The organism is Aeribacillus sp. FSL k6-2211 (assembly GCF_037966125.1).
GTDB lineage: Bacteria > Bacillota > Bacilli > Bacillales > Aeribacillaceae > Aeribacillus > Aeribacillus composti.
Genome location: NZ_CP150190.1, coordinates 3040892 through 3098562 on the forward strand (window position 1 = coordinate 3040892; position 57671 = coordinate 3098562).

A 57671-nucleotide genomic window follows, 5' to 3' on the forward strand; every position below is an offset into this window, starting at 1 on the left:
AAAAAGGAAATGTTGAGAATAAAGTTGGATATATACGCTATAACTTTTTTACTTCAGCTCCAATAATGGACAGCTATGAGGGTTTAACTGATCAATTATTTCATAAATTAGAGGCGGACAGAAATAGAATTCATTATGCCAAAAACGTACGTATTGAGGACTTATGGCAGGAAGAACAGGATTATCTTCTAGCCTTACCAGAAAAACCCTATCCTGTATTTAAAGAGCATCTTGTGAAAGTAAACAAATATAATGAAGTGAAAGTGGATCAGACGTTGGTTCATGTTCCTAAGGGTGGCAACTATAGTCCATTACAAATGATAGTAACATGGGATCAATTAAAGATTGTTTCACCTAATGGGGAGATATTATTGGATGACTATCGGCCATATATGAAAAAGCGAAAAGCATTACCATGGCTTTCAATAATTAAAACATGGATTCATAAACCAAGGGTTGTAGAATATTCGCGCTATAATAAGTATTTACCGGGAAGAATTAAAGAATTTTTGTTGGTAGATAATTTAATTATTCGACGAAAACGATTAGAAGCTCTAGCTAGTTTATTAGTTTCTCATGACATGAAGAAGATTAATGAAGAGTTCTATGAATTAATTGCACAGGATAAGCTACCTAGTGATAATAATCCTTATGAAGTGGACTGGAGTAAATACGATTCATTAGCTCCTAGAGAGGAGGCTGTCAATTGAAACAGGACATTAAAGAATTGTGTAAGTCATTGAGGTTAGCTTATGTTGCGGATGTATACGAGCAAATACCGTTTGAAACTCCGAAACAATTCTTATATGGGCTACTTAAGGAGGAAATAAGATTAAGAGAAAAAGCGAGAGCAATCCGCTTGATAAAAAAGGCGAAGTTCTTAGATAAAAAGAGTTTACATGATTACGAGTGGACCGAACAACATCGGTTCCCTCCTCACTTAACCAAAGAGGATTTGTGTAGCCTACAATTTATTGAGAATCGAGAAAATGTAGTTTTAGTTGGTTCACCCGGGACAGGGAAGACTCATTTAGCCACAGGACTAGGGAAAAAAGCTTGTGAACTAGGTTATGAGGTTCGTTTTTACCGTGTTGCCCACCTAGTTGAGGAATTAGAGCAAGCTTTACGTAACAACCGTTTATCAGCATTTAGAAAACGGATGGAGAAGGTTGATTTGGTCATTTTAGATGAAATGGGATACTTACCATTTAGTAAAGAAGGAGCTGAATTATTATTCCAAATCATATCGGAGTTTTATGAACAGAAAAGCGTAATTATTACATCTAACTTAGAATTTAGTCAATGGAACCGGATCTTTACAGATTCTCGATTAACAGCAGCGTTAGTGGACAGGCTAATTCATCACGCCCATATCATCTCTTTTCATGGCGAGAGCTATAGACTGTCCCACGCATTGTCGAAAAGGAATGAAATGGGTGGCAAACCTCTGCATTTTTAATTGCATTTCTCTGCACTTTTCTATTGCAAAATACATTCTATAGATCTATATTTCCTTTTACCTTTATTATTTTTAGTAGAATAAAGAACTCCCCAATATCCTTTACCCGAATCGTTTGCCCCTTTATCCGTCCTATTTTGTGAATTTTAAAGCCTGTTTTCTTTATCTTTTGAAATATGTCTTTAAATAATTTAGCCCTGTGCCCATCCGGATCGACCAGCATCACCGGGTTGTTATTTGCGTACGTATAACCGTTTTGTATGAGGATATCATCGTCATCCCCCGGGTCGGGATCTAAAGATAAGAACACGCCATGCGTTGGGTGGTAGTATCGGGCGATCAAGTAGTATAGACCCGTTTCTCGGTCATATTGGTATCCCGCATATCGGTATGGGTTTTCGTCGGCCAAGGAGCCGGATTGGGAAAGAATATTTCCCCATGTATCGTATTGATAGCGCACGGCAATGTTTCCTTGCGCATTGGTTAAAGTGATGACATCGCCATGCGCGTTGTAGTGGTAGAAGTAGGTGGCACTACCTTTTTTCATCGCCAACAGCTGGCCGTTTTCTCCGTATATATACGATCTTACCACATTTCCGCTCGCGTCGGTTTCATATAAGACGTTGAGGCTGTCGCCTTGGTAGTGGTAGTTCGTCACAACGCCACCCACGGTCTTTTGAATGCGGCGGCCGTCTTCGTCGTATTTGTAGGTAACAAACGGCGTGCTTTCGCCTTTTCGAGTGATAGCGACAAGCTGATCGGCTTCGTTCCATTCATATTGGTACTCACCGTCTTTGGTCCGGTTGCCCTTCGCATCGTACGTGATCGTTTCCCGGTCGGTGAAATAAAAACCTTGAAAGGCGCATAGCCAATCAAGTTTTTTTAACATTTTTAATCGCTATACTTGGTTATCCAATCCATAATGTCTTGATCTACATGTAGGTATTCATCCGGATCATCTTTTAAATCAACTCCGGAAACAATTTGTAAAAGTTCCCAAACAGTTTCATCTGATATATTTGGCTCATCCTGCATGACATATTCTGAAACCCAATCTGCTGTTTCCTCTCTTGTTAGCTTTCCTTGTAAAATCATTTTCAGTTTATCAACCACTTCCTCTTTTGTTGGTTGTCTCATTTTTTCACCACTTTCCAATATAGTTCCCATTCTTATCAAAACGATAGTGAACCTTGGCACCACCAGTAAATTTAGTATCAGGTCTAACCTGTCTAATTCTACCATTATGATCCACAGTCTCATGCCACGTTCTCTTTCGACACATACCTATTACCCTAATTGAAAAACCTCAAGAGAATTTGTCTTCTAAGGATTATTCACGATTATAAATCGTAAATCTGAGAAATTTCACCTTTTAAACAGACATACTTACATAAAACACCTTCCAATTTCGTCTATTAATCTCTCTAATTTTATCCCCAGCTCATTTGGTTCATCATCATTTAATCCTTTTTCCAAAAACTCTTCATTTACAATATCTCTCAATTCGTTACCTAAAGTTTCATTTATATTAATTTCATTATTTAAAACCCACAGAAGGTCGGGTCTACGGGATTCCAAGCATTCTCTTAATAAAAGTAACATATCTGCGCTTAGCTTTAACATTTACTTCCTCCCTCTATAAATGTTGATATATCAACGGTTGTAGCCGTTTCAGGGGTGTCAAAAAAATATTTTTCGACAAAGTTTCTAACATTATTTCTTAAATACTCAACTTTCGCACACAGAAATATTTAAGCATTGCTTGATATAATTAGGTATAGTGGCCAACCATTTATTCATTTGATTTTTAAAGATGTCCATGTTCAAAGAAACCTCGGCTTCCGCCAAAGTTTGGAAAAGGTCAATAAGTGATTGAAGGGCAGTAATAAAATCTATGTCTTTTACATCTTCGCAAAGGATGTAAAAAAGGTTGCCAATCGTCTTAGGATCCTCCTCTTTTCGCATTTGCCAAGCAATGAGAATATATCGTGTAAAAACAATGGTTGTATGGCTAATTAACATGTCGTAGGAACGTCCCTGGAATTCTTTCTCTAAATTTAAAAGGGATTTATTGCATTTGAAGAAGACTTCAATGTCCCAACGCATGCCGTAAATACGAATGATCTCTTCATTTTCTAATGTTGTATCTGTGCTGAGAATGGCAAGCCATTCGCTCCGTTTATTACGGTTTCGTACAAATAGAATTTTTACTGGAATTCCATTGTCTAAAGTAGCATAAACGGATCCGCGAATGTCTTTTTTACCCATGTGAGGTTTTGCCAATTTGTAAAGTTGATTCAGTGTGAAACGTTCACCATTGTAAACGTATCGCTGCTTTAATTGCTTCACCAAGCCAATGACAAATAACCCTTTGTTCGTAATCTTCTCAATTAAAGGCGCTTGTGTAAACCAGGAATCCATGAGAACATAGTCAGCTATAATCCCTTTTTCAAGCGCATGATCAAGTAAAGCTGAAGCCACGTCCGGTTTTGATTTCAGAGCTTCCTGGCGACGCTTATAGCCAGATGTTCGTTTATCAATATTGGTATTGATTTCTTGCAGGCGATTTTCCTTTTTCGGTGAACTTAGAAGAGCAAAATCAACGGGAATAAAAGTAAAACTATCGGTCCAGCCAAGGGTAAGCATTTGAAACCCTTTCAAGTACTGATGGGTAGAGTGATCAAAAACCTTAGCCAACAGTTCAACCGACTTACTACGGTTTCTTGAAAAGACAGAATCATCAATCACAAAAGCTGTGACACGATCTTTTGAAGTTAATGGTTGAAGCAGACGGATCATTTCACTGCTTAATGAAAGCAGAAACTTTCTCCAATGATAGGTTGGTGTATTTAAAAAGCGATAGACTGTATCCTTTCCGGGCAGATCCTGAGATCGTTTACTCATAAAAGCACGAAACCAGTTCTTATATTGGAAGACTAAAAGAAAAATCAGTTTGAAAACAGTAAGACAAGAATACCCGGAAAGTTTCGTAATATTCGCTTTTCTTAAATGATATCCAATATTTAATTCGGAAAATCCTTGTTTAATTTCTTTTGGTAATTGCGCAAAGTAGTCTTTATTCGTTATCATAGTGGTGACACCTTTCTTTTGGATTTGGTTTCGTCACCAATATTTTACCAAAAGAATAGGTGTCTTTCTTTATGTTTTAAAAAATGTCAAATGATAATTTTGTACTTCCCAAAACCATTTACATCAAGCATTTAAACAAGATTTTGGACTGCGAAAGCTGAGTTAAATATGTGTATATCTTACATTGACTGGGTACGCTTCGCGGCCACTACTGGTTAAATTTGGTTGTAGTGGGGGAAGCGTATGGGATGCACCGTGGATCTCTGCATCGCTGATGATGACGAACCCTCCCATGTCTCTTGGCATCCTTGTGCCTACATTCCTTCGTTCGGTCTAGTCATCAGGCAGAGGCCGGCTAAGCTCCTTTAGGGACTCAAGGTCGAATGGATGATATCGCGCCAGCTTCTCCGTGTCATCCTTGTTGTCTAGAGAATCGAGACTATAGGCATCAAGCAGCCGTTTCGAGGCCAAAGATGTCCTGCATCATTCGCTTCGCATCGAACGCTTGGTGCTTCGTACATACAGCGTGCAATACCTTCAATAATTTTCCGCATAACACCACAATCGATTGCTTCTTCCGCAACGGATTATCAGGACGTGTCGTGTAATAGTCGTGCAGCTGCCGAAACGCTTCGTTGTGGCGGATCATCGGCATCATCACGCGGAGAGGAGGGCGCGCAACCGCCTTCTTCCACGCTTGGAGATCCGTTTTTGCCCTTTGTGTTGGCCGGAGGAATGTTCCCGCAGCGTCAGGCCCGCTAATTTGATAAGCTGCCGCGGATCCTGATAATGGGAGAAACTCCCGATCTCTGATAACAATTCTACGATGGTCGCATCGCCTAAGCCCGGAACGGTCTTCAACCATTCGTACTCGACCGATGTCTGTACGAGTTCGATCAGCTGCTCTGTCAGTGCCTCGATTTCTTCTTCCAGTTGGCGGTATCGGCGGACAAGCGTGGCAATTTCGATACGGGCCATCTGTTGTCCTTCCGTTACGCCAATGGAGTGTTGGGCCAATTCCATCAACTTCTTCGCTTTCGGCTTTTGTGGCGATTGTAATCCCTCACTTTGCCGGTAAAGGGCCAGCACCTCTTCTAGTTCTTTTCCTGCCAGATCACTCGGAAATGGCGTATATTCCAGCACCGCGAGCGCCATTTTCCCAAATGACGGGAAGACTTGGGAAAACTCCGGAAAATATCGATCAAGCCAGCGAATCATTTGATTTCGAATCGCTCCCTGTTCTTCCACCAATTTGGAGCGAAATGTCGCTCCCACGCGCAGCTCCGCCTCCATCCCTTTCAGAATACGCGGATAGCTGAATCGGCCGTCTTTCACTAACCGGGCAATGACGAGCGCGTCTTTCGCATCATGCTTGGTTGGAAGGTTATCGTCCAGCTCTTTGGAGCGCTTCACGTGCATCGGGTTTGTCATGACGAGAGGAATGCCCTTCTCGTCAAGAAAGTAAGCGAGATTGAGCCAATAATGTCCCGTTGGCTCGATGCCAACGATCACCTCGGTTTTTCCAAATTCCTTCATGGCTTCCACGATGCACTGGTACAACCATTCCAATCCTTCTCTCGATTGCAGAACGGGAAACGGCTTTTTTAACACCCTTCCTCGCTCATCCACAAAGCAGGCATAATGTTTTTTCTTTGCGATATCCATCCCAACAACCAGCGTTTGATCGGTGACTTGATTAATCTTCTTGTTTGAGATAGAATTCATGTATAGTCCTCCTTGGTATCCAAATTAGGGGTCAATTCGGTTGATTGACACCCCCGAATCATACCAAGAGGGCTTTTTTTATTCAAGTCCCCGAAAAAACTTCTAACAGGAATGCTCCTTATACCTTTTGAACCCTTTGCGTAAGTAGTAATTATTTTTCCGTTCTTATTTAGAACTACAACCGCATTCTTACCCACATATTTCGTTCTTCCTCCTGACTGTTGAACCACTTTTTTTTGGGTTTCTAGTTGCATCTAGAATAGCTTTAGGAGCCACTCCTCTACCACCATCTCTTTGCATAGCCTGTTCTAAACCATGTTTAGTATATCCTGTTATTTTTCCAGCTACAGCCTTTCTAGTAACTTTAGCAAAATTTAGAGCCCGTCTAGCTTTATACACCCTATACGCAATTTTGGCACCTTTAAACGCCGCACCGCCAACCAGTCCCACGCCAACGGCAAAGGAACAATATTTGGTTAACAATAACGTTCTTCAAACATTCGTTGAAGGGCTTCATGCGCTTCGGCAAATCCTCGTAACTTTTTTGGCAATCGCTGTTTGAGTCCAGCCTTTCTGATACAACTCTCGAATCATAAAAAACTCCCCAATCTTCAGCATCGTTTCTCCCCTCATCCAAGATGTCGTTTTGAAACGATTATCTGTCATTTTTGGGGAATTTTAAACCGCTGTTATTGGGGATTTTATCACCGTTGATGACATACTACAAATGCAAAGGTTCAAAAGATATAAGGAAGTTAATGTTAAAACTGGGTGCAGACATGTTGCTAAATGGGTTTTCCCTGTGCCGAGGAGCAGGCAGGATGACATTCTCGCAATTGCCAATGAAGCACAGGCTGCACAGTTCCCTAGCATCCAACTGAGGAGCCAGATGGATCTTCTCATTCCACTAAAATATTCTTGGTTTAGGAAAGTCGCGCCACCTTTGCCTCTTCCCTCAATACCAGTTGCTTGCATATGAAGGTTCATACGAAATCTTTGATGTTACCAATGCCAATTTAATGATGGTAAAGATGATTTATATTACTTTTATCGACTAATAACGGAGATAAATATGTTTCCAACAGTGCGGCAATTAATAAAAGCAATACATCTATGATCAAAAGTATAAAAAGATTTTTTCCCAAACTGATAAATGACTTCCTACCAAATTCCTTTTTTTTTATCATATTAAAAATGTTTACAGTAACATATAAACCTATTGATGCCGTAAAAAACATATTTATAACTTCGATTATTCCATGCCCGGCGAAAAAGGAATATGCTGTTTTTAAGCTAGTTTTTTCTACCAAGCTATGGAAAATAAATCCTAAATAAAAAAACTGCTGGAAGAGAAAAATCAAAGAAAACAATCCGAAACTAATGATTGAGAAAAAAATGGTATGAATATGTATTTCAAAGTTCGTAAAAAAAATCGTTTTAAAAGAAGGATGCAAGTCCGGGTTAAACTGCTCATTAGGTAATAACAAAAAACCTAAAAAGAAAAATATGATTCCCGTTAACGAACTAACTAAAAAACAAATACTAAATATTTTAAATTTCACGGGTACCACTCTCTAATACCACCTTATCAAACAGATCATCTCTTCTTAACCTTATCGTTTTATTTGAAAAATCAGATAAATATATGTCTGTTGAATGAGTTGCATAAATTAAAATTGCTTTGTTTTGAACGACGTAATTCTTCAAAAAATCGAGAATGACTTTTCTAGAACGAACATCTAAATTTACAAAAGGTTCATCAAGCAGAATCAAATCAGGCGAAGAAAGAAGTGCAAGTATTAATGACAGTTTTTGTCTTGTACCCAATGATAGTTCCCGTGTTAGTGTATCTTTATATTTATGGAGCCCAATTTCTTCCATGAGAGCACCAAGAGTCTCGTCTAATCTTTTTTTATTCAAGAAGGACAAGATCATATCTATAGTTTCGGAAGGAGTTAAATATTCATATAAAAAAGGTGTATTACCAATTAATGAAACTCCTTCCATATACTTTTTGAAATTGTCCTTTAATGAAATTCCATTTAACTTGATGTCACCCTCGAATTTGGTCATTCCGCCAATGGTATTCAGTAAAGTTGATTTACCGATACCATTTTCACCCAGTAATTCCACAATACTTTTTTTATCAATTTTCAAATTTATACCATCAAAAATATAAGCTGAATCTCCATATCTTTTCTTAATGTTTATTAACTCAAGCATTTTTTACCTCTCTTTAAGAAAGTTATAAAATAATAAAAAAATAGAGTATATAAAAAAGCAAATGATTATATGATAGACACTTCCTGATTTTATCGAATAAATAGCGACAGCACTGCTAATAATTAAAGGAAATCCAATTATAAACAGATCTTCTATTGGATTGAAAAAATAAATAAAAAAATTGTCTTTGATTTCTTCTAATGATAATTTTTTAAATCGAAAGACTCTTTTTGTAATGATCTGTATTGTGCTGAAGTAGATAACGGTTGAACATAATCCAATGATGGCAGTAACGGACGAAAATCCGTAAAGTACGAGTAAACCAAGATAATAGCTGAGCAGGATAACAAAGAGTTTTCTGGAAAGAAATTTAGAAAGTAAATTCTCATAGTATTTTTTCTTATCAAACTTCTTTATATAATAGTAATCACTTAAATTTGAGTTATTTAACATCTTTGAACTATTTATGATTCCCTGGGATATAAAACTGATCATCACGCTTTCAACTGCTAAATAAACAGTTAGGATAATAAACTTATGAACACCAAAATGATAAGTTATAAACCATATTATAAATGGTAAAATTGCTGCGAATAGATAAATATAAAATATATATAAATAGTAGGTTCTATTTTGAACGGACCGGGACAAAGCAATCAGGTACTTATCTAATTGCGAATCATATTGATATCTTATGAAATGTTCTTTCCGCTTCATATCGTTTGGACCGTGAAAAAATAAAAATAAAATCTGATGATTACTCCAATAGAATTTTAAAAGAATTGTAAGAATGGCAGCAATGATTCCGAAAACCTCATATAAAAAGATTATTACGTAGCTAACATTCATTTTTTCCATATAAATAAAGATAAAAATGCAGTAAAAAAGAATGCTTGTTCCAAATGTTAATGCCAATCTTTCCAGGATTAGCAACTTGAATTTATTTTTTCGGGCTTTATACATCCATTCGGAAACATTTTCCATTTCCTGAGGATCATAATCATCATTATTGATATCTGTGGACCAAAGGCTAAAAATTAAATAGATTGTTGCGACATACAAAGGATTTATAAAAGGTTCTAAATAGGAATGAAAATAATAAATGAGCGAGTAAACAAAAATTGGTGCTATTTTTGAAATAAAATTAATAACCTGATTTATTTTGTATAATACAGACAGCAATATTTTTTTATCTGCTTCAGAAAACTCATTGAAAATAGATCTGTAGAAAATCTCTATATTGGAAATTGCTTTTCTTTTTTTTATTAAACGTTTATATTTGAAATACTTCATCTGTCCTCAATTCCCTAACATTTTCCCGATGATTCTTATCAATGTGATAACGCCTACCAATAAAAAAATAACTGAAATGGCGAATACGACCATCATCTTCAACTTAAAATATTTTTCCATATTCTTTTACACCTTTCCCAAATTATTGAAAAAATGTAGCATTTATCAATGTATGTATAATAAGTGGCACACCATACAATACCGAAAATATAAGAACCCCTAATTTGATTTTTACGATGTTCGATATAGACTTATCAATAATCGAAAAATATATATATATATAAACTGCCAACAATATTTGTGAGACTGGCGACCAGATCAGCCATGGAATGTTTTGCATATCATTAAGACCGATAGCCTTAATAATAGTCATATTTAATAGTGTTGAAAAGATATTCGCTAAAAGGATTGGAAACATATAGTTGCTAAATTTTAATTTCTTTTTAGTCATGAAATTTGCTACAAAAGTAACAAATAGTGTTTCCATTATTACAACTGTTATACCCGCTATCAATTGCACCGAAGTTATAAAGACAATAACAAATGATTCGGTAAATAAAGGTAAGTTTTTTTGGATGTCGTTAAATTGTTCAATGATCCCAAATTGCCTGATTGAAAAAAAAGTATTGGCAACCAATATCAGAGACAATAGAAAAAAAGAAAGCGTATTGATTAATCCTTGACGTTTTAATATAAGCAACATATTTATCCCCTTCATATAAAGAAGTTAGTGCCCCACACACTACCTTCTTTACTATATTTCTATTAAAGTGCTTTTGCTGCTGCTCTTTTACCCGATCTGGATAGTGCCAAAATTGTAGCACGATAAGACCAAACTGCTGCTGATGCAGCAGCTCCAAGTCCAGTTAGAGTCAGTAATAATGATGCGTAAGAAATCCAATCCAAATAATCCAGAATAACCCCTGCAGTGCTTAAACTAACACCTGTAAGTTGTCTAATCAAAACTTTTTCCATTATATTCAATTCATTCATTATTCATTAATCTATAAATTATGTGGAGGCACTCAAAAATAAGATTCGGATCCGCTCAATTATATAAAATAGTTGAGCAGACCTAACGCAAATATAATGACATAAAGCAAGTCAGATTAATTACATTAATAAAATGTCTCATCACCATATTCTGTGATGTTCACACAATTCCGGAAATAAGTTAGCGAGATTGATACTCAATCTAGAGTAGCTCCTTCGTCAGCTTGCAGACCACTAAGTGGGTAGAATGGAAGAGGTCAAGCGCTTTCCTTGACGGATTCCATTCTACCAACTACAATGCGGAAAGCTGATGAAGGGCATGGTTAAGCAACCTGATTTTTATAAGTTTTACCTGTACATTCCAAAAATACACGTAGCCGAAATCTTTCAAGGTTTCTGAAGCCAAAAGCACGTCTTTTGATGTTCTTAATCTTATGGTTTGTACCTTCAATCCGGCCATTCGTAAAAGGGGTAAGAAAATATTGTAAAATTTGTGCCTTCCAATTTTCTATCGTCTTGGCAACTTGATGAAATGAAGGAAATGGGCTGCTCCATGCGAGTTGAATCCATTCTTCTAAGAGTGAATCAGCTGTATCATAGTCATTCACTTGGTATATTTCTCTAAAGAGTTCTTTTAGAAAATAGGCATATGACAATTCTGAATGCTCTTTGAGCATCTCGTCTAATTGTTGTTTTTCATTAGCCGTTAACTTTTCAGAACCTTTCAAGAGTTTAAACCGTCCCTTTTTTAGTCCAGGAGTTTTCTTTCTAACTTGGTCAAGTGCATGTGTCACCTTTTGCACCACATGATATTTATCAATGACGATACAGGCCTCTGGGAATATAGATTTAACAGCTTTATGGAAGGGATCCCACATATCCATAACAACGGTATGAACGCATTTATCAGACAGAATCTTCTTGGCAAGTAAGATCTGAGTTGAACGATAACTCCGTTGATGTTCCATACCAAGCACACTCCCGGATTGGGTATCCATAAGAACTGTTTCATATCGGTGACCCTTTCGGACAGCGATCTCATCAAGGCTAAGGATTAATTCATTGTTTTCTAAAACACTTTCAAGAGTTTCTAAATGCTCCTTCTCTTTTTCTTTAGCAACGGAATAAAATATTCTTTCAACGGTTGTATAAGGTATTTTTTCCTTTCGACTCACTTCTTGGATAGTAGAGCCAATGCACATTTCGTACAGATATTCTCTGTACCGATTGGTCTGATGCTTATTAGGACTGATAGATTCAAATGTTTGTGAAAATACCTCATTACAGTTGTGACAACGGTATCTATACACTCTGACAAATAAGAAAAGGGGCTTACCTAATACGGACAAGTCACGAACCTTTCTTGTCCGCCAGTCATGGACATGACTAGAAAAAAAACCGCAGTAAGAACAGCGTTCTTCTGTAGTATTTTTCTCAACATGTAACAAATTGCAATCTTCAAGAAACACTTGTTTAACAACTTCAAATTCTGGCAAATCTAGTGATACGGAAAACACTTTAGAACCTCCTGTTATGTTAAGTCACGCTAACATTATTGCCAGGAATTCGTGAGTGTTTTCCTTATTTTTTAGGTTAAATCACAAAATGTGGTGATGAATCAATAAAATTAACTTATACAGTTGTTTGCTAGAATGCTATAGTATTACACTTACAAATCAGAATTACACAATTTATTTATTAAATATTCCATCATAGCACTTTCAAAAATAATTATAATTGTTTTTCCAAATATGTCAATATTTTTATTAAATAGCAGATAATGTATAAAGGTTTGTGTAAAGCATTTTGCTAGACCAAAAGAAAAAGATAGGTATTCTCTGATTTGGCCAAAACACATTCCAAAATTAAATATGGACACAAAATCATAAGGTGACATTTACAGATCGTTTACATCATTTCGGATGGATTGTAACTTTATTTTGAAAAAGAAAACGAAACACTGTTTATGTTTATATGGAAAGTAAATAAAGTTTCGTATCTTCTTCATAAATGTTGATGAAATAGAAATTTATCGATTTTCAGTAGCGTTGCATAAAAAAATTTAATGTTTGTCAAGCTCAATAAAAATTCCAGTTATTTCATGTAACTGAATATTCAGACATACAATCTTTCTAAGCAAGCTTAAAAGGACAATGACGTCTTAATCGGCAGTCCATTTCCACAATTTGGTAATATATTACAGAAACATTGGATCATAAACTAAATCGTCTAGGTGTTCCACCTCCCCTTCTTCAAATTGGTACACGATGGTTTCAAAATCTTTTTCCCAATGGTATTTTTTCCGACCGTTGGACGTTCGAATTGGCTTTTTAAAAAGGGAGCGAACAAAACAGTCAAAACCTTTAAAAAGCAGATTCTGTAAAGTTCGCTTGATCTCTAATAAAGGACCATCGTGATTCACTTTTAATTGGAGCATGGCCTGTAAGCAATAGGTGATTAGGGCGATCCAAATTTGATTGTAAACGGCATTTTGACTTTTTCCATAAAATCTTTTTATCTTAAGGTGCTGTTTCATCCATTTAAAGAAGGTCTCTATCTTCCAGCGATATCGGTATAAATCTGCAATCTCTTCCGCAGAAAGATCAAAGCAATTGGTTATGATGATCACGGGATTCCCTTCGCTGTCGACCGTTTCGATCAATCGGAGAGGATGAGTCATTTTGGTATGATTACGGTCATTTCCTAAAATGACAATCTGATCCCTATAAATCAAACGTTCTGGATTGGGAATCCGTTCCGATAAAACTTCAATCTCTGCGTTCTTTTTAAGCCGGGTAATGAATCGCACCCCTTCTCGGCATAAGCGGTCGAACTGTTTGTAATCGACATACCCTCGATCAAACAAGTAAATCGCATTTGGATCGATTTCAATGAGTTCGTCCATCTGTGTGCGATCGGCATGTTTCGCGGGTAAGATAATCCCTTGATCCGGAACAGTGATATCCTTCGTTACAACAACCTTTAAATGGAGTCGAACACCAGCCTTTGTCTTACGAAAAGTTGCCCATGGATATTGGCTCAAACTCATGCTCATCGTGGTAGAATCAATGACCAGAAGACGACCAATGTTTCGGATGATCGGGGCATTTTTCATTTGCCCTTGGATCTTTAAGACCAGATATTTAAATACTTTTTCAAACAGTTGAGGGGATAATTGGCCTAATTTGCGAGAAAGTTGCGAAGTACTAATTGCATCAAATTCCAGATATGTCTGCAACTCTTCCTTGTCTTTCAAATGTTTGGCCAATTTTGTTAAGCTTTCCAATTCGTTTAACTGAGCGATGATACAAAGTTGTAAAAACTTATACGCCGTTAATTTTTTAATGTATTTGTCAACGTCAATCACATTAATTAGTTTTGAAAAAGTTATTGGATCGATCTCTTTAAATAGTTCATTTATTGTGGATTCTGTGGTATTCTTATCCATAATGGTTTCTCCTTATTCTTAGGATTTGGATAGGACTGCCAATCCTAATTATAAGGAGTTTTTTTATATCCAAAAAGATGGCTCTTCACCACAAAATGTACTTGACAATCAGGTTGTTTTCTGATCAAGGGTACAAAAAATGCGAAATTTCCTGTATGGTAAAGGTGACCAAACCATCAACCATGGAGGAAATTTCGCATGCAATCTCAGTTTATCAAAGATTTGATCACTTTACCAGGCTTTCTTATTCATGGAGAACGAAAAGAGGGAGAACGATGGATTTTTGAACTTTCCCTCCCTCCTCATTGTCCGATCTGCCCGACTTGCTTCGGACGGACAACCAAAATATCATCGAAACGAAAACAATGGATTCATGGCTATACAAATACGGTCGGTTTATTTTGGATTGAACTTCCCATAGAAAGACGGCGTTGCCAAGCCTGTTTTCTGACGTTCACCGTTTCTTATCCGGGACTTCCGTCTCACAGTATCGCGACGGAATCGTTTCAACATTGGGTCGCCCAGTTATGCATCGGAAAAACGATTCAAGAAGTCGCTCGCTTGTTACAACTCGCCTATACGACAGTAGAACGCTGGTTTTATCAATATGCCCCGGCTCTTTTACCAACATCGAATCCTACAGTAGTATGTGTGGATGAATTCGCTTTCCGAAAGGGACATGATTACGGAGTAGCGGTGATGGATACACAGACTCGGAATGTCCTTTCCATTGCTTCTGGAAAAAATGAAGAAGCCATTGTGGAGGCGCTTCAACCCGTCGCCTCCAAAGTGAAGTATGTTGTCAGCGACTTGGCTCCTGCCATGAGAAAAGCCATTGAAAAGGTATGTCCAAAAGCCATCCATGTTCTTGACCACTTCCATGTGATTCAGTTATTCACCGATGCACTGGAACGTTGTCGCAAATACCTTGCCAAAGGCGGAACCAAACATGGAAGCGTTCGCCGCGTGTGCCGATTGTTAAGCCAACGTCCAGAAAAATTAACAGAAGAAGAGAGACAGGAAGTTCGACAATGGTGCCAAGAAAGTGCTTATTTACGTGATGTCTATCAAGCACTTCAACATTTCCGTTACGTATCCAAAAGCCAAACAAGAAAGCAAGCCGAAACTCGTTTGACCCAATGGTTTGACCGGTACCTTTTTAGCGACTGTGCCGCCGTACGCAGTATTGCCAAGGCACTCATCACCCGAAGAGACGCAGTGCTTTCTTGCATCGTTTTTTCTTACTCAAATGGTCCAATGGAAGGAATCAACAACAAAATAAAATTGATCAAAAGGCGAGGATATGGGTATCGAAATATCCAGCGTTTTACTTTGCGTGTCCGTCTAGAGACCTCTATCACATTTTAACGTAAAAATCAAGTACATCTTTTGGTGATGAACCAAAAAGATGAAATTTAACATAAAATTGGGCTTGACAAATTAAAATTAACTTAATGCAATGCTACTGATCGATTTTAGATTTAGAGAAATTTCCTCAAATGGCTTCCCCTTCTTTTTCCTTATATGGATCGGCTCAAAATAAATCTTTTTGGTAAATGTGCCATCACCATTGTAAAAAACTTTTGTATTCTCTGTCCGTTCCTCAATGATTTCCCCTCGTTTAAGGTTAATTTTAGGGGTCGGGACTTTTGACGGTAAATGACTTTCAGTAGAGTTGTTGTCTTTAGAATGAATGGTTTCTGCGAAAACGTCTAAAGGAACGGATGAGAAAAATAACAGATTCACAATTGCCCATATCAACCATTTTTAAACGACTAATTTTCATATAATTCCTCCTTTTCAATAATTTGTTAAATTGATTGTACTTTATAAAAGCTAGATTTAGGTACATTTTTTGACATACAAAATTCTGTATTTTTCGACAAATTTCGCTTCTTTTGTACGAAAAACCCCCCTTCAATGAATAAATTAATCCATTCAATTGAAGGGGGGATGCTTTTGACCTATTTAATAGAATACGGGTATGAGCGGTGGTCGTTTAGAATCACTCGCCCGTATATTTTCCAATTGATTTTAATAGGCCCCTGAAAGTGTGAGCAGAGGCTTATGATTATTTGAAATGAATTAAGAAATATTTCTTTTTGCCCCGGCGGATCACAGCAAATTGACCTTCGATGGTGTCTTTTTCAGACACAATATAATCAAGCTCCTGCACCCGTTCGCCGTTAATGTAAATCGCACCGTTTCCGATGTCTTCTCTTGCCTGCCGTTTCGATGGAGAAATTTTCGCCTGAACCAATAAATCGACTAATCCGATTTCATTTTCGGTCGTTTCATACGAAGGCACATCTTTAAAGCCTTGTTTTATTTCTTCTGCTGTTAAAGCTTTTATATTGCCGCTGAACAGCGCTTCGGAAATTTTGACTGCCTGTTTGAGTGCTTCTTCGCCATGGACAAGTTTTGTCACTTCTTCCGCTAACGCTTTTTGCGCAGACCGTTTTTCAGGAGCATTTTTCACTTCTTCTGCCAATTGTTCAATTTCTTCTTTTGATAAGAAAGTAAAATATTTTAAATATTTGATGACATCCCGGTCATCGGTATTGATCCAAAATTGATAAAATTCGTAAGGCGATGTTTTTTCTTTATCGAGCCAGATGGCTCCTCCTTCCGTTTTGCCGAATTTTGTGCCGTCGGCTTTCGTGACGAGCTGGAGTGTAAGACCGTATGCTTTCGCATTTTCTTCCGTTTTTCGAATTAGTTCAAGTCCTGACGTAATATTTCCCCATTGGTCGCTTCCGCCGATTTGCAAGCGGCAATCATAGGTTTGGTACAGCTTTAAAAAATCGTACGATTGCAAAATCATGTAGCTGAATTCCGTAAAGGAAATGCCCGTTTCAATTCTTGACTGCACGGTTTCTTTCGCCAGCATATAGTTTATGCCAAAGCTTTTGCCGATATCGCGCAAAAATGTGATGACATCCAATGGCCCGATCCAATCGTAGTTGTTGGCCAAAATGGCCGGATTCCCTTCTTTTTCAAAATCCAAAAAACGGGAAAGCTGTTCCTTAATGCGTTCTGACCACTGCTTCACCGTTTCTTTTTCATTTAATGTTCTTTCCTGTTTTTTTCCGCTTGGATCGCCGATCAAGCCTGTTGCGCCGCCAACAAGAGCAATCGGTTGATGACCTGCCTCTTGAAATCTTTTTAACGTTAAAATCGGCAGCAAATGCCCGATATGAAGGCTGTCTGCCGTCGGGTCAAAACCGCAGTACAGCTTCACCTGTTCCTCTGACAACAATTTATCTAACCCTTCTTCATCCGTTACTTGATTAATGAGTCCGCGATATTTTAAATCTTCTAGCAAAGCATTCATCAAACCCACTCCTTTTCAAATTTTATCCAAATAAAAAACGCCCCTTCATGAAGGGACGTATAATTACGCGGTACCACCCTGCTTAAGAACATTTGCATGTTCTTCACTCATTCTGATAACGGCTAAAAACCGTCCTTTGCTACTTCACTTTCACAAAGAATGCTCATGGAGGTAATTCACAAAGCATTTATGTGCTGATTCGCACCGGCCATCAGCTCTCTGAAACAGGGAAATGCCTGCTACTTTCTCCAATCAACGCTCAAGTATTTTTTTCATTAATAAACATTTTTAGCATAATTGACATCCTTTGTCAACTAAGATTAGAACAGAGGGCGTCAACCGGAGAAAAAAATATGCTATAATAAACTAGATTTTGTAGAGGGATGATGAAAAATGGAGAAATGGTACGAATTTTTTAGGAAGGTAAGCTCCTTTTATCATAAGCACCAGCAAAAAATGGTCATTGCCTATAACGTAACATGGAACTTATTTCTTTTACTATTGGTTATCGGTTTAATAGGCTTCTCCTTTATCGGAGGATTAGGAGCTGGTTATTTTGCATCGCTTGTAAAAGATGAGCCGATCCGTTCCGAAAAAGAATTGGAAAAAGACATTTACGATTATTCTGAAACAACGAAAGTGTACTTTGCAGACAATGTCTATTTAGGGAAAATTCGCACAGATCTTGAACGTGAAAAAATCAAAATTGATCAAATTTCCGAGCATTTAAAACATGCAATTGTTGCAGTGGAGGACGAATATTTTTACGAGCATAAAGGGATTGTCCCAAAGGCGATCATGCGGGCGATTTTCCAGGAGTTCTCAAACTCTTCTGTCAGAACCGGCGGAAGCACCCTCACACAGCAATTAATTAAAAACCAAATATTGACCAACGAAGTGTCATTTGAAAGAAAAGCAAAAGAAATCCTGCTAGCATTGAGATTAGAAAAATATTTTACGAAAGATCAAATATTAGAAGCCTATTTAAATGTATCATCATTTGGACGAAACAGCTCCGGAAGAAACATTGCAGGCGTGCAGGCTGCGGCGCAGGGGATTTTTGGCATAGATGCGAAAGACTTATCGATACCGCAGGCAGCTTTTATCGCTGGTCTCCCTCAAAATCCTTTTGCTTATACACCGTTCACAAAGGACGGAGAAGTAAAAGAAGATTTACAGCCTGGTATAAACCGAATGAAAACCGTCCTAAGAAAAATGTTTGCAGAAGGATATATTACAAAAAAAGAATATGAAGAAGCACTTAAGTTTGATTTAAAGGCTCATTTAGCCAAAAAGAAAAAACCTGATATTGAGCAATATCCTTGGATTATATACGAAGTTGAAAAAAGAGTGAAGGATATACTGGCTGAGCAGCTGGCGAAAAAAGACGGTCACAAGCTGGAGGATCTCCGAAAAAATAATAAAGAGCTGTTTAATCGATACATGGCGCTGGCCGATCAAGACATGAGACAAAACGGCTACAACATTCATACGACCATTAACAAGAAAATTTATGACAAAATGCAAGAGGTTGTCAAAAACTACGAGTATTACGGAAGTCCAAAGCTTGAAAAGAAAAAAGATCCTGAAACAGGCAAGACCGTAACCATCGAGGAACCGGTTGAAGTCGGCGCTGTTTTAATCGAAAACAAAACTGGAAAAATAATCTCCTTTGTTGGCGGCCGTGATCATAACAGGGAGCAGACAAACCATGCTACAAGAGCATTAAGACCAAACGGTTCAACAATGAAACCGCTCGCTGTCTATGCACCCGAGATGGAAATGGGCATCGTCCAGCCGGGAACTGTTGTGGCAGATCTTCCATTTTCAATCGGGAAATATCAGCCGAAAAACTATGGAGGCGGCTATCACGGATTAACAAGTATTCGAACAGCATTGAAACATTCATATAACATTCCGGCGGTAAAAACCTATGCAAAAATTATTTCGCAAAATCCGGTATCCTATTTAGAAAAAATGGGATTTAGTTCACTTGCTCAAGAAGATTACAGTTCATTCTCCCTCGCTCTTGGGGCAATGACTTACGGAGTAACCGTGGAGGAAAACGTAAACGCCTTCGCAACATTTGCCAATAACGGTGAATTTGTCGACGCCTACATGATTGAAAAAATTGAAACACAAGACGGAAAAGTTATATATCAACATAACAGCAAGAAAGAGAAGGTCTTTTCCCCTCAAACAGCCTATTTAATGATTGATATGATGCGGGATGTCATTCAAAGCGGAACGGCTTCCTCTTTAAAAAGGTATCTATCATTTCAATCTGATTGGGCTGGAAAAACAGGAACTGGGCAGGATTATCGGGATGCATGGTTTGTTGCTGTAAATCCTAATGTATCCTTCGGCACATGGATCGGTTATGACACGCCGAAAAGGCTGGAAACGACCTACAAAGGTTTGACCTACAGCAATAGAAATATATTGCTTTGGGCAAAATTAATGAACGCCGCATACAGCGTCAAACCTGACTTAATAGATCCTAACACTTCCTTTAAAATGCCTAAAGGAATTGTTTCAAGATCGTATTGCGCCCTCTCTGGGGATCTGCCTTCTGAATTATGTAAGAAAGCTGGACTCGTTCAAACTGACTTGTATAACGCTAAATTTCTGCCGAATAAAGTGGATAAAAGCTTGGCGTACGGCAAATTTGTTTTAGTAGACAACGTAGCCTATCAAGTGCCGGCAAATGCACCGGCTGAATTCGTCCAGGAAGGGCCTCTGCTGAAAAAAGAAGTATTGAATAATCTTGGGATTTCAGACGTGTCCCAATTGACTAAACTTCTTCCTAGCGGAGCTAATTTAGAGGCTTTGACGTTGACCGGCAATAGGGTTCTTCAGGATAATGGCAAAGCTCCTTCTAAAGTGCCCGCTGTAAAGCTTAGCGGAACAACATTATCCTGGAGCAAAAGCGGTGAATATGATGTTATCGGGTACAGGGTTTATGCAGCTCCATCTAATTCAAATAGTTTCAAAAAAATTGCCAGTATACCTGCAAAAAATAACTTAAGCATCTCAGTCGGAAAATCTCCTGCCTCCTATTACGTCGTTGCAGTTGATGTGGCAGGAAAAGCGTCTCCTCCTTCAGCCATTGTAAAAACGGCGCAATCTGGAAAAACAGAGCCGCAGCAAAAACCGAAGCAGACGGCAAATGCAAGACAATAGGCGAATGGAAAAGATGCATTAAACGATCAATAAAGTAGACGAAACAGAAAAAACAGCCCAGCAAAACTTGCTTTCACCCAATAAATATTTAAAAAGGACCGCACGTGGTCCTTTTTATCTTTTACTGGCTAGTGTGACGGCAGCTTTTTTAAGAAAACATAGCTTACTTTATTGTATCGCATTTTTTCTTCATAGAAGCGGTGTGCGTCAACGCGCTGCAAGCCGGAAGATAAAGAAACAATATTATAGCCATTTTCTACAGCATATTGATGAACATACGTTAAAAGCTTTTCACCGTATCCTTTTGATCGTTCTTCAGGCAATGTCACTAAATCACAAACCCAAATGAAACGCCCGTAGTATAAAGTGATCATTGGCATAAATCCGATGATGGCAACCATTTTATTATGATCGTAAAGAGCAACTAATTGATATCCTTTCTTTTGTTTAGCTTCAAGCACCAATTCAAGAAATGATTGTTCATCAAGATGAGTCCGCAAATGTTTCATCACTGAAAATCCTTCTAAAATTTCCTCTTTCGTTCGCAATTCTTTCAATAAAAGGGATGATTCCATAAGCTTCTCTCCTATTTCCAATTTTAGCGTTTATTTTATCAATCTATTATTAATGCCAATCGAGTAGGAGGGAGCGATTAACTCCCGTCCTCTCACACCACCGTACGTACGGTTCCGTATACGGCGGTTCAATTAAGATAATTGACGCAAGTCTTTATAACTTCCGTGAATAGCTGTTCTCTTTATGCCAGTGGTCACTCCACCCTCCAAGAGGTCTCCCACGGGATTCACCGCTTCCTCCCTCAAGTGAGGTACTACGTTTTCTGTGTTCATCATGACTCACTGAATGCCAAGGGCTATTCTCTCTTAATTGTTCGGTCCTTCTTAGTTGTTCTAGACCAACTAATACTATGACCTCTGCTGACTTCTGACGGTTCAGCTACTTATCACTAAGTAGGTTATGAAGCGTACTTCACATATCCACCAGACCTCCCCGGGTAAGTACATGCACTTTCACACCATCTATCCGCCTCATTTACTCGATATGACCTTCGACAGAAAGAGCTTTGTTTTGTTTTGCAAACTCACTCAATCATACCTAGCCTTATATGAGGTTCGTGTTCCTCGGACCGGTGTTTTGCCTCCAGCTTCCTTCAGATTCCGCGTCACCACGGACACCCTTGCTCTTGGCTAACCTCTACTTCTGTCTTCGGGGTTCGGGACTTACACCCTATAGTTCATGTACATGCCGGGCGCACATAACAAAGCCGCAAGCCTATTTACTAGACTTACGGCTTCTATTATTTTTAATCTTCCAACGTCGACAAGTCACCTGTTGGCAAGTTAAGCTCCCATGCTTTCAACACGCGGCGCATAATTTTCCCGCTTCGAGTTTTCGGCAGTTTTTCGCAAAATTCTATTTCCCGTGGCGCTGCATGTGCTGCCAGCCCTTTTTTAACAAACTGGCGAATATCCTCTTTCAAATCTTCTGATGCTTCATAGCCGCTGCGCAATGCAACGAACGCTTTAATAATTTCTCCTCGAACAGGGTCCGGCTTGCCGATAACTCCAGCTTCCGCTACGGCAGGATGTTCAACAAGCTTGCTTTCTACTTCGAACGGTCCGACCCGTTCGCCGGAAGTCATAATGACGTCATCAACCCGTCCCTGGAACCAAAAATATCCATCTTCATCCATATAAGCGGAGTCTCCAGATACATACCAGTCGCCGATAAAATAAGATTCATATTTTTCAGGATTATTCCAAATTGCTTGCATCATGGAAGGCCAGCCTTTTTTAATTGCTAGATTCCCCATTCGGTTTGGAGGCAATTCATTTCCATGATCGTCAATAATTGCTGCTTTTACGCCGGGGATCGGCTTGCCCATTGATCCAGGCCGTATATCCATACACGGATAGTTGCAAATAAGATGCCCGCCTGTTTCCGTCATCCACCAAGTATCATGAATGCGCTTATTAAATACTTTCATTCCCCAGCGAATAACTTCAGGATTTAAAGGTTCTCCGACACTTAAAATATGGCGCAGAGAGCTTAAATTATATTTTTTCACCAATTCGTCTCCTGCACTCATCAGCATCCGAAACGCTGTTGGAGCGCTGTACCAGACAGTGACACCGTATTTTTCGATTGTTTCATACCAATAATCAGGGCTGAATCTGCCTCCAACAATAACATTTGTAACACCTAGGAGCCACGGACCAAAAATACCGTAAACTGTTCCGGTCACCCATCCAGGGTCTGCCGTACACCAATAAATATCTTCTTCCTTCAAGTCAAGAACCCATTTTGCTGTTTGATAATGCTGAATCATCGCATTATGGACATGGAGAACGCCTTTCGGTTTTCCTGTTGATCCGGAAGTATAATGCAAAAGAAGTCCGTCTCTCCGATCCACCCATTCAATTTCCAAATTTTTGCTTGCATTTTCAAAATGAGCAAAGAAATCGATTATTTTTCCTTCTTCTTTTACATCTTCTCCAACAACCACCACATGTTTGAGCGCAGGCAATTCATCAATTGGAACTCTTGGCAGCAGCTCTTTTGTTGTTACAATCACTTTTGCTTCACTATCTTCCAAACGATCCTTTACCGCGCTCTCCATAAACGCTTCAAATAAAGGACCTACAATAGCTCCCAGTTTAATTGCGCCCAAAATGACAAAATAAAGCTCTGGACTTCTAGGCATAAATACGAAAACCCGATCACCTTTTTGAAGGTCGGTATGCTGTTTTAAAACATTCGCAGCTTTATTGGAGAGCTCTTTCATCTCTTCAAACGTATACTTTTCGTCACGATTCGCATCGCGATAATAAAGTGCGACTTTATTTTTTTTGGCCCCATCTGCATGACGGTCAATCGCCTCATAAGCCGCATTGATTTTCCCAGTTTTACTCCATGAAAAATTCTCCTCTACTTCTTTCCAGTCAAAGCTTGCATATGCTTCCTCATAGTTTGCTAAGTTGTGGTTTCCTTTTATTGCTGGTAGCGCTTCCACTTTCATCGAAGTACCCCCCTAAAAATTAGTATATTTGTTTATCATTATATAACTTTTTATTCCATTTCGCAATTTTGTAAAAATTTTTTACAAAACAAATCCGATTATGTTCGACAATTCCTGTATAATATGAATAGGTTATTAGATTGGTAGGCGGTGTAATGAATGGAACATAAAAAAACATATCATGCCAAAGAAATTGAAACTCCAAATGGAACGGTGATTGTCGAAGGGCCAATTCCCCCCGATAAACTGGCAGGCTATAAATTTCATGAGGATTTAACAGCTTTCCGTCCTGCACCAAGGCAGCACAAAGCGCTTGTAGAAATTGCCAAGCTTCCTGAAGGACGGATTATTATTGCCAGAAAAGACGAAACAATCATCGGGTATGTTACATTTTTATACCCTGATCCTCTAGAACGATGGTCTGAAGGAAAGATGGAAAATTTAATTGAGCTAGGAGCCATTGAAGTGATTCCAGAATTTCGCGGATGTGAAATTGGAAAAAATTTATTGATTGTTTCGATGATGGATGATGCAATGGAAGATTACATCATTATTACAACGGAATATTATTGGCATTGGGATTTAAAGGGAACTGGCTTAAATGTTTGGGAGTATAGAAAAATGATGGAAAAAATGATGAATGCAGGCGGTCTTGAATGGTATGCAACAGATGATCCAGAAATTTGCTCTCATCCCGCAAACTGTTTAATGGTTCGTATTGGAAAAAGAGTAGATAACGAATCGATTCAGAAATTCGACCAATTAAGGTTTACAAACAGATTTTTGTATTAATCGCCATGCTATTCTTGGAAAGGGGATGGATAACATGATTATTGAAAAAATCATGCAAAAAAACGTACTCACGCTTTCTCCGGATCACTCGATCCAAGATGCTTTAAACTTAATTAAAAAAGCTAGAATCAAGCATATTCCGATCATCAGCGAAGAGAATACCCTTATTGGCATTATATCAGACAGAGATATTCGCGATGCTGCTCCCTCTATATTAAGTAAAAATGAAAAATTGGATGCGCTTTTAAACAAGCCAGTTAAAAACATTATGAAAACCGATGTCATAACCGGACACCCTCTTGATTTTGTTGAAGATGCTGCTACGATTTTTTATGAGCATAAAATCAGCTGCCTCCCCATTACTACAAATGGCAAGCTTGTCGGAATTATTACCAAAACAGATGTTTTGAATACGTTTGTAAAGTTGACTGGAGCCCATCAGCCCAGCTCCCGAATTGAAGTAAGAGTTCCCAATATAACCGGAATGCTTTCAGAAGTCGCAACAGTATTTCATAAAGGAAAAGTAAACATTTCCAGCGTTTTTGTGTATCCGGAAGAAAACGAAAAATTCAAAACACTAGTTTTTCGGGTGCAGACGATGAATCCAATGGGGCTTATTACTGAGCTTGAGAAAAAAGGTTATACCGTTGTATGGCCTCATATGATGGGGGAATAACATGAAAGACAGCGTGTTTATTTATTCCCCTTTATTTTTAAATTATAAATTTAGTAATAAGCACCCATTCAACCAGCTGCGAGTAGAATTAACAGTTGATTTGCTAAAAAAATTGAAAGCGCTTGAAGATGATGAAATAGTTGAACCAAGATTTGCAACAGATGAGGAGCTGGAGCTTATTCATGATGCCGGCTATATTCGTGCAGTAAAACAGGCAGGGGAAGGAAAGCTGTCTGAGCATGAAGCTTTAAACTACGGACTTGGTACGGAAGATACACCTATTTTTCAAAACATGCATCAGGCCAGTTCTCTTATTGTTGGCGCGACATTAACAGCAGTTGATCATGTCATGATGGAAAAATCGAAGCATGCTTTAAATTTAGGCGGAGGTCTTCATCACGGCTTCAGGGGGAAAGCGTCTGGATTTTGTATATATAATGACAGCGCAGTGGCGATTAAATATATTATCGAAAAATATGGGGCAAGGGTGCTGTACATTGACACGGATGCGCATCACGGAGATGGTGTTCAATGGTCGTTTTATGATGAGCCAAACGTTTGCACACTATCTATTCATGAAACTGGGCGATATTTATTTCCTGGGACAGGAACAGTTCATGAGCGGGGACAAGGTTCTGGATACGGTTTTGCCTTTAATATTCCGTTAGATGCATTTACCGAAGATGAATCATGGCTAAAAGTTTACAAAGAGGCCGTTACAGAAGTTGCAGAGTACTTTAAGCCTGATGTCATCGTCACTCAAAACGGAGCTGATGCCCACTATTTTGATCCACTAACTCATCTTCACGCCAGCATCAATATTTACCGGGAAATTCCGAAGCTTGCACATGAAATTGCCCATAGCTACTGCGATGGAAAATGGATAGCTGTCGGCGGAGGAGGCTACGATATTTGGCGGGTTGTTCCAAGAGCTTGGTCGCTCATTTGGCTGGAGATGAAAAATTTAAGCTGCAAAGCACAAGGGGCTCTTCCGAAAGAATGGCTGGAAAAATGGCAGGAGAAATCTCCCGTTGAATTAATCCCAACATGGGAAGATCCCGATCCGTTATATCAACCGATTCCAAGGAAAAAAGAAATTGAAGAAAAAAACAATCACACTCTTGAATTGGCTCTGCAATTCATCCGGCAGCAAAGGGAATATAATGCAAAAAAAAATGTTAACGGCCAAACTTTTTAAAAAAGCTTGGCCGTTTTTTCTTCAGCTTAAAAAGATTATGATTTTGTCGATTGCCGAATTTCAATACGATGCGGGAGTTCAACAATATGATTATCTACTTCCTCTTTGTTTATCAATTTTGTTAACAGGCGCATCGCAACCGCACCGATATCGTAAGACGGTTGGACAACGGTTGTTAATCGCGGACGAACCATAGTCGCCAAACGAGTATTGTCAAAGCCGATGACATCAAAATCTTTCGGAATTTCATAGCCTTTATCTTGAGCGGCATGAATCACGCCCAATGCCATTTCGTCCGTTCCAACAAAGATTGCAGTCGGTTTTGGCGACAGCTCCAACACTTTGTCAAATGCTTCAATCCCGGATTCGTAGGAATAATCTCCTTCTACTACAAATTGTTCATCGTATTTGATCCCTGCCTCTTCAAGTGCACGTATGTATCCTTTAAGTTTTTTCACTTTATTCACAGGCTCTTCCATCGGCCCGGATACATAGGCAATATGTTTGTGTCCTTTATCGATTAAAAACTTAACCGCATCATAGGCTGCCTGTTCATAATTGATATTAACAGAAGGCAGTTCATTGTTCTCATCAAAAGTTGATGCAAGCACAATAGGAACCGGTGAACGTTTAAATTCTTCCACATGCTCCTCTGTAATATTGCCGCTCATAAATACAATTCCATCCACTTGTTTCCCTAAAAGGGTGTTAAGCAAATGCAATTCTTTTTCTTTATTTTGGTCAGAATTGCTTAAAATAATATTATATTTATACATCGTTGCGATGTCTTCAATCCCGCGAGCCAATTCTGAATAAAATGTGCTTGATACATCCGGTATAACAACACCTACAGTCGTCGTTTTTTTGCTAGCCAGCCCTCTTGCGACAGCATTTGGCCGATAGCCGAGACGCTCAATCGCTTCCAATACTTTCTTTCTAGTTGTCGGCTTTACATTCGGGTTGCCGTTTACAACTCGTGAAACTGTCGCCATTGAAACGTTCGCTTCACGTGCAACATCATATATCGTCACATTATTCATGATCAACACTCCTCATCTAAATGATCTATATCAAATAAATAACAGTCTCTTCCGTATAACTCTTATCATACGATACAAAGCATTCGTCCGCAATGTGCTTGGCGTGTTTTCTTATATTTTTACCTTTTTCGTTAAAAAAATATGTTCATTAAAGTATATCCTTCATTAAATAATGTAAACGATCTACGCAAAAAAAGGAACCTTAAAAGGCTCCTTTTTTAAAAAATAGACGATATTCAATTAGGCATTTACTTTCGCTAATGGTCTTAATTCAGAAATAAACTGATTGAATTGCTCAATATTCATTTGCTGCGCAGAATCTGACAAAGCTACTTCCGGATCCGGATGAACTTCAGCCATAATACCGTCTGCCCCAATAGCAAGAGCAGCTTTTGCAGCAGGAATTAGAAGGTCTTTCCGGCCTGTTGAATGAGTGACATCAACTAATACAGGCAAATGTGTTTCCTGTTTTAAAATCGGAACTGCTGTAATGTCCAGCGTGTTTCTTGTAGCGCGTTCATACGTGCGAATTCCGCGTTCACAAAGAATGATTTGATCGTTACCTCGAGAAATAATGTATTCCGCAGCATTCATAAATTCTGATAACGTTGCAGAAAGACCGCGTTTTAACAATACAGGCTTGCGAACAGATCCTGCTGCTTTTAACAATTCAAAGTTTTGCATGTTCCGTGCCCCGATTTGGATGACATCGATGTAATCAAGGGCCACATCAATATCTTGAGGCGACACAATTTCACTAATAACTGCCATATCAAACTCATCAGCAATTCTTTTTAAAATTTTTAAGCCTTCAATGCCTAAACCTTGGAAATCATATGGTGATGTTCTAGGTTTAAATGCACCGCCTCTTAGCAGCTTCAAGCCTTGTTTCTTCGCTGCTTCCGCAACAGCAGCTACTTGCTCATAGCTTTCTACCGCACAAGGACCGACAACAAAGTATTGGCTGCCATCCCCGATTTTTTCGCCTTTGACGTCAACGATTGTATTCTCTTTCTTTTTCTTTCTTGATACTAACAATGCTTTTCGATGATCGTCCTCTTGAAGCTCTAATGCCGCTTTAAATATTTCCTTAAAAATATGCTGTAAAGTGGAATCTTCAAATGGACCATTATTATGTTCTTTTATTAAATCGAGCATTTTTCGTTCACGGACAGGATCATATCGGTTAACTCCTTGCGCTTCTTTCGCTTTCCCAATTTCTTGAACAAGCTTGCCTCGCTCGTTAATTAATTTTAAAATTTGCAAATTGATTTCATCAACCCGTTCCCTAAGCGCTTCTAATTCTGTATTGCTCATTTTTTCCACCCTTTCACATCCGTCAAAATTTTAAGCATTTGATTTTAATTAGGGTTTATTATAAACCATATTCCTTGAAATGTCACTAAAAATTTCTTTATCGATTAAACGCTTTTAAGCGGTAAAGTGTTTATTTTTTTCAAAATATTTTCTTTAGTTCTTCACAAGTCATTTCCCAAAGATCATCATGCCAGATAAAATTATTATACAATATTTGGGGGATTTATGTTTACCTGAATCCGTGATGAATTGAAATCGACTTTGATTTTGTTGTAATTTTGATGGATTGATAATCCATAAAACCCCTTTTATGCTTATGACCTATGTCATCTCTATTTCCGAAAATGGAACAAATCTCTTTTTTAGGTATACGAACCAAAAAAATAGACAAAAAAGCACAGGGAGTGACGTTGGACATCAGTGCCCGAACATTCGTTCGTTATCTTGCCTCTCTCCATTTCTGATAGACGTTCAGTAGGGGCTCGCTATAGCCACTCCTTCGCGTCAGTTTCATCCAGATCTGTCGTGATCGACGGACGAGTCGCCCTGCCATCGTGATCACCGTCTGAATAATCGTCTTGATGCGGCGGCGTTTCACTTTGTGGTGCAACGGATGTCTCGGATCGCTTAATAGATCTTGTCCAATCAGACGAAGAAGATTGTAAACGAAGGCTCCCATGACCAACACGAGCGCATTCGTTTTCATCTTCCCAGATGGAAGCCGCTCTAAATCTAAGTCGCTCTTCAGTTCGCTATGAAACTGTTCGCATGTCGCATGGTCATGATACAACGCGAGCACATCGCTCATTCGAACATGCTCGTATCCTTTGAGCCGCACCCAATAGCTTTCCACTTCATAATCAGGAACGAGCATCAGCTGTCCATTGCGTTCCATCGTCCGTTCCGTCACTTGGGTGACTTGAACGTACGTATACGTGTTTCCATCGATCGCTGCCTTCTGTGGAAGGCATAGCTCATAGGTTTGTACTCCTTCGCTTTGTCCATCATCGACACGTTTGCCCTTTTGCGAAGCGATCTGGAACCAAAGCGCTTTCGATTCTCGGCGTAAGTTTCGCTTGATGACAAAGTCCACGTCTTCCTTTAGGCATACGTGCACATTCGCTTCTGCATCGTTTCCTGCATCCATGCGAACAAGCAGACGAGATGAAGTCAGTTGACGAGCTCGACGGATAGCGGTGACTAAAAACGAGGGCATGTTGTCTTGCACATGTTGTTTCCCTGGACGCAACTCGGCATGAACGAGATACCCTTCCTTCCCTGCATACGCAAACAACGGTGTAAAACCGTCAAATCCTTTATACGTTCGACTGACTCCTTCTTTTTTCGTATCGGAGTTGTCAAATGGGGAACCATCTATATCAAGGGGAAGCCATGTCGTCTTTCCTTTGGTCCAACAAGGGGACAAAGTGGCATGTCGTTGAATCAACAGACGTATGGACTCCTCCCAAAGAATCGTTTCGGTCATCGGAAGACAAGCGAGCTGATCGAGTCGTTGTCGCAAGGTTGGAGAGGAAGGCACGTGCTGAATCCCCATCGATGCCGAAAAGATATCGTCCTGACGATACGCTTCGATATGATCGAAATCCGTTTTTCCTGTGGCAAGCAAGCCAATCATCGAGCGAATGACATCGCTATGGGAAATGTGCACTTCTCGACGAACCGTTGGAAGCCGAAGTGCGTTTACCCGTTTATCCAGTTTCGTTCGATGGAGTAAGTAGCCAACGAGAGCAAGCCCAGCACTTGGGGTAATCGCTTCATCTGTCAATACAAACCGAATCGGGAAATCTTTCATCACATCACCTACTTGATGAAGAATCGTCAACGTCGTTTTCCCTTATCGTATCAACGGTTTGCGACCATTGTAAAGATGTTTTGTCACGGATTCAGGTATTTATTTATAATTATTCTTACCACCTTTGTATTTTTTCCGATATTTAGTTCTGAAAAAAGTAAAAATTATTACCAAGTTGATGAAATCATTAAAAGTACTAATAAAGAAATAAATCGCATAATAAAGATTGCTATTATCGACTCTGGTATAAATTTAAATGATGAACTAAAAGATAAAGTAGTTAAAAGTTACAATACAATTAATGAATCTAGTATTACTAATGATGAATTTAATCACGGAACACCTGTTGCAGGTATTATTGCTGGAAATAAAATTGGCGTAAATCCAAATGTCCATTTATATGACATCCAATTTATAGGAGTGGATGGGACCGGACAGTTGGAGCATCTAGTTAAAGGGATTGAGTGGGCAATCGAGGAAGATGTAGACATTATAAATTTAAGTTTTGGTTTTCAGAAATCAAGTGCTGCTTTAGAAGACGTTATAAAAAAGGCGAATAGAAACAACATCATTGTTATAGCTGCTGCAGGTAATACATATGGATTTGGTGTTGATTATCCTGCAAAATATTCAAATGTTTTATCTATTGGATCATTAAATGAAGATTTATCAAAAGCATATTTTTCTGGAGAGGGAAAAATAGACTTCGTCACTTTAGGTACTGATTTAAAATCAATAAATAATAAAGGAGCCTATGATTATTTTGACGGAACATCATTTTCTGCAGCCTATTTTACCGGTATGATTTCTCTAATTATTTCTAAATTATCCGATAAGGAAGCCGCTTATCAATTTATAAATGATGAATTAAAAAAATATGCATATGATTTAGGGGCCGATGGAAGAGACAATAAATATGGGTATGGCTTAATCCTAATAAAAAATTAAGTACGATAAAAAATACGAGGGGATTTGAAAATGAAAAAGTTTTTAAGTCTACTAATTATAATTGTTTTACTAATATCTAACTTCTCTGGTGTAGCTAATATCGTTTACGCTGAATCAGCAAACAACTATAATGAGTCTCAAGGTACTGAACTACAAAATCAACTACTAGATTTTTTTACATCTGAAGAGTTTAAAGATTCAATTGCTAATACTACTGATTTATCCAAGGAAATTTTGGATAATAGCGATGTTCTAAATGTAATAAGTGAAGATTCTAATCTAGTTGAAGAAGTCTTATCAAATGAAACTATTATTGATACAATTGTAGAGGAACCTAGCTTAATAAATAAGATCCTTGAAAACGAAAACGTTGTAAATACAATTGTGAACGATTCTAATTTAGTAAACGAAGTATTACAAAATGATGAAAGCATCAATAATATCCTCACTGAAGACGAGTCAAGCTTAAGCGTTATTACCGAGGACATTGCAATTGGCAAAGAAGTTTTAAAAGCTGAAGAAGTTTCTAGTACAATTGCCGAAGATCCTATTTTAGTAAACGAAATATTTGATAATGAGAGTATAGTAAATACTATTGCAGAAGAACCATATCTAGTTACCGAAGTTTTAACAAACGATAGTGTTGTACAAAATATCTTAGAAGACGATAAGTTAATAGATACAATTTCTTCTAATGAAAATACTGTAAATACATTGCTTGATAACAAAGAATTAGTAGATAGTCTTTTAAATGAGAGAGAAATCGTAGAAGAAATAAAATCAGACTTGATTAATGGTTACACTAGTGTATTAGAAGACACATTAGGAAGTAATGCTAGTAATATAAATCCTACGATCCAAGATCTAAATAGTGATGGAATTGAACTTCAATTAAATATTGATACCGATGAATATGATGCAGAATTAATACTTGATTCATCTTTAAACGGTAATAATATTACAGTTAGTTCTAAATTGGATTATGGAAACGGAATAGAAGAAACATATTATGATGTAAGAATACTTAAAAATACAGAGGAAGAATTTAAAGTTCTTTTAGTAGATAAACAGACTGGTGAAGAAATAACTATTTCTGAAGATGATGCCCAGGCTTCAGTAGTAGCTGTAATTGTAAGAATAATTGGTGGGGGAATTAAATTTTTCTCTAAACAAACAGGGAAACAAGTAACTAAATCCGCTGCAAAAAGTGCTAAGAAATCATTTAGTAGTGGTAAAGCTGGAGAAAAGTATTTAGAAACTTTAGTAAAAGTCAAAGGTACTCAAGTTTATAAAAAAACTAGTCTAGGTGGTAGATACATAGACGTACTCGATACTTCCGGTATTGCTCATGAATCCAAGGTAGGTTATGTTACATTAACTAAAACAATTAAAAAACAGATTGATAAAGACTACTTATTAATTAAAGATAAATCCGTAAAGGATGTTAAGGGAGCTCAATGGCATTTCTTTAGAAGTGATAAGACAGGGAAAATAGGTGCTAGTAAGGCTGTAAAAGATTATTTGAAATCTAAAGGAATTTCCTATAAAATTCATGATAAATAATTATAAATTTTTTTGTTAATAAAAAAGGGATTCCTAAAAACAACTTTTACCAACTACTAAGGAATCCCTCTATTAAAAAGACATTTGAATAATATAATGAAAATGGAGGGAAATCATTAACATGACTACAAACGCCCGTCAAAATATGACTAATTCAATAAAAAATATTGTTGTTCCATATTTACGAGAACATGGCTTTAAAGGGTCGTTTCCTCACTTTAGAAGGCAAAATGAAGATAATATTGACCTCATTACTTTTCAATTTAATCGTCATGGTGGATCTTTTGTAGTAGAATTAGCTGTTTGTCCAGCTGATGGAGTTACAACCAGTTGGGGAGAAAAAATACCTCCTAATAAAGTAACGGCACATGATGTAAATGACCGATATAGGCTTAGTGAAAATTTAAATGACCCAGATGCCCAATGGTTTGACTATGAAACTGCAAAGAATCAAGAAGATTACGATATAGTCGCAACAAAAGTCAAAAACTTACTACATGTCTCAGATCCTAATTGGATAAAAAGTCTATTTTAGATTCCCCTATTACTGTAAATTAGCACACTATTTTAGAACCACTTTCAGCTCTTGAAGCGACGTAGCCGGTTTCATCTCCAACAACGGGGAAAACCGAGTTTGCACCGTCTAAAAAATCACTCGATTTTCCCCTTTGCTCTGTGGATCATATGGCTTCGTATGAATGAGCGTGATCCCTAATTCTGCGCAAGCATATTGTAGTGTCTCCGATCGATAAATTTTGCCGTTGTCCGAATAAATTCGTTTCGGCTTCCCGTACCGAAGCAGCGCTTCTTTGGTCACGATCCGCAACCCGTCAAATTTTTCGGAAGAGAAAAACTGGGCGTACGGTACGACCCACGAGCAGTCATCGATGTAGGCAATCAAAAATGTTTTTTGCGCTTTTCCGTTCTCTCGTATCATTGGACCATGGGACAAATCCCCTTGCCATAACTCATTGACTCGATCGTACGCAAACCGTTTTCGTTCAGGAATCGGTAAAATTTCTTTCCCCACGAGGTTGTATTTTTTGCACAATCGATATATAGTAAACTAAGATACAAGTTGTTTTTCGATTTCCCCCTGCTCAATAAGGTGTTGGTAAAACACCGTCACGGGGCATGGACTGACCCACCTATTTGAGACACAGAAAAAACACTTATGCTGCCTGTTTCCTGAACTCAATAGGAGACAGGTAGTTTAATTTGGCCTGAATTCGAATTTGATTATAATAATAGATGTCATTCTGAACCATTTGTTTTACAATAGAGTTAGTGAGATTTTGTTTTTCTTGTGAATAGAATGTTTCAGCCTTTAATGAAGAATGAAACGATTCTATTACGGCATGATCATGGCAGTTTCCTTTACGGGACATGCTCGTGGTAATGCCTTTTTCTTTGGCTAAATGTTGAAAAGCATAAGACGTATAGACCGCCCCTTGATCGCTATGGAATAACACTTGTTTTGGTTGTCGCTCGTTTACGGCCATTTCTAGTGTCTTTAACACTAGCTGAACATCCTGTCGGTCGCTGATTTGATAGGCAATAATCTCATGATTGTATAAATCCATAATGGTTGACAAGTAAAGCATCGAAGTACCAAACGGCAAATAAGTGATATCCGTTACCCACTTTTCATTTGGTTGAGAAGCCGTAAAATCACGGTTTAAACGATTCGGTACGATGATTTTACTTTCTCCATTGATCCAATTTTGACGTTTTTTCTTCACACGGCATTGAAGATTCCGTTTTTGCATGATTTTTTGTACGGTTTTGCGATTCAACTTGATTCCATATTTAAGCCGTAGGACTTCTCTTACCTTGCGATGACCATAACGATAATGATTCTTTACACAAATTTCTTGAATCAACCGTTCTAACTCTGATTCCATCATGAACTCTTCCCATTTCTTTTCCCATCGATAATATGTCGATCTTGGAATTCCTAAACAAGAACAGATAAGGGTAACAGGATATCTGTCTTTTAACTCTCTTACAACTTGGACCACTACTTCTGGCACCATCTTCTCTCGAGTTCCTTGTACTTTTTTAGGATTTCCAATTGTGCTTCTAGCTGACGGTTTTGCATTTTGAGCTGCTCCATTTCATTTAATTCCTGTGCCCCTTTCCCCCATACATATTGCTTCCCTACAGGCTGAGAAAACCGATGAGTTTCACCATGTTTATACCATCTCATCCATGTCTTGATCTGCGTCTTATTTTTAATCCCTAACGTCTCCATAATTTCTCGGTTGGTATACCTTGCTCGTTTCATCTCGATAGCTTTCCACTTGATCTCCTCTGGATAATGAACTCTTGTCCCCATAAGACAAACACCTCCACAAATCGAAGTAAGTTACATTCGATTCAGGAGGTATTTTTTCCTTGTCCCATTTTACTGGGTCACTTCAGTATCGTGCCAGGTTTCTATATTCGCTACTCATGGTTCCATTGGCTTTTTGCTCTGCGCCTCTTTATCAATGTTGCGACTTGATGCTTGATACTCTGCTTTCCTTTTTATGATCTCGCATGTATACAAGGAATAACGAACTTGCAAACCATGTAATTAAACCAAAAATAAAACTTCCCCACCAATTATAATGCTCCCATAAGGTGAGACACATGAGCGTGATAAATAAGTTATAATGATACCATGAAAAAAAGAAACCGATATACCGCAGAATTTAAAGCTAAGGTGGTTCTTGAGGTGTTGCGTGAAGAGCAAACCGTCAATGAAATAGCCGCCAAATATGAATTAAGCCCAGTCATGGTCAGTCGTTGGAAAGCAGAATTTCTAGAACGATCCTCGATGGTCTTTGAAAAAGGCTCAAGCGAAGTGGATAAAATCCGTAAAGAATATGAGGCCAAACAAGAAAATTTAGAGAAATTGGTAGGTCAGTTAACGGTTGAAGTTGACTGGCTGAAAAAAAAATCTGGGCTCAAATAAGTCTGTTGACGAACGAAAGGCTATGGTCGAATTCAATCACCCATCGATCAGCATCAAGCGTCAGGCACAGTTATTAGGTATTCATCGTACTAGCGTGTATCGCCAATCAAAGGGGCAAACAGAAAGCTCAGAAAACATCATGCTCATGCACGAAATGGATATGCTTTATACAGCTCATCCCTACTTTGGCTACAGGCGCATGACTGCGAAACTTCGTGAGAAAGGATTTGATGTGAATCGTAAACGCGTACGCCGTCTCATGCGCCTTATGGGTATACAAGCTATTTACCCTAAACCCAACCTTAGTAAGAGGCTACATGCCAAGTACTGCCGACCTTACCTGCTCCGTGGATTGGAGATCACCCATCCGAACCATGTGTGGGGAGTGGATATCACCTACCTTCGTATGGGACGGGGCTTTATGTATCTGTTTACCATCATCGACTGGTTCAGCCGCAAAGTGATCGATTACGAGTTATCTAGTACGCTGGAGAAAGGATTTGTCATCAACTGTCTTAAACGGGCATTGCGTCATGGTAAGCCGGCCATCATCAATAGTGACCAGGGCAGCCATTTTACAAACGCTGACTATCTCGGGCTGTTGAAAGAGTATGGCATCCAGGTATCAATGGATGGCAAAGGACGAGCAACAGACAATAGTCGTACGGAACGATTCTTTAGAGCTTTAAAGTATGAATGTATCTATCTCAATGAATTCGATAATCCTAAAGAGTTGCGAAAAGGCATTCGACGCTATGTTACGTTCTATAATACAGACCGACCTCACCAATCCTTGGACTATTTGACGCCAGCAACAGTGTACAAGCAACCTAAGATGGTTCAAGCATCCTAACCATCGAACGTGATGAGAGGCTTTATATGGAGAGACGGGCATGATAGGCTGTTTTAGCCATGCGATGTTATCTGTCCATCGCTCCAGCGCAAAAAATCGTGCCCGTAGAGGCTCCATGTCAAGCCTTTATCGCACACGCACCACATTCATAGCGAAAGGAGAGAATGGATAACTTAAATATTATCAATTTGTGTCTTGACAAAGGGGTGCATTACACTTATCCTTTTAGGTACTCCCCCAACCTGTTTAAAAAGAAGATTGAGACCATGTAAGAAGCATTCTTGATTTTCAGCTGGTAACGGTACTGCAAATCCAGCATTACTATGAGGAAACGTCATAACTAAAGCATGAATATCCACAATTTCTCCATCTTGTACAGCTTCCATTACTCCAAAGTCTACTTGAGCTTCACCCGGAGGGTGTTCTAATCTTTCATACCCTTTATCCTTTTCTTCTTGGTGAGTATTCATCCATTCAGAGATAAAGTAACAAACAGTACGATAAGAACCTTGGAAACCCATTTCCTTTAGTTCTTCAAATATTTGTTTCTTTGTTCTTCTTAATTTTTTCCTTAACTTTAAATCCTCAAACAGCCAATCTGAAACAATTACTCCCCACTTTTCCTCATACATCATCCCTTTCTTTTTAAATGATTTCTGTTTAGGGAGTTGATCTTCATCCGCATACTTCTTAGCTGTTCGCCAATTAATTCCCATTGTTCTTTGTATTTCTGAAATAGATAAACCTTTGTTATTTCTTAAATGTTTGATACAATTAATATCAGACATTGCTAGCATCCTTTCTTACCTCCACTACCAATTGCTTGACACAATTACTGTAGTGGGACTTGGGGTGACTGGCAAGTCTTTTTTTGTTTATGCACAAAAATTTAGTGCAGGACTCTGCATTTTTCCTTTGCAAAGCTCTGCACTTTTATTTTGCCATACACACTCCACTATCTCATTGATTTAGATTCTGAATTAAAAGCGTCCTATGAGCTATATCAATACGTGCAACATTGCATCAAAACCAAAGACTTTGAGCTCCTAAAGAAAACATTAGAGAATAAACAAAATATCGTTTCCAGCTATATGAAAATCGCCATCAAGACAATCAACAAATACATCAATTACGTCGAGAATACGCTAAAGTACGATTATAACAACGGCATTTTAGAAGGGGATTAATAACAAAATCAAAGTGATTAAACGCATTTCTTTCGGTTATCGATCCTTCTATCACTTTAGAAACCGAATATTCATTACCCAAAACTTAGCGAAAATAAAAACAGCTTAGGGGAACCTCGAATTTCCCCTAAGCCATCCGATTACATATTACCAAATAATGTCACTAAAATTTATTCCCTGAATCCGTGATGAATTGAAATCGACTTTGATTTTGTTGTAATTTTGATGGATTGATAATCCATAAACCCCTTTTATGCTTATGACCTATGTCATCTCTATTTCCGAAAATGGAACAAATCTCTGTTTTAGGTATACGAACCAAAAAATAGACAAAAAAGCACAGGGAGTGACGTTGGACATCAGTTCCCGAACATTCGTTCGTTATCTTACCTCTCTCCATTTCTGATAGACGTTCAGTAGGGGCTCGCTATAGCCACTCCTTCGCGTCAGTTTCATCCAGATCTGTCGTGATCGACGGACGAGTCGCCCTGCCATCGTGATCACCGTCTGAATAATCGTCTTGATGCGGCGGCGTTTCACTTTGTGGTGCAACGGATGTCTCGGATCGCTTAATAGATCTTGTCCAATCAGACGAAGAAGATTGTAAACGAAGGCTCCCATGACCAACACGAGCGCATTCGTTTTCATCTTCCCAGATGGAAGCCGCTCTAAATCTAAGTCGCTCTTCAGTTCGCTATGAAACTGTTCGCATGTCGCATGGTCATGATACAACGCGAGCACATCGCTCATTCGAACATGCTCGTATCCTTTGAGCCGCACCCAATAGCTTTCCACTTCATAATCAGGAACGAGCATCAGCTGTCCATTGCGTTCCATCGTCCGTTCCGTCACTTGGGTGACTTGAACGTACGTATACGTGTTTCCATCGATCGCTGCCTTCTGTGGAAGGCATAGCTCATAGGTTTGTACTCCTTCGCTTTGTCCATCATCGACACGTTTGCCCTTTTGCGAAGCGATCTGGAACCAAAGCGCTTTCGATTCTCGGCGTAAGTTTCGCTTGATGACAAAGTCCACGTCTTCCTTTAGGCATACGTGCACATTCGCTTCTGCATCGTTTCCTGCATCCATGCGAACAAGCAGACGAGATGAAGTCAGTTGACGAGCTCGACGGATAGCGGTGACTAAAAACGAGGGCATGTTGTCTTGCACATGTTGTTTCCCTGGACGCAACTCGGCATGAACGAGATACCCTTCCTTCCCTGCATACGCAAACAACGGTGTAAAACCGTCAAATCCTTTATACGTTCGACTGACTCCTTCTTTTTTCGTATCGGAGTTGTCAAATGGGGAACCATCTATATCAAGGGGAAGCCATGTCGTCTTTCCTTTGGTCCAACAAGGGGACAAAGTGGCATGTCGTTGAATCAACAGACGTATGGACTCCTCCCAAAGAATCGTTTCGGTCATCGGAAGACAAGCGAGCTGATCGAGTCGTTGTCGCAAGGTTGGAGAGGAAGGCACGTGCTGAATCCCCATCGATGCCGAAAAGATATCGTCCTGACGATACGCTTCGATATGATCGAAATCCGTTTTTCCTGTGGCAAGCAAGCCAATCATCGAGCGAATGACATCGCTATGGGAAATGTGCACTTCTCGACGAACCGTTGGAAGCCGAAGTGCGTTTACCCGTTTATCCAGTTTCGTTCGATGGAGTAAGTAGCCAACGAGAGCAAGCCCAGCACTTGGGGTAATCGCTTCATCTGTCAATACAAACCGAATCGGGAAATCTTTCATCACATCACCTACTTGATGAAGAATCGTCAACGTCGTTTTCCCTTATCGTATCAACGGTTTGCGACCATTGTAAAGATGTTTTGTCACGGATTCAGGGTTTATTTTATGTTATGTTTCAGTTATGGAATCGGACAATTCTTGTACATGTAAACTAAATGATTAGGGCTTTGGCAATCAGCAGCAAAAGCTTAAAATTCTTGAAAACCTTGCCGGCTGATGGACTTGTAACACTGTTTGAAAAATATTCCCCATGAAAATTTTCACGCTCTTTTCCTCTATTCGCTGCCTATTTTCCTGTAAACGAAAATCATCGGCTTGTTTGCCGATGATGATTGTCTTGCCAAACCTATGACTTTGTTTCTTTATTGTTTTCGCTTTGAAGCTCTTCATCTGAGGCTTGTGAAGTGTCAGTCAAATTTTCTGTTTTCTGACTTTGTTCGTCGTCAAGCTCGGTGTCAGCGGAATCTGAAGGATTTTCTTTTTCAGAAATTTCATTTTCATTGCTTCGTTCCTTTATTTTTTTTACCAAGCCCTCAGACTGCTCTTGGATTTTCTGTTGAATATTTTGTGATTTTTCTTTTGCCAAGCTGATAAACTGTACTCCTTTTTCATATGCTTCGCTTGTAATTTTTGATGTTTTTTCCTTCACTTTTCCCGCCTGATCATTAAAATTTTCGCGAAGCTCTTTTCCTGACTTTGGCGTAAGCAATAATGCGGAAGCTGCCCCAACAACAGCGCCTATAATAGAACCTATTATGAACCCTTTTTTATTCGTGCTTTTTTTTGACATGTTTGCGCCTCCTGTTTTTTAAGTAAAATTAATTAATCAGTTTGCTTCTTTGATCGTTTTCTCTGCTTTACTTTATCAATCAATTCCATCACAGCATTTGTCCACTGGATGGCTTGAGCAACTTTTTCTTCATTTTTTTCCAATTGTCCAGTTACACTCGCTGAAACTTTTTTCATAGACCGATTAAATTGTTGAATGGATGTTCCAATCTCTTTTACGGCATCCACCACTGAGTTGACCTTCTCAGATTTTTTCTGAATGTCTTCCGCCAATTGGTTTGTTTTATGAAGCAAATCTGTTGTTTCTTTTGTAATGCCCTCCACCTGCTTTTCAAGGCCCGCAAGCGTCCCGGCTACTTGATCGAGTGTAATGCGCAGAGATTTTAATGTTTTGGCTAAATAAACAACTAACACTGTAAAAGCTACAGCTATTAGCGCAATGCTTGCATATAATATGAATTCCAACTGCTGCACCTCCAAGTAAAACCAATAATACAATTCCCTAATTTTTCGGAATGCAAACATAAAATCTGCAATCATTTATCTATTCGACATTTTGTCAATTGAATCCTTTCGATCATATCAAAAATAGAACAAGTTTTAAATCCAATCAGGAAACGCTACAATATTATTGTATAACGAAAAAAAAGGAGGCCGGCAAGTTGAAAGATCCAAGAATCGAAAAATTGGCAAAAATTTTAATTCATTATTCATGCCAACTGCAAAAAGGCGAAAAAGTGCTTATTGAAAACTTTGGTCTTGAGAAGGAGCTTGTGATTGCTCTCATCCGCGAGGCTTACAAAGCTGGCGGGCATCCGTTTGTTTCCATTAAAGATCATCAAATAAACCGAGCTTTATTGCTTGGAGGACAAGAAGAACAATTCGAAATGATGGCTGATTTCGAAGCAAATGTCATGAAAGAAATGGACGCATACATAGGCCTCAGATCAGGCAAAAACATTAATGAATTTGCTGACGTTCCAGAAGAAAAAATGAAGCTGGAAGGCAGAACAATCGGGCAAAAGGTGCATCGTGAAATCCGCGTTCCGAAAACAAAATGGGTGGTTCTCAGATACCCGAATGAATCCATGGCACAGCTTGCAAAAATGAGCACAGAAGCGTTTGAAGACTTTTATTTTAATGTCTGCACTCTTGATTACGAAAAAATGGATAAAGCGATGGATGCGCTTGTTGAACTGATGAACAAAACTGACAAAGTACATATTAAAGGCCCTGGCACTGATTTGACTTTTTCAATCAAAGATATTCCTGCGATTAAATGTGCAGGACGCATGAATATTCCTGACGGTGAAGTATTTACAGCGCCTGTTAAAAATTCTGTGAACGGCACCATTACGTTTAATACGCCTTCTCCGTACCAAGGATTTACATTTGAAAATGTTCGGTTAACATTTAAAGACGGAAAAATCATTGATGCGTCAGCTAATGATACAAAACGATTAAACAGCATTTTGGATACAGATGAAGGAGCAAGATATATCGGTGAATTCGCAATCGGTGTCAATCCATACATCCTTCACCCGATGCAGGACATTCTGTTTGACGAAAAAATCGCTGGAAGCTTCCACTTTACGCCAGGGCAATGCTACGATGAAGCGTATAATGGCAACCATTCCAATATCCACTGGGATTTGGTCGTCATTCAGCGTCCGGAATATGGAGGCGGAGAAATTTATTTTGACGACGTATTGATCCGAAAAGACGGGCTGTTTGTCATTCCGGAATTGGAGCAGCTAAATCCTGAGAATTTAAAATAGTGCATTCTTCGCTATAAATCGAGTAGGAGGGAGCGATTAACTCCCGTCCTCTCACACCACCGTACGTACGGTTCCGTATACGGCGGTTCAATTAAGATAATTGACGCAAGTCTTTATAACTTCCGTGAATAGCTGTTCTCTTTATGCCAGTGGTCACTCCACCCTCCAAGAGATCTCCCACGGGATTCACCGCTTCCTCCCTCAAGTGAGGTACTACGTTTTCTGTGTTCATCATGACTCACTGAATGCCAAGGGCTATTCTCTCTTAATTGTTCGGTCCTTCTTAGTTGTTCTAGACCAACTAATACTATGACCTCTGCTGACTTCTGACTGTTCAGCTATCTATCACTAGATAGGTTACCAAGGTTACTTGGCGTGCCAGCCAGACCTCCCCGGGTAAGAGTGTAATCTTTCCTTCCATCCATCTGCTTCATTTACTCTGTATCACCTTCGGCAGAAAGGGCTTTGTTTTGTCTTGCAAACTCACCCAGTGATACCTAGCCTCATATGAAGTTCGTGTTCCTCAGACCGGAAGTTTGCCGCTCGCTTCCTTCAGATTCCGCGTCACCACGGACACCCTTGCGTTAAGCTAACTGCTACTTCTGCCTTCGCAGCTCGGGACTTTCACCCTATAGATTACACCCATGCCGGGCGCACAAACAAAACGACTGTAACATTTTTTGTTACAGTCGTTCTTTTTTAAACACACAGCTTTTCATAGGCATCTTGATATTTTTGAATATCTCCTGCACCCATGAATAAAATAACGCTGCTTTCATGCTTTTTCAAAACTTTAATGTTCGTCTCATCGATTAACTCTGAATGTTCAATTTGCGCCTGCAAATCTTTAATCGTGAGGTTCCCTATGTTTTCACGGGCAGAGCCAAAAATTTCGCATAAGTATACTTTGTCGGCGCTTTTTAAACTATCCGCAAACTCATTAAGAAATGACTGTGTTCTTGAAAAGGTATGAGGCTGAAAAACAGCAACAATTTCCCGGTCAGGATATTTTTGCCGCGCAGCTTCAATTGTTGCTTTTATTTCCGTAGGATGATGGGCGTAATCGTCAATCAGCACTTGTCCTCCGAAATTTTTGGCGCTGAATCTTCTTTTTACGCCTTTAAACGTTTTGACGCGCTCCTGAATAACATCAATTCCAATATTTTCGTATTGGCATAACGTAATAACCGCCAGCGCATTTAGAACGTTGTGATCCCCGAATGCAGGAATTTCAAACGTGCCGTAAAACGTATTCCGAATATATACATCAAATACAGTTCCCGTTGTGCTTTTCACCACATTTCTCGCTTGAAAATCGTTTTCCTCATGAAAACCGTAATATAATACCGGAACTTTCGCTTGTATTTCCTGTAAACGCTCATCATCTCCGCAAGCGATAATTCCTTTTTTCACTTGTAAAGCCATTTGCTGAAAGGCTGAAAAAACATCATCCAGATCACGATAATAATCAGGGTGGTCAAAATCAATGTTCGTCATAATCGCATAATCCGGATGATAGGATAGAAAATGGCGCCGGTATTCACATGCTTCAAAGACAAAATATTTGCTGTTTTGAACTCCTTTTCCCGTTCCGTCTCCAATCAAGTATGAGGTAGGAAAAGCACCTTGCATAACATGAGACAGTAAACCGGTTGTAGATGTTTTACCGTGCACGCCAGTTACTGCTATGCTTGTGAATTTGTTCATCAATTCCCCTAAAAATTTGTGATAGCGGTAAACCGGCAATTGAAGTCTCTTTGCTTCTTCAATCTCCTCGTGTGTATCTGGAAAAGCATTACCAGCTATTACAGTTAAACCAGGGTGAATGTTATTTTTCGAAAAAGGAAATATTTGAATTCCCCGTTCCTCCAAGCCTTTTTGTGTAAAAATATATTTTTCAATATCAGATCCTTGTACATTTTCATTCATATCATGAAGGATTTGAGCTAAAGCACTCATCCCTGTTCCTTTTATGCCAACAAAATGATAAGCAGTCATATAAGAACCTCCAACAATCGTCTATCTGTAAAATAATATATGACGAATGACTAGTTTTGCAACTATAATATTTATTTCCTGCAAGCTTCATAACGCAATATTGTATACTTTTAGTGTTTCCTAATTGAAAGCAACGTATATCGTTTTAAATCGGCATTGCCAAAATCAGCCCAACATTTTAATAATATCATGTTCAGTACATCTCAACTACTCTCTTTTATTGTTTTCAATTGTTCTTCTGACACTAGCACGTCTCGCGGCTTGCTTCCTTTCGGCGGGGAAATGATCCCCTGCTCCTCCATTAAATCAATCAATCTGGCCGCTCTATTATAACCGATTCGAAAACGGCGTTGAAGACTTGAAGCCGAAGCATGCCCCTGCTCTACAACAAACTCGCAGGCTTCATAAAAAAGATCATCTTCTTCTGCTTGGAAATTTGTTTTCGCAAGCAATTCCTCTTGTTTAAACAAATAATTGGGCGCCATCTGGTTTTTTACATGGTGAACGACGCGATCAATTTCATCATCAGAAACAAAAGTTCCTTGAACTCTTACCGGTTTTGCAGAACCGTTTTCTAAAAACAGCATGTCTCCTCTTCCTAGGAGTCTTTCTGCACCGGAAGTATCAAGAATCGTTCTTGAATCTATTTGCGATGATACGGAAAATGCTATTCTTGTAGGAATATTCGCCTTTATTAAACCGGTTATAACATCAACAGACGGTCTTTGTGTGGCAATTAATAAATGGATGCCGCAAGCTCTCGCTTTTTGGGCAATCCGGCAAATCGCCTCCTCCACATCGTTCGGCGAAACCATCATTAAATCAGCGAGCTCGTCAATCACAATCACGATGTACGGCAATCGTTTCTCCTTTTCCTTGTCGCCGACTCGTTCATTAAATTTCTCGATATCTCGAACGCCTACATGGGCAAATAATTCATACCTTCTTTCCATTTCATCTACCGCCCATTTCAGTGCAGCAGTAGCTGCTTTTACATCCGTAATAACAGGGCTGACGAGATGAGGTATGCGGTTATACGGTGCAAGCTCCACCATTTTTGGATCAATGAGGAGCATTTTCACATCATTTGGAGTTGCTTTATAGAGCAGGCTGACTAAAATCGTATTGATACAAACGCTTTTTCCTGACCCTGTAGCTCCCGCAATCAAACCATGCGGCATTTTTTTCAAATCCGTCACAATCGGCTCCCCTGAAATGCTGAGGCCCAGAGCAACCGTTAACGGAGAGCGGTTGGCTTGAAAAGCTTTCGACCGTAAAATCTCTCTTAAAAAAACCGTTTTGCTTTTCCGGTTTGGCACCTCAATCCCTATTGTGTTTTTCCCCGGTATCGGAGCCTCAATCCGGATGTCTTTTGCAGACAAGCTTAATTTAATATCGTCTATCAAGTTAGTTATCTTGCTCACTTTTACGCCGGGTTCAGGGTGAACCTCAAACCTCGTGACGGAAGGTCCTTGTGACACATTGACCACTTTTGCATTGACATGAAAATTTTGCAGCGTAAGATCGAGCAAATTCTTTTGCTTTTCTATCCACTGATCATCCGCTTCTTCCTCAAACGGCTGAACGTTCAGGAGGGTGAGCGGCGGAAACAAATAATTTTGCCGTTTTTCCTTTACTTCAAGCTTTCGTTTATCTTGCCCAAACATAATGACATTATATGGAATAATTGTCTTTTCGTTTTGATTTGATGAAAGCTTTCCTCTGGAAACAGGCTTTCGTCTGTCATCAGACTTTTTCTCTAAATGCTTTGGATCCGCTTCCTGTTTTAGGCTCGTCTCCTGTTTTGGACCCTCCTCCTGATTTAGATCTGTTCCTTGTTTTAGATCTGTCTCCTGTTTTAGATTCGTCCCTTGTTTTAGAATTGTCTCTTGTTTTAGATGCGTCTCTTGCTTTGATTCCATCTCCAGCTTTGAAGCCTCGACCGATTGAGCTTTCTCAGCTTCCCGCTGTTTATCCTCCGAAGGCGGTGCTGTTATTTCAAAATATGAATCCTCAGCTTCGTGATCTTGTGTTTTTGATATTTCTTTTTCATAATCGTTTTCATATTTTATCATTTCATTTATTTCTATTTCTTCTGCTGCAGCAAACTCCCTTTGCACTTCTTTTTGTTTTTCCAGATCATTGATGAAAATATCATGTACGTCTATGTCCGTCTGTTGCTGATATTGCTCTTCAATTTTTTTGAAAAATAAATCATCTCTATTCCTTGGTCCAAATCCAAAAATCGGTGAAGGGATTTCCGTTGGCTGAAAAGATTTTCTTTCCTTTTGTGCGCCTTGTGCACTATTCAGTCGAGACTGCTTGCGTTCAGAAGATGTTTTTGCTTTTGATTTTGCCGCATCCGCTGGGCGTCTCGTTTCTCGCAATGTTTCTTCATCGGATATTAGCGGAAACCGAAAGTTTCCTTTCGGATATTGATATGTAACTCTAGCTTGCATCTCTAATCTATCGTCAGTTAATGATTGATCTTTTATTTTTTCAGTAGAATTGTTTTTATCTATCTTTCTTTCATATTCTTCTTCCTGATTATCGAAAAACAACCGCAACAGTTTTGACAACCAGCTCATCTATGATCACTCTTTCATTCATACTAATCTCATCCTATATTTTATCAATAAAAATACTTTTTGGAAGTTTAAAAAGCAATGACAAACATTAATATTATATTGCTAAAATCACAGATTTAAAAATAAATAAGACTCCCTGTATAAACAAGGAGTTTATTCTTTATTTTTTATATTTTCGATATACATTATTCGTTCAATCAGAGGCGGATGATCGTAACGTAAAAATTTCACTATTTTCGGCGGATTTATTTCGCTGCGGCTAAATTTCGCCAAATGTTGAAATGTTTTTACAGCTGCTTCCTCGTTTTTTGTCATTTCAATTGCATATAAATCCGCCTGTTTCTCTTGATACCTTGATACTATGCCGGATATAGGGCTTGAAGCGAACGATAACATCCCCAGCAGCAAAAGAAATAGAGGAAGCGACGACAATTCACGTATAGATTGAATGTTCAGCCTTTTTCCCCATCGATTTGTACAAAAAATCATTAACCGATGAATGATATATAAACCTGCCAAGGAAAGAAGCAAATACCCGGCTATTCCGATATAGATGTGCTTCATCACATAATGTCCCATCTCATGAGCCATAATGAATAATATTTCATCTTCGCTTAATTTATTTAACGTCGTATCCCACAAAACGATTCTCGAATTTGATCCTATTCCTGTCACATAGGCGTTCAACGCATTTGTTTTGGAGGACATATCCACTTCATACACATGCTCCGCGGGAATATCTGCTTTGGAAGCTAGCTGTAAAATTTCTTCCTCCAGCTTTTTATTTTTCAACGGGTAAAAATCGTTGTACAGCGGATCAATGATTACCGGCTGAATAAACATTATAAACAATGTGAATGGTATCGATGCAAACCATGCCCAAAGCCACCAGCGCTTTTCAAATTTTCGAATAATGATGTATAGAAACGTGACGACAACCGCCATTAAAACATAATTCACAAGAAAATCGGTCACTTCATCCTTCAGCCACGAGTTCAACGTCTGGGTCGAGATTTGAAAATCCTTTGACAGTTTATAGTTCAGCCAGCTGACAGGTAATGTTAGTAAAGTGACAAGCAATGACAGCCAAAAATAGTATAAAGCTGTTTGGACTATAAAGAAACGGGATGCTGTTTCCGCCCATTGCTGAAATGTTTTTGAAATCCCAAAGCTTAGCACAATAAAAAAGATGATCCACTCTAACGGAATGGATATGAAAAATAACAAATTTTTCAATTGTGAATAATTTTCTGACATCTGCAGCTCCTCTGTCGTTAAAAACGTTTTCGGATCAGCAGCAGTACCTTCAATTCCCTTCGGCAGCTCATAACCCGTCCAGAAGAATAAATAGAAGTATAAAACCAAACCGTAAACTGCATATAATAAAATGATCGTTAGAAGACTCTTTTTCAAGCCGAATACCCCCTTGAGCTTAACTCCCTCCTTTAGTAGTTTAGATAAAAAAACATCGTAATAGAACTGCTTTTCCAAAATATTTAGAAAAAGAAGCTGTAAAAAGATAAAACGGCAATTGAACACATAACTACAAAAAAGACGTTGGCTCCGAAATAAGCAGCAATGAACGCTGTAAATGCACCGACTGCTCCAAACAGGAAATCCTCGTGAATAAAAAAGACCGAGGGCACGATCAATGCACCTAATGTTGCATATGGTACATTTTTTAATACATTTTGCCAAAATGGAGGGAGATGTAATTGACTGAAGATAACAAAAGGAAGCATTCGCGGTATGTATGTCACAACGCCCATTCCGATAATCAACCAAAATATTTGGCTATTCATCTTGCTGCACCTCTAATTTTCTAAAGATACATTCCACAACAACGGAGGAAAATAAGGACGACAATGCAATAGACCAGCCTATAGACAGCCGTCCGGTCGTCAATAAAACGGAATTTATCACTGCAGATAATAAAGCTAGTACGATAATTTTCCGATGTTTTTTTAATGAAGGAACCAATAAGCCGATGAATAGGGCATATAGAGCAATTCCCATGCTTTCCTGTAAGAAAGCGGGCAAATTTTCTCCAACTATATAACCGATTCCAGAATTGATCACCCAGCTGCTATATGCCATCAAGCATAGTCCAAACATATATGGTGCTGTGACCATTTCCTGTCTGACAGCCGCAACTGCATATGTTTCATCTGTTACACCAAAGCCGTACAGAGCTTTTATCCATATGGAGTCTTTCTCCACTTTCTCATTTAATGATGCTGACATAAGGAAATGGCGGATGTTTACAATGAAAGTTGTCATAATAATTTCCCAAGCACCAACATGCGCAGCAATTAGGCTTAATGACATATATTGAGCCGCTCCTGCAAAAACGATTGCACTCATCATCACCGTTTCCGCAATCGAAAGTCCCGTTCTTTCAGCAAGAAGGCCGAAAGCGATGGCAACGGGGAAATAGCCGATGGCAATGCTGATTCCTGCTTGAATGCCTTGGATTAATTCCGATTTATATTTTGCCAATGCTGTCGAATGCAATCGGAATCACCTCCATTTCTAGTTTTCCGGATAATAAATGATCACATAATATTTAACTTTTTGATCCGTTATATTTTTATAATCATGCTTTTTGTCCGCTGCAAATCGGATCGCTTCCCCTTCGCGAACAACATAAGAACATCCATCAATTACAATTTCTAAAGCTCCCTTTTGAATGAACAAAATTTCTTGCACCCCATACGCATGTTCATCCGATTGATGGACATGTCCAGGCTCTAAATGTGCTTCAAACACCTCAAACGGCTTGCCGATTTCAAACGTAAACATCGGGTATACTTTATACTTTTCATCATCATCAGATATAGCCGGTATGTTTGATAAAGATATTTTTTGAACGCTTGGCGCCTCCTCCTTCATCAAAGCGGAAAATGATACATGAAGTCCGTTCGCTATTTTCCACAGTGTGGAGACAGTCGGATTCGCTTCCCCCCTTTCAATTTGTGCAAGGATCGCTTTGGAAACGCCTGTCTTTTCAGACACCTTGTCGAGGCTTAGCGCCATCCTTTTTCGGATTTTACAAAAATTTTCCCCAATAATTTGCTGAATCGGCTTCATGTTTTCCTCCTTTTTTATGTTTTGTTTATTATATCATACATTTGTTTTATATATTGAACAAAATTGCATTTAAAAACCTCTCCCCTGAATGGAAAGAGGTAAATATCAGCTTAAGAGCACCCGGTCAGATACTGCATCTTGAATTTTGGCAAATTCGTCCATTAATTTCGGAATGGTCAGTTTTACTTTTTCTTCAGCAGATGCCTCAAAAATGATTTTTCCGCGATTCATCATCAGCAATCTGTTTCCTAGATCAATCGCCTGCTGCATATTATGTGTAATCATAATCGTTGTTAAATTATATTCTTCAATAAATTTTTTCGTAAGCGACAGGACGACCTCTGCGCGTGCGGGATCTAATGCGGCTGTATGCTCATCAAGCAATAATATTTTCGGTTTCGTAAATGTTGCCATCAAAAGCGACAACGCCTGTCTTTCCCCGCCTGACAGCAATCCTACTTTCGCATTTAAACGGTTTTCTAATCCAAGCCCTAAAAGCGACAGCTGCTCCTTAAAATAATTTTTCCGCTTATTCGTTACACCTCTGGCCAAAGTTCGTTTATGAACACGGCCGTAAGCGATCGCCAAATTTTCTTCAATGGTCAACGTCGGCGATGTGCCTGACAACGGATTTTGAAACACTCTGCCGATATATTTTGATCGTTTATGCTCAGGAAGTGTTGTTATATTTACGCCGTCAAGCCAGACTTCCCCCTCATCGGGAAACAGCTTTCCAGCTATGATGTTCAGCAAAGTCGATTTCCCTGCGCCGTTGCTGCCAATAATCGTAATAAAATCGCCTTTTTCGACCTCTAAATGAATTCCATCTAAGGCGATTTTTTCATCCAATGACCCTTCGTTAAACACTTTATGAATGTGTTTTAGCTGAAGCAACTTGTTCCCCCCGCTTTCTTGCCAATTTTCTTTTTTTCTCACGCCGTTTTTCAAAATATCGCGGGATGATTAACGCCAAAATGACGATACAAGCTGTAATTAATTTTATATCGCCTGTTTCAAAAAAGTTAAATCTAAATGCAAAGGCGACTATGAAACGATAAATGACAGCACCGATTATAACAGCTAAGGTAGCCCGAACAATCGTCTTGCTGCCGACAATTGCCTCTCCAATAATAACGGAAGCAAGCCCGATCACAATCATTCCAATTCCCATATTGGCATCGCTGAAGCCATTATATTGGGCGACAAGCGCACCTGACAAAGCAACCAAACCATTTGACAATCCTAATCCTAATACTTTAAGAAAGTTTGTATTCGCCGAAAAACTTTTAATCATTTCTTCGTTATCTCCGACAGCTCTTATAGCAAGTCCGATTTCCGTTTTTAAGAAGTAATCAAGGATGAGCTTTAAAAAAGCGACCAATAACACCATTGAAATGATGACTGACCATGTGGTCGGGGAAAAAGAAATGACGCTCTTAACGGCTTGATCGATCGGTGCCAGCGCATCGGCCAGCTTTGAGAAAAGCGTTTCCTCCTGTAAAAGCGAAACATTCGATTTTCCCATAATTCGCAAATTAATGGAATAAAGAGCGATCATCATTAATATACCGGATAACAACGGATTAATTTTCCCATACGAATGCAAAATTCCCGTTAAGATCCCAGCTAGAAAGCCGACAATCATTCCGGCAATCGTCGCCATAACAGGATGAGCTCCGTCTATGATCATGACGGCTGCGACGGCAGCTCCAGTAACGAAGCTACCGTCAACCGTTAAATCTGGAAAATCTAATATTCTAAAAGATAAATAGACTCCGAGAGCCATTATTGCGTAAATAAGTCCCGCCTCAAGTGAGCCATATACTGCTGTCAGCATGTAAACACCCTTCCAAATTACTCAATAAACTCTGCTTCTTTGCTCCACTCGTCTAAAATCTTAACGTTCATCTCAGCTGCTGCTTTTTTATTAATAAGAAGCTTTAAGTTTTGCGGATATTGAACAGGCAGTTCAGACGGCTTTTTCCCTTCTGTTAAAATTTTTGCAGCCATTTCTCCTGCTTCATAGCCAATGTCATAATATTCAAACCCGTACGCAGCAAAACCGCCTTTTTTGACTGAATCTAATTCACCGACAAACAGCGGGATATCGTTTTCATTTGCAACGGAAATGACCGAATCAAGCGCAGAAACAACGGTATTGTCAGTGATAATGTAAAAACAATCGACTTTGCCGACAAGAGATTCAGCAGCTTGTTTCACTTCAGCTGAAGTAGAAACAGAAGCTTCGACAATTTTCAAATCCGTTCCTTCTGTCGCTTTTTTAACAAGGTCAATTTGCGCAACAGAGTTTTGTTCGCCTGAATTATAGATCATTCCTATTCTTTTGCCATCTAAATATTGATCAATAAATTTCACCGTTTTCGGTATGGCATCAGGATGGGTATCAGTTGTTCCTGTTACATTCCCTCCTGGATTTTCCATCTCTTTCACAAGCCCGGCGCCGACAGGATCTGTTACGGATGTAAATACAATAGGAATATCCTTTGTAGCATTTGCTGCAGCAAGTGCACTAGGCGTTGCATTCGCAAAAATTAAATCGACGTTATCTCCGACGAAGTTATTCGCAATCGTTTGGGTATTCGATTGATCCCCTTGAGCGTTTTGAATATCATAATCTACATTTAACCCTTTATCTTTAATTGCTTGTTGAAATCCCTTCAATGCCTCATCCAGCGACGGGTGCGCTACAAATTGAGTGATACCAATTTTAAATGTTTCTTTCTTTCCTTCTTCACTATTGCTTTCGCTGCTGGACCCTTTGCTGCTTCCACAACCTGACAGCACGAGGAGCGCCATCAAAAAAATTCCTCCGATTGCTCCTATCCTAGTTTTCAAAATTTTCTTCCCCCTTTTTTACTTTTATGCTTTAAATTATAACAATATATTTTTGATTTTCAATTATTTTCTGACGAATTTTCCAAAAAAATAAGGATGCCAACATACTGCATCCTTACAGAAAATGGAACACTATTCTATCAAAATGAAGTTTGGAAGTAGCTTTAAGTTTATGAAATGTTCGGCAAAAGGCTGTCCCATAATTTTGCTAATATAATTTCTCTTTAATCAATATGTAACGACAACCCTGTTTTCGCCAGCTTGATCGATCCATTAAAAATCGTTTTAGCTTCTTCTATCAATTCTTCATGATTGCCTTTATGAGGCAAATGAGTCAGCAAAAGTTCTTTTACATTTGCTTCCTTAGCAATTGTCGCAGCTTCGTGGGAATTCATATGCCCAAACTTTTTGCCGTCTTCATTCGCATACATATTGCATTCGCATATAAGCAAGTCCGCATTTTGGCTGAATGGAATGAATTCATTTTTAAAGCTTGAATCTGCCGTGTATACAACCGTTTTATGTCCTGAAGTAAATCTCATGGCAAAACAGTCAACAGGATGATCTGTTTTTAAAAATGTAATCGTAAACGGACCGATCGAAATCGATTGATCAGGATCGTATGAAATTCCTTTTGTCACATTCAAATGTGTGAGTCTGTCAAATTCTTTTGTATCAAGGCTATGTCCGTAAATGGGCAAAATTTTGTTTGATTTTTGCAACATGCCGGTAATTTGTCTTGCATATTGCAGCGGTCCAATATCTGCAATATGATCATGATGATAATGAGAAAGGATCACAGCATCTAAATCTGAAAGTGATACAAAATTTTGCAGCTGTGATAATACAGCACTTCCGCAATCAACTAACAGGTTAAACCCCTTTTCCTGAAATAAATAGCCTGATGTAGCCTCATTCGCTTCTGGATAGCCTCCCCAGAACCCTACAACTGTTACTTTCATCACCCTAATCCTCCTCAATAAGAAAAAATGTTTTAAAACAGTATTGACATTTTTCATTCTGTTATAATACAATGTTAATAACAACAGCACGGGGGGATAAAAAATGTTAGGACAAAAAATCACTGAATTTTTTAGAAACTTGCCAAGAAAAAAATGTATTGAATGCGGAAAAGAAATTGAAGAACAGCACGAATGCTACGGGAACAAATGCAATCATTGCTTACATGTAAAATAAATTTATTCAGGCAATTCTAAAAAGAATTGCCTGAATATTTTTTCTCTTCTCTTAACCTGTACTAATACACATTGTAATTGGCTAGCTTTGAAGAATCCCTTACAATTAATGTAAGAGGCAAAAGATGCACCTCTCTCTCTTTATACCGTCTCGTTTTTATTTTTTCCATCATCACTTCCATTGCTAAATGACCCATTTCTTTCACCGGCTGATTAACCGTCGTAATCATAGGCTCCATCAGTTCAGTTATAGCCTGATTGTCAAACCCGACGACCGCTAATTCTTCCGGGACACGGACGCCAAGTCTCTTTGACTCAGAAATCATCCCGGCTGCCACTTCATCAGAACCTGTGAAGACTGCCGTTGGAGCTTCAACCATCTCCATCATTTTCCTCAAGACATCTTTTCCGTCTTCAAATGTAAATACATTTCGGAAAATATATTGCTCAGGAAGGTACAATCCGGCTTCACGAAGTGCTTTTCGAAAACCTTCTTCCCTAGCTCTCGAAACATTACTGTTTACATTTCCGCAGCAAAAAGCAATTTTATTGTATCCTTGATCGATTAAATGCTTAGTTGCAACATACCCTCCGTAGTTTTGATCCATATGAATCATCGGGACATTTGCCTGTTCATCGAATTCGTTGCATAAAATAATCGGACCGTATTCTAAAAACGGCTCAACAGCCTCCCAGCCATTTAGCAATGTCGTCATAATCACTCCATCTACTTGTTTCGTTTTTAACAAGTTTAAATAGTCTAATTCTTTTTTTGCTGAATATAACGTTTGACAAACAATCAATTGATAATGGTATTGAGACGCAACGATTTCCAGCGATTCAACAAATTGTCCAAAAAACGGGTTCATAACCCTAGGAATAATGACAGCAATAATTTCAGTTTTTTGATTTCTTAAACTTCTAGCTGAAGAATTAGGTACATACCCTAATTGCTTCATTGCTTCTAGCACTAACTGTTTTTTTTCCTCCGATACGTAAGGCTGATTATTTATCACCCTTGAGACTGTCGTTTTCGATAAACCAGCCAGTTTTGCCACATCTTCAATTGTAGCCACTTTCATTCCTCCAAAAACTTTGGGATCCCTTGATTTTCTTTTGATTATAGATCAATGGTCAACAGATGTGCAATGAATTTTTTATATCTTTCCAGATCGCTTTTTCTAAAAAAACAGAAATGCTAACTTGTTCAACAAATATATATTTTCTTCAATTTGAATTGTCGGACTTTAAACAATGGGAACCAACCAAGGCGTTTTAAAGATCAGAAGTCGGAAGCGTCAAAACTTGCTAAAATGGATGCCTCCTCTGAAAAATAAGAGACAAGCCTGCCTTTTAAGCTTGTCCCAAATGTAAAAATTGAAGAACATCTTTCACCGCTTTTTTACCTTGATCAATGCAGTCCGGGATCCCCAATCCTTCAAAAGAAGCACCCGTTAAATATATTCCGGGGTATTTTTGCCCCATAATACTTTTTATATTTCTTATGTTGTCAAGGTGTCCGACAATGTATTGTGGCATTGCTTCCCTCAATCTTGTAACAATAGAAAAAATCGGTTCTCCTTTTACCGGCATCAATCGATTTAAGTCATCCAAAACGGTTTGAATGATCACATCATCCGGCTGGTCAACAACCGCTTCATCTCCTGCTTTTCCAACATACGCTCTTAGCAGCGTTTTGCCCTTCGGAGCAGTATGCGGCCATTTTTTGTTGGTCCATGTACAAGCAGTAATCGTATAGCCGCTGTTTCTCGAAACAACAAACCCCGTTCCATCTGCGGGCAGCTGAACAGCTTCTTCCGGAAAAGCCATTGCAACGGTTGCAACAGATGTTGAAGGCATTTTTTTGAAATAAGCGAGTGTTTGCTGCTCATTCGGAAACATAGATGGAATAGCATCATGCTGAGCGGTAATGACTATCGCATCCGCCTTGTCAACAGTTCCGTCAGATAATTCCAAATGGTAGAGATCATCTTCCTTTTTAATCTCCGAAACTTTTATTCCTTTTTTCACTACCGTATGATCCAATTGGCGTTCTATAGCTTCAACAATCGATTGCAAACCAGTTGAAACGGTTTGAAAAATCCCTTTATGTTGCTCCTGTTGTTGTTTTTGTTTAGACTTTTGCGCCTGCTTGGCCATTCCTAAAATTAAACTGCGATGCTTTTGTTCAATTTCATAAAAGTGCGGAAAGATTGCTAATAAACTTAAATTATAAATATCTCCTGCATAAATCCCGGAAAGAAGCGGTTCAATCAAATTTTCAACCACTTCGCTGCCGAGCCTGCGTCCAAAAAATCCGCCTAATGACTGATCTCCGTCCACTTTTTTCTTCGGCAGGAAAAGGTCAAACGAAGCCCGCAGCTTGCCAGTTAACGAAAACAAACCGGAGGTGGCGAAAGAAGCAATATTTGTTGGCACGCCCATAACCGCTCCTTTCGGGATCGGATGGAGCTTGTCGCCGACAAGGACAAAAGATTGCCCCACGTCATTGTTCACCAAATAATCTCCGAGCCCTACGTCCTTTGCAAGCTGCGTAGCGCTTTTTTTTCGCTCCAAAAAGGAATCCGGACCTCTTTCAATGATAAATCCGTCCCTTTTTATCGTTTCTATTTTTCCTCCTAATCGCGGCTTCGCTTCAATCAGCACAACATCTATTGGAAGATGATTTTTTTTAATTTCTGACTGCAAGTAGAACGCAACTGAAAGCCCAGTTATTCCCCCGCCAACAATTGCTACCTTTTTTCTTCCCATAAAATCTCCTTCTTATTTTGACATTCCTAAGTGTTTTAACACGACTGTAGCTAAACAATCGATGAATTCAGGTTTTGCATTCGGCATTTCTGGACGATAATAAGCTGCTCCAAGCTCGTCTGTTACTGCCTTGCACTCGACATCGTTATCGTATAGAACTTCCAAGTGATCAGCCACAAAACCTACTGGAGCATAAACAAACGTCCGGTATCCTTTTTGTTCAAACAGATCTCTTGTTAAATCTTGAACATCTGGTCCGAGCCACGGCTCCGGAGTATTGCCTTCACTTTGCCAGCCAACAGCAAAATGCTGCACTCCGGCTTCTTTTGCAATTAATTCAGCTGTTTCTTGTAATTGATCTGGGTAAGGATCCCCTAATTGAACAATTTTTTCCGGCAGACTGTGTGCTGAAACAATTAATACAGCTTTTTCCCGTTCTTCTTCAGTCATTTTCGCGTACGTTTCTTTTATTTGTTTAGCCCAATATTCAATAAATTTCGGTTCTTTATACCAGCTTTCGATAGACGTGATGGAAGGCCCTCCGAGTTTTTTGGCAATTTCCTTTGCCCTGCCGTTGTACGACTTAATGCTGAAGGTCGAATAGTGCGGAGCTAAAACGATGCTGACCGCCTCAGTGATTCCATCTTTATTCATTTGTTCAACTGCATCTTCAATAAACGGCTCAATATGTTTTAATCCTAAATACATATGGAATTCT

General features: G+C 38.9%; 49 protein-coding genes, 3 pseudogenes and 1 other annotated feature (2 of these 53 running past the window's edge). Of the genes and pseudogenes, 14 read left to right on the plus strand and 38 right to left on the minus strand.

The genetic code is table 11. The features are described 5' to 3' along the window. Both NSU19_RS14680 and istB read left to right on the plus strand, forming a co-directional pair. A protein-coding gene (locus NSU19_RS14680; RefSeq protein ID WP_339197072.1) for a hypothetical protein crosses the window boundary here: on the plus strand, nucleotides 1-710 show its 3' portion. The gene continues 31 nt to the left of window position 1, outside the view; the window shows 710 of its 741 coding nt (coding positions 32-741); its start codon lies beyond the left edge, outside the window; it ends in the stop codon at nucleotides 708-710. Continuing rightward, on the plus strand, nucleotides 707-1459 hold the full coding sequence (istB, locus tag NSU19_RS14685) for an IS21-like element helper ATPase IstB (protein ID WP_339197075.1): 753 nt from the start codon (nucleotides 707-709) through the stop codon (nucleotides 1457-1459). The genes NSU19_RS14680 and istB overlap by 4 nt, the downstream gene beginning before the upstream one ends. 20 nt (nucleotides 1460-1479) lie before the next feature. Here istB and NSU19_RS14690 read toward each other — a convergent pair. The 13 genes and pseudogenes from NSU19_RS14690 to NSU19_RS14750 all read right to left on the minus strand — a co-directional run. Then, a pseudogene (locus tag NSU19_RS14690) lies at nucleotides 1480-2291 on the minus strand (RHS repeat-associated core domain-containing protein); the annotation flags it as partial. 59 nt (nucleotides 2292-2350) lie between these two features. Then, entirely contained in the window at nucleotides 2351-2596 is a 246-nt protein-coding gene (locus NSU19_RS14695; RefSeq protein WP_339193225.1) for a DNA-binding protein, read from the minus strand. Nucleotides 2597-2845: 249 nt separating this feature from the next. Next, nucleotides 2846-3082, minus strand: a complete 237-nt coding sequence (locus tag NSU19_RS14700; RefSeq protein ID WP_066246758.1) for a hypothetical protein — start codon at nucleotides 3080-3082, stop codon at nucleotides 2846-2848. Nucleotides 3083-3187: 105 nt separating this feature from the next. Next, on the minus strand, nucleotides 3188-4549 hold the full coding sequence (locus NSU19_RS14705; RefSeq protein ID WP_087960047.1) for a transposase: 1362 nt from the start codon (nucleotides 4547-4549) through the stop codon (nucleotides 3188-3190). 448 nt (nucleotides 4550-4997) lie between these two features. Then, nucleotides 4998-6274 (minus strand): annotated as a pseudogene (locus NSU19_RS14710) (IS110 family transposase). A 189-nt stretch (nucleotides 6275-6463) separates the two neighbouring features. Then, the gene (locus NSU19_RS14715) at nucleotides 6464-6757 is read right to left on the minus strand and encodes a hypothetical protein (RefSeq protein WP_339197078.1); all 294 of its coding nucleotides are present in this window, start codon (nucleotides 6755-6757) and stop codon (nucleotides 6464-6466) included. Between the two features lie 533 nt (nucleotides 6758-7290). Beyond that, complete coding sequence (locus NSU19_RS14720; protein WP_339197080.1) at nucleotides 7291-7836, minus strand: stage II sporulation protein M; 546 nt, start codon at nucleotides 7834-7836, stop codon at nucleotides 7291-7293. Further along, the gene (locus tag NSU19_RS14725; RefSeq protein WP_327856387.1) at nucleotides 7826-8497 is read right to left on the minus strand and encodes an ABC transporter ATP-binding protein; all 672 of its coding nucleotides are present in this window, start codon (nucleotides 8495-8497) and stop codon (nucleotides 7826-7828) included. Before NSU19_RS14725 ends, NSU19_RS14720 begins: the two co-directional genes overlap by 11 nt. Nucleotides 8498-8500: 3 nt before the next feature. Then, nucleotides 8501-9790: a sugar transporter gene (locus NSU19_RS14730; RefSeq protein WP_327856388.1), complete on the minus strand. Its 1290-nt coding sequence runs from the start codon at nucleotides 9788-9790 to the stop codon at nucleotides 8501-8503. Between the two features lie 142 nt (nucleotides 9791-9932). Further along, a complete protein-coding gene (locus NSU19_RS14735; RefSeq protein WP_339197084.1) occupies nucleotides 9933-10493 on the minus strand; it encodes a hypothetical protein in 561 nt (186 codons plus the stop codon). A 62-nt stretch (nucleotides 10494-10555) separates the two neighbouring features. After that, on the minus strand, nucleotides 10556-10783 hold the full coding sequence (locus tag NSU19_RS14740; RefSeq protein WP_339197087.1) for a hypothetical protein: 228 nt from the start codon (nucleotides 10781-10783) through the stop codon (nucleotides 10556-10558). A gap of 323 nt (nucleotides 10784-11106) precedes the next feature. Further along, nucleotides 11107-12300 carry an ISL3 family transposase gene (locus NSU19_RS14745; protein WP_339197090.1) on the minus strand — a complete coding sequence of 398 codons (1194 nt, stop codon included), beginning with the start codon at nucleotides 12298-12300 and terminating at the stop codon, nucleotides 11107-11109. A gap of 680 nt (nucleotides 12301-12980) precedes the next feature. After that, entirely contained in the window at nucleotides 12981-14231 is a 1251-nt protein-coding gene (locus NSU19_RS14750; protein ID WP_339192832.1) for an IS4 family transposase, read from the minus strand. 198 nt (nucleotides 14232-14429) lie between these two features. On the opposite strand from NSU19_RS14750, the gene NSU19_RS14755 reads away from it, so the two are divergent. Beyond that, the gene (locus NSU19_RS14755; protein ID WP_021292746.1) at nucleotides 14430-15599 is read left to right on the plus strand and encodes an ISL3 family transposase; all 1170 of its coding nucleotides are present in this window, start codon (nucleotides 14430-14432) and stop codon (nucleotides 15597-15599) included. A gap of 703 nt (nucleotides 15600-16302) precedes the next feature. Here the strand turns inward: NSU19_RS14755 and tyrS are convergent. Further along, a complete protein-coding gene (gene tyrS, locus NSU19_RS14760) occupies nucleotides 16303-17565 on the minus strand; it encodes a tyrosine--tRNA ligase (protein ID WP_066248876.1) in 1263 nt (420 codons plus the stop codon). Between the two features lie 48 nt (nucleotides 17566-17613). Next, nucleotides 17614-17830 (minus strand) — a binding site (T-box leader). Nucleotides 17831-17958: 128 nt separating this feature from the next. Between tyrS and NSU19_RS14765 the strand changes: the two genes are divergently transcribed. Beyond that, nucleotides 17959-20748, plus strand: coding sequence for a transglycosylase domain-containing protein (locus tag NSU19_RS14765; RefSeq protein WP_339197094.1), 2790 nt, complete (start codon nucleotides 17959-17961; stop codon nucleotides 20746-20748). Nucleotides 20749-20876: 128 nt separating this feature from the next. Here the strand turns inward: NSU19_RS14765 and NSU19_RS14770 are convergent, their stop codons facing one another. Both NSU19_RS14770 and acsA read right to left on the minus strand, forming a co-directional pair. After that, on the minus strand, nucleotides 20877-21323 hold the full coding sequence (locus NSU19_RS14770; RefSeq protein WP_339197097.1) for a GNAT family N-acetyltransferase: 447 nt from the start codon (nucleotides 21321-21323) through the stop codon (nucleotides 20877-20879). Nucleotides 21324-22069: 746 nt separating this feature from the next. Further along, nucleotides 22070-23785 carry an acetate--CoA ligase gene (gene acsA, locus NSU19_RS14775; protein WP_339197100.1) on the minus strand — a complete coding sequence of 572 codons (1716 nt, stop codon included), beginning with the start codon at nucleotides 23783-23785 and terminating at the stop codon, nucleotides 22070-22072. Between the two features lie 159 nt (nucleotides 23786-23944). On the opposite strand from acsA, the gene NSU19_RS14780 reads away from it, so the two are divergent. From NSU19_RS14780 to NSU19_RS14790, 3 genes are read left to right on the plus strand one after another with little or no spacing between them, the layout of a single operon-like run. Beyond that, complete coding sequence (locus NSU19_RS14780; RefSeq protein WP_066248879.1) at nucleotides 23945-24577, plus strand: GNAT family N-acetyltransferase; 633 nt, start codon at nucleotides 23945-23947, stop codon at nucleotides 24575-24577. Nucleotides 24578-24611: 34 nt separating this feature from the next. Beyond that, on the plus strand, nucleotides 24612-25253 hold the full coding sequence (locus NSU19_RS14785; protein WP_063387339.1) for an acetoin utilization AcuB family protein: 642 nt from the start codon (nucleotides 24612-24614) through the stop codon (nucleotides 25251-25253). Nucleotide 25254: 1 nt separating this feature from the next. Then, the gene (locus NSU19_RS14790) at nucleotides 25255-26451 is read left to right on the plus strand and encodes an acetoin utilization protein AcuC (RefSeq protein WP_063387338.1); all 1197 of its coding nucleotides are present in this window, start codon (nucleotides 25255-25257) and stop codon (nucleotides 26449-26451) included. A 35-nt stretch (nucleotides 26452-26486) separates the two neighbouring features. Here the strand turns inward: NSU19_RS14790 and ccpA are convergent, their stop codons facing one another. The 3 genes from ccpA to NSU19_RS14805 all read right to left on the minus strand — a co-directional run bounded on the left by ccpA (nucleotide 26487) and on the right by NSU19_RS14805 (nucleotide 30621). Beyond that, on the minus strand, nucleotides 26487-27491 hold the full coding sequence (gene ccpA, locus NSU19_RS14795; RefSeq protein WP_339197105.1) for a catabolite control protein A: 1005 nt from the start codon (nucleotides 27489-27491) through the stop codon (nucleotides 26487-26489). A gap of 240 nt (nucleotides 27492-27731) precedes the next feature. Beyond that, nucleotides 27732-28808, minus strand: coding sequence for a bifunctional 3-deoxy-7-phosphoheptulonate synthase/chorismate mutase (locus tag NSU19_RS14800; RefSeq protein WP_063387336.1), 1077 nt, complete (start codon nucleotides 28806-28808; stop codon nucleotides 27732-27734). A 439-nt stretch (nucleotides 28809-29247) separates the two neighbouring features. Beyond that, on the minus strand, nucleotides 29248-30621 hold the full coding sequence (locus NSU19_RS14805) for an IS1380-like element ISGsp2 family transposase (RefSeq protein ID WP_044899598.1): 1374 nt from the start codon (nucleotides 30619-30621) through the stop codon (nucleotides 29248-29250). Between the two features lie 15 nt (nucleotides 30622-30636). Between NSU19_RS14805 and NSU19_RS14810 the strand changes: the two genes are divergently transcribed. The 3 genes from NSU19_RS14810 to NSU19_RS14820 all read left to right on the plus strand — a co-directional run bounded on the left by NSU19_RS14810 (nucleotide 30637) and on the right by NSU19_RS14820 (nucleotide 33667). Next, complete coding sequence (locus NSU19_RS14810; protein ID WP_339197107.1) at nucleotides 30637-31569, plus strand: S8 family serine peptidase; 933 nt, start codon at nucleotides 30637-30639, stop codon at nucleotides 31567-31569. Nucleotides 31570-31599: 30 nt separating this feature from the next. Then, on the plus strand, nucleotides 31600-33132 hold the full coding sequence (locus tag NSU19_RS14815) for a hypothetical protein (protein ID WP_339197109.1): 1533 nt from the start codon (nucleotides 31600-31602) through the stop codon (nucleotides 33130-33132). A 121-nt stretch (nucleotides 33133-33253) separates the two neighbouring features. Further along, on the plus strand, nucleotides 33254-33667 hold the full coding sequence (locus NSU19_RS14820) for a DUF4304 domain-containing protein (protein ID WP_339197112.1): 414 nt from the start codon (nucleotides 33254-33256) through the stop codon (nucleotides 33665-33667). A gap of 111 nt (nucleotides 33668-33778) precedes the next feature. Here NSU19_RS14820 and NSU19_RS14825 read toward each other — a convergent pair. Then, nucleotides 33779-34264 (minus strand): annotated as a pseudogene (locus NSU19_RS14825) (DDE-type integrase/transposase/recombinase); the annotation flags it as partial. Between the two features lie 40 nt (nucleotides 34265-34304). Further along, nucleotides 34305-35470 (minus strand): IS3 family transposase gene (locus NSU19_RS14830; protein WP_339197115.1). Its coding sequence is split into 2 segments (ribosomal slippage): nucleotides 34305-35194 and nucleotides 35194-35470, totalling 1167 coding nucleotides; the frame shifts between segments, so codons are not numbered across the junction. 327 nt (nucleotides 35471-35797) lie between these two features. On the opposite strand from NSU19_RS14830, the gene NSU19_RS14835 reads away from it, so the two are divergent. After that, nucleotides 35798-36944, plus strand: a protein-coding gene (locus tag NSU19_RS14835) for an IS3 family transposase (protein ID WP_339197119.1) whose coding sequence is annotated in 2 segments (ribosomal slippage) — nucleotides 35798-36067 and nucleotides 36069-36944 — 1146 coding nt in all. Because the reading frame shifts where the segments join, the coding sequence is not laid out codon by codon here. Between the two features lie 173 nt (nucleotides 36945-37117). On the opposite strand, the gene NSU19_RS14840 is transcribed toward NSU19_RS14835, so the two are convergent. After that, entirely contained in the window at nucleotides 37118-37732 is a 615-nt protein-coding gene (locus NSU19_RS14840) for a hypothetical protein (protein ID WP_339197122.1), read from the minus strand. 412 nt (nucleotides 37733-38144) lie between these two features. Here NSU19_RS14840 and NSU19_RS14845 point away from each other — a divergent pair, with 412 nt between their 5' ends. Further along, nucleotides 38145-38240: a hypothetical protein gene (locus NSU19_RS14845; protein WP_339197125.1), complete on the plus strand. Its 96-nt coding sequence runs from the start codon at nucleotides 38145-38147 to the stop codon at nucleotides 38238-38240. A gap of 272 nt (nucleotides 38241-38512) precedes the next feature. Here NSU19_RS14845 and NSU19_RS14850 read toward each other — a convergent pair whose 3' ends face one another. The 3 genes from NSU19_RS14850 to NSU19_RS14860 all read right to left on the minus strand — a co-directional run bounded on the left by NSU19_RS14850 (nucleotide 38513) and on the right by NSU19_RS14860 (nucleotide 41140). Beyond that, nucleotides 38513-39886: an IS1380-like element ISGsp2 family transposase gene (locus NSU19_RS14850; protein WP_339195758.1), complete on the minus strand. Its 1374-nt coding sequence runs from the start codon at nucleotides 39884-39886 to the stop codon at nucleotides 38513-38515. Nucleotides 39887-40232: 346 nt separating this feature from the next. Next, on the minus strand, nucleotides 40233-40676 hold the full coding sequence (locus tag NSU19_RS14855) for a YtxH domain-containing protein (protein ID WP_063387335.1): 444 nt from the start codon (nucleotides 40674-40676) through the stop codon (nucleotides 40233-40235). Nucleotides 40677-40708: 32 nt separating this feature from the next. After that, a complete protein-coding gene (locus NSU19_RS14860; RefSeq protein WP_063387334.1) occupies nucleotides 40709-41140 on the minus strand; it encodes a DUF948 domain-containing protein in 432 nt (143 codons plus the stop codon). Between the two features lie 197 nt (nucleotides 41141-41337). Here NSU19_RS14860 and NSU19_RS14865 point away from each other — a divergent pair, with 197 nt between their 5' ends. Continuing rightward, complete coding sequence (locus tag NSU19_RS14865; protein ID WP_066248885.1) at nucleotides 41338-42453, plus strand: aminopeptidase; 1116 nt, start codon at nucleotides 41338-41340, stop codon at nucleotides 42451-42453. A 699-nt stretch (nucleotides 42454-43152) separates the two neighbouring features. Here the strand turns inward: NSU19_RS14865 and murC are convergent. From murC to NSU19_RS14915, 10 genes are all read right to left on the minus strand, one after another. Next, nucleotides 43153-44451 (minus strand): UDP-N-acetylmuramate--L-alanine ligase, encoded by a 1299-nt coding sequence (murC, locus tag NSU19_RS14870; protein ID WP_063387332.1) that lies wholly within the window; start codon nucleotides 44449-44451, stop codon nucleotides 43153-43155. 203 nt (nucleotides 44452-44654) lie between these two features. Continuing rightward, nucleotides 44655-47039 carry a DNA translocase FtsK gene (locus NSU19_RS14875; protein WP_339197129.1) on the minus strand — a complete coding sequence of 795 codons (2385 nt, stop codon included), beginning with the start codon at nucleotides 47037-47039 and terminating at the stop codon, nucleotides 44655-44657. Nucleotides 47040-47192: 153 nt separating this feature from the next. Continuing rightward, nucleotides 47193-48452 (minus strand): M48 family metallopeptidase, encoded by a 1260-nt coding sequence (locus NSU19_RS14880; protein ID WP_066248889.1) that lies wholly within the window; start codon nucleotides 48450-48452, stop codon nucleotides 47193-47195. A gap of 83 nt (nucleotides 48453-48535) precedes the next feature. Further along, complete coding sequence (locus NSU19_RS14885) at nucleotides 48536-48841, minus strand: AzlD domain-containing protein (RefSeq protein ID WP_066248892.1); 306 nt, start codon at nucleotides 48839-48841, stop codon at nucleotides 48536-48538. Next, complete coding sequence (locus NSU19_RS14890) at nucleotides 48834-49553, minus strand: AzlC family ABC transporter permease (protein WP_094244637.1); 720 nt, start codon at nucleotides 49551-49553, stop codon at nucleotides 48834-48836. Before NSU19_RS14890 ends, NSU19_RS14885 begins: the two co-directional genes overlap by 8 nt. Before the next feature lie 18 nt (nucleotides 49554-49571). After that, nucleotides 49572-50129: an XRE family transcriptional regulator gene (locus tag NSU19_RS14895; RefSeq protein ID WP_339197133.1), complete on the minus strand. Its 558-nt coding sequence runs from the start codon at nucleotides 50127-50129 to the stop codon at nucleotides 49572-49574. A 105-nt stretch (nucleotides 50130-50234) separates the two neighbouring features. After that, entirely contained in the window at nucleotides 50235-51023 is a 789-nt protein-coding gene (locus tag NSU19_RS14900) for an ABC transporter ATP-binding protein (protein WP_063387326.1), read from the minus strand. Further along, nucleotides 50998-51966: an ABC transporter permease gene (locus NSU19_RS14905; RefSeq protein ID WP_094244634.1), complete on the minus strand. Its 969-nt coding sequence runs from the start codon at nucleotides 51964-51966 to the stop codon at nucleotides 50998-51000. The genes NSU19_RS14900 and NSU19_RS14905 overlap by 26 nt, the downstream gene beginning before the upstream one ends. A 17-nt stretch (nucleotides 51967-51983) precedes the next feature. Then, nucleotides 51984-52946, minus strand: a complete 963-nt coding sequence (locus NSU19_RS14910) for an ABC transporter substrate-binding protein (protein WP_063387481.1) — start codon at nucleotides 52944-52946, stop codon at nucleotides 51984-51986. Nucleotides 52947-53209: 263 nt separating this feature from the next. Continuing rightward, a complete protein-coding gene (locus NSU19_RS14915; RefSeq protein ID WP_063387324.1) occupies nucleotides 53210-53947 on the minus strand; it encodes an MBL fold metallo-hydrolase in 738 nt (245 codons plus the stop codon). Nucleotides 53948-54050: 103 nt separating this feature from the next. Between NSU19_RS14915 and yhfH the strand changes: the two genes are divergently transcribed. After that, nucleotides 54051-54182 carry a protein YhfH gene (gene yhfH, locus NSU19_RS14920; RefSeq protein ID WP_065095529.1) on the plus strand — a complete coding sequence of 44 codons (132 nt, stop codon included), beginning with the start codon at nucleotides 54051-54053 and terminating at the stop codon, nucleotides 54180-54182. A gap of 61 nt (nucleotides 54183-54243) precedes the next feature. Here yhfH and NSU19_RS14925 read toward each other — a convergent pair whose 3' ends face one another. From NSU19_RS14925 to hemH, 3 genes are all read right to left on the minus strand, one after another. Next, entirely contained in the window at nucleotides 54244-55257 is a 1014-nt protein-coding gene (locus NSU19_RS14925) for a LacI family DNA-binding transcriptional regulator (RefSeq protein WP_339197135.1), read from the minus strand. A gap of 277 nt (nucleotides 55258-55534) precedes the next feature. Beyond that, nucleotides 55535-56953, minus strand: a complete 1419-nt coding sequence (hemY, locus tag NSU19_RS14930; protein WP_094244633.1) for a protoporphyrinogen oxidase — start codon at nucleotides 56951-56953, stop codon at nucleotides 55535-55537. A gap of 12 nt (nucleotides 56954-56965) precedes the next feature. Continuing rightward, nucleotides 56966-57671, minus strand: the 3' portion of a protein-coding gene (gene hemH / locus NSU19_RS14935; RefSeq protein WP_063387321.1) for a ferrochelatase. The gene runs 233 nt beyond the window's last position; 706 of the gene's 939 nt are visible here — the last part of the coding sequence; its start codon lies beyond the right edge, outside the window; the stop codon is at nucleotides 56966-56968.

Excerpts from the sequence above, each read along its gene's own strand:
- NSU19_RS14695 (WP_339193225.1), bottom strand. The coding sequence starts at position 2,596 with ATGAGACAACCAACAAAAGAGGAAGTGGTTGATAAACTGAAAATGATT.
- NSU19_RS14700 (WP_066246758.1), bottom strand. The coding sequence starts at position 3,082 with ATGTTAAAGCTAAGCGCAGATATGTTACTTTTATTAAGAGAATGCTTG.
- NSU19_RS14705 (WP_087960047.1), bottom strand. The coding sequence starts at position 4,549 with ATGATAACGAATAAAGACTACTTTGCGCAATTACCAAAAGAAATTAAA.
- NSU19_RS14725 (WP_327856387.1), bottom strand. The coding sequence starts at position 8,497 with ATGCTTGAGTTAATAAACATTAAGAAAAGATATGGAGATTCAGCTTAT.
- NSU19_RS14730 (WP_327856388.1), bottom strand. The coding sequence starts at position 9,790 with ATGAAGTATTTCAAATATAAACGTTTAATAAAAAAAAGAAAAGCAATT.
- NSU19_RS14735 (WP_339197084.1), bottom strand. The coding sequence starts at position 10,493 with ATGTTGCTTATATTAAAACGTCAAGGATTAATCAATACGCTTTCTTTT.
- NSU19_RS14740 (WP_339197087.1), bottom strand. The coding sequence starts at position 10,783 with ATGAATGAATTGAATATAATGGAAAAAGTTTTGATTAGACAACTTACA.
- NSU19_RS14750 (WP_339192832.1), bottom strand. The coding sequence starts at position 14,231 with ATGGATAAGAATACCACAGAATCCACAATAAATGAACTATTTAAAGAG.
- NSU19_RS14755 (WP_021292746.1), top strand. The coding sequence starts at position 14,430 with ATGCAATCTCAGTTTATCAAAGATTTGATCACTTTACCAGGCTTTCTT.
- tyrS (WP_066248876.1), bottom strand. The coding sequence starts at position 17,565 with ATGAATGCTTTGCTAGAAGATTTAAAATATCGCGGACTCATTAATCAA.
- NSU19_RS14765 (WP_339197094.1), top strand. The coding sequence starts at position 17,959 with ATGGAGAAATGGTACGAATTTTTTAGGAAGGTAAGCTCCTTTTATCAT.
- NSU19_RS14770 (WP_339197097.1), bottom strand. The coding sequence starts at position 21,323 with ATGGAATCATCCCTTTTATTGAAAGAATTGCGAACGAAAGAGGAAATT.
- acsA (WP_339197100.1), bottom strand. The coding sequence starts at position 23,785 with ATGAAAGTGGAAGCGCTACCAGCAATAAAAGGAAACCACAACTTAGCA.
- NSU19_RS14780 (WP_066248879.1), top strand. The coding sequence starts at position 23,945 with ATGGAACATAAAAAAACATATCATGCCAAAGAAATTGAAACTCCAAAT.
- NSU19_RS14785 (WP_063387339.1), top strand. The coding sequence starts at position 24,612 with ATGATTATTGAAAAAATCATGCAAAAAAACGTACTCACGCTTTCTCCG.
- NSU19_RS14790 (WP_063387338.1), top strand. The coding sequence starts at position 25,255 with ATGAAAGACAGCGTGTTTATTTATTCCCCTTTATTTTTAAATTATAAA.
- ccpA (WP_339197105.1), bottom strand. The coding sequence starts at position 27,491 with ATGAATAATGTGACGATATATGATGTTGCACGTGAAGCGAACGTTTCA.
- NSU19_RS14800 (WP_063387336.1), bottom strand. The coding sequence starts at position 28,808 with ATGAGCAATACAGAATTAGAAGCGCTTAGGGAACGGGTTGATGAAATC.
- NSU19_RS14805 (WP_044899598.1), bottom strand. The coding sequence starts at position 30,621 with ATGAAAGATTTCCCGATTCGGTTTGTATTGACAGATGAAGCGATTACC.
- NSU19_RS14810 (WP_339197107.1), top strand. The coding sequence starts at position 30,637 with ATGAAGAATCGTCAACGTCGTTTTCCCTTATCGTATCAACGGTTTGCG.
- NSU19_RS14815 (WP_339197109.1), top strand. The coding sequence starts at position 31,600 with ATGAAAAAGTTTTTAAGTCTACTAATTATAATTGTTTTACTAATATCT.
- NSU19_RS14820 (WP_339197112.1), top strand. The coding sequence starts at position 33,254 with ATGACTACAAACGCCCGTCAAAATATGACTAATTCAATAAAAAATATT.
- NSU19_RS14840 (WP_339197122.1), bottom strand. The coding sequence starts at position 37,732 with ATGTCTGATATTAATTGTATCAAACATTTAAGAAATAACAAAGGTTTA.
- NSU19_RS14850 (WP_339195758.1), bottom strand. The coding sequence starts at position 39,886 with ATGAAAGATTTCCCGATTCGGTTTGTATTGACAGATGAAGCGATTACC.
- NSU19_RS14855 (WP_063387335.1), bottom strand. The coding sequence starts at position 40,676 with ATGTCAAAAAAAAGCACGAATAAAAAAGGGTTCATAATAGGTTCTATT.
- murC (WP_063387332.1), bottom strand. The coding sequence starts at position 44,451 with ATGACTGCTTATCATTTTGTTGGCATAAAAGGAACAGGGATGAGTGCT.
- NSU19_RS14875 (WP_339197129.1), bottom strand. The coding sequence starts at position 47,039 with ATGAGCTGGTTGTCAAAACTGTTGCGGTTGTTTTTCGATAATCAGGAA.
- NSU19_RS14885 (WP_066248892.1), bottom strand. The coding sequence starts at position 48,841 with ATGAATAGCCAAATATTTTGGTTGATTATCGGAATGGGCGTTGTGACA.
- NSU19_RS14895 (WP_339197133.1), bottom strand. The coding sequence starts at position 50,129 with ATGAAGCCGATTCAGCAAATTATTGGGGAAAATTTTTGTAAAATCCGA.
- NSU19_RS14905 (WP_094244634.1), bottom strand. The coding sequence starts at position 51,966 with ATGCTGACAGCAGTATATGGCTCACTTGAGGCGGGACTTATTTACGCA.
- NSU19_RS14910 (WP_063387481.1), bottom strand. The coding sequence starts at position 52,946 with ATGGCGCTCCTCGTGCTGTCAGGTTGTGGAAGCAGCAAAGGGTCCAGC.
- NSU19_RS14915 (WP_063387324.1), bottom strand. The coding sequence starts at position 53,947 with ATGAAAGTAACAGTTGTAGGGTTCTGGGGAGGCTATCCAGAAGCGAAT.
- yhfH (WP_065095529.1), top strand. The coding sequence starts at position 54,051 with ATGTTAGGACAAAAAATCACTGAATTTTTTAGAAACTTGCCAAGAAAA.
- hemY (WP_094244633.1), bottom strand. The coding sequence starts at position 56,953 with ATGGGAAGAAAAAAGGTAGCAATTGTTGGCGGGGGAATAACTGGGCTT.